51 protein-coding genes and 1 other annotated feature (1 of these 52 running past the window's edge) are annotated in these 57,671 nt (G+C 36.7%); of the genes, 15 read left to right on the forward strand and 36 right to left on the reverse strand.

From position 1 onward, the window contains the following. On the reverse strand, nucleotides 1-812 hold an 812-nt coding region (locus DBX25_RS21385; protein ID WP_240620301.1), incomplete at its 3' end, for a transglycosylase domain-containing protein. A gap of 338 nt (nucleotides 813-1,150) precedes the next feature. Continuing rightward, entirely contained in the window at nucleotides 1,151-1,336 is a 186-nt protein-coding gene (locus DBX25_RS13210) for a hypothetical protein (protein WP_108671280.1), read from the reverse strand. Nucleotides 1,337-1,434: 98 nt separating this feature from the next. Here DBX25_RS13210 and DBX25_RS13215 point away from each other — a divergent pair, with 98 nt between their 5' ends. Beyond that, nucleotides 1,435-1,875, forward strand: coding sequence for a universal stress protein (locus tag DBX25_RS13215; RefSeq protein ID WP_108671281.1), 441 nt, complete (start codon nucleotides 1,435-1,437; stop codon nucleotides 1,873-1,875). Nucleotides 1,876-2,032: 157 nt separating this feature from the next. Here the strand turns inward: DBX25_RS13215 and DBX25_RS13220 are convergent, their stop codons facing one another. The 5 genes from DBX25_RS13220 to DBX25_RS13240 form a co-directional block, all read right to left on the reverse strand. Continuing rightward, nucleotides 2,033-2,818, reverse strand: coding sequence for a DUF817 domain-containing protein (locus tag DBX25_RS13220; protein WP_108671282.1), 786 nt, complete (start codon nucleotides 2,816-2,818; stop codon nucleotides 2,033-2,035). Nucleotides 2,819-2,863: 45 nt separating this feature from the next. Then, the gene (locus DBX25_RS13225; RefSeq protein ID WP_108671283.1) at nucleotides 2,864-3,079 is read right to left on the reverse strand and encodes a helix-turn-helix domain-containing protein; all 216 of its coding nucleotides are present in this window, start codon (nucleotides 3,077-3,079) and stop codon (nucleotides 2,864-2,866) included. Between the two features lie 10 nt (nucleotides 3,080-3,089). Then, entirely contained in the window at nucleotides 3,090-3,527 is a 438-nt protein-coding gene (locus tag DBX25_RS13230) for a DUF2975 domain-containing protein (protein ID WP_205685236.1), read from the reverse strand. Nucleotides 3,528-3,850: 323 nt separating this feature from the next. Beyond that, entirely contained in the window at nucleotides 3,851-5,224 is a 1,374-nt protein-coding gene (gene argH / locus DBX25_RS13235; protein ID WP_108671285.1) for an argininosuccinate lyase, read from the reverse strand. Further along, complete coding sequence (locus DBX25_RS13240) at nucleotides 5,221-6,429, reverse strand: argininosuccinate synthase (protein WP_108671286.1); 1,209 nt, start codon at nucleotides 6,427-6,429, stop codon at nucleotides 5,221-5,223. Before DBX25_RS13240 ends, argH begins: the two co-directional genes overlap by 4 nt. Before the next feature lie 201 nt (nucleotides 6,430-6,630). Between DBX25_RS13240 and DBX25_RS13245 the strand changes: the two genes are divergently transcribed. Continuing rightward, on the forward strand, nucleotides 6,631-6,945 hold the full coding sequence (locus tag DBX25_RS13245) for a hypothetical protein (RefSeq protein ID WP_108671287.1): 315 nt from the start codon (nucleotides 6,631-6,633) through the stop codon (nucleotides 6,943-6,945). A 99-nt stretch (nucleotides 6,946-7,044) separates the two neighbouring features. Here DBX25_RS13245 and DBX25_RS13250 read toward each other — a convergent pair whose 3' ends face one another. The 8 genes from DBX25_RS13250 to sppA all read right to left on the reverse strand — a co-directional run bounded on the left by DBX25_RS13250 (nucleotide 7,045) and on the right by sppA (nucleotide 14,382). Next, on the reverse strand, nucleotides 7,045-7,875 hold the full coding sequence (locus DBX25_RS13250; RefSeq protein WP_420812952.1) for an EcsC family protein: 831 nt from the start codon (nucleotides 7,873-7,875) through the stop codon (nucleotides 7,045-7,047). Nucleotides 7,876-8,002: 127 nt separating this feature from the next. Then, nucleotides 8,003-9,190 (reverse strand): acetate kinase, encoded by a 1,188-nt coding sequence (locus DBX25_RS13255; protein ID WP_108671289.1) that lies wholly within the window; start codon nucleotides 9,188-9,190, stop codon nucleotides 8,003-8,005. Nucleotides 9,191-9,411: 221 nt separating this feature from the next. After that, nucleotides 9,412-10,401 carry a class I SAM-dependent methyltransferase gene (locus DBX25_RS13260; RefSeq protein WP_108671290.1) on the reverse strand — a complete coding sequence of 330 codons (990 nt, stop codon included), beginning with the start codon at nucleotides 10,399-10,401 and terminating at the stop codon, nucleotides 9,412-9,414. A gap of 118 nt (nucleotides 10,402-10,519) precedes the next feature. Beyond that, nucleotides 10,520-11,020 carry a thiol peroxidase gene (tpx, locus tag DBX25_RS13265; protein ID WP_108671291.1) on the reverse strand — a complete coding sequence of 167 codons (501 nt, stop codon included), beginning with the start codon at nucleotides 11,018-11,020 and terminating at the stop codon, nucleotides 10,520-10,522. Between the two features lie 211 nt (nucleotides 11,021-11,231). Next, nucleotides 11,232-11,690 (reverse strand): GerW family sporulation protein, encoded by a 459-nt coding sequence (ytfJ, locus tag DBX25_RS13270; protein ID WP_108671292.1) that lies wholly within the window; start codon nucleotides 11,688-11,690, stop codon nucleotides 11,232-11,234. 14 nt (nucleotides 11,691-11,704) lie between these two features. Continuing rightward, the gene (locus DBX25_RS13275) at nucleotides 11,705-12,403 is read right to left on the reverse strand and encodes a DUF2953 domain-containing protein (RefSeq protein WP_108671293.1); all 699 of its coding nucleotides are present in this window, start codon (nucleotides 12,401-12,403) and stop codon (nucleotides 11,705-11,707) included. A 419-nt stretch (nucleotides 12,404-12,822) separates the two neighbouring features. Next, nucleotides 12,823-13,293, reverse strand: a complete 471-nt coding sequence (locus tag DBX25_RS13280) for an RDD family protein (RefSeq protein ID WP_240620305.1) — start codon at nucleotides 13,291-13,293, stop codon at nucleotides 12,823-12,825. Between the two features lie 75 nt (nucleotides 13,294-13,368). Then, nucleotides 13,369-14,382, reverse strand: coding sequence for a signal peptide peptidase SppA (sppA, locus tag DBX25_RS13285; protein WP_108671295.1), 1,014 nt, complete (start codon nucleotides 14,380-14,382; stop codon nucleotides 13,369-13,371). A gap of 202 nt (nucleotides 14,383-14,584) precedes the next feature. Here sppA and DBX25_RS13290 point away from each other — a divergent pair, with 202 nt between their 5' ends. After that, nucleotides 14,585-15,388 carry an NAD kinase gene (locus DBX25_RS13290; protein ID WP_108671296.1) on the forward strand — a complete coding sequence of 268 codons (804 nt, stop codon included), beginning with the start codon at nucleotides 14,585-14,587 and terminating at the stop codon, nucleotides 15,386-15,388. Nucleotides 15,389-15,524: 136 nt separating this feature from the next. On the opposite strand, the gene rarD is transcribed toward DBX25_RS13290, so the two are convergent. The 6 genes from rarD to DBX25_RS13320 all read right to left on the reverse strand — a co-directional run bounded on the left by rarD (nucleotide 15,525) and on the right by DBX25_RS13320 (nucleotide 22,879). Next, nucleotides 15,525-16,454 (reverse strand): EamA family transporter RarD, encoded by a 930-nt coding sequence (gene rarD, locus DBX25_RS13295; protein WP_108671297.1) that lies wholly within the window; start codon nucleotides 16,452-16,454, stop codon nucleotides 15,525-15,527. Between the two features lie 105 nt (nucleotides 16,455-16,559). Beyond that, complete coding sequence (locus DBX25_RS13300; protein ID WP_108671298.1) at nucleotides 16,560-18,146, reverse strand: amidohydrolase; 1,587 nt, start codon at nucleotides 18,144-18,146, stop codon at nucleotides 16,560-16,562. Nucleotides 18,147-18,341: 195 nt separating this feature from the next. Beyond that, on the reverse strand, nucleotides 18,342-19,925 hold the full coding sequence (gene mbcS, locus DBX25_RS13305) for an acyl-CoA synthetase MbcS (protein ID WP_108671299.1): 1,584 nt from the start codon (nucleotides 19,923-19,925) through the stop codon (nucleotides 18,342-18,344). A gap of 277 nt (nucleotides 19,926-20,202) precedes the next feature. Next, on the reverse strand, nucleotides 20,203-20,403 hold the full coding sequence (locus DBX25_RS13310) for an alpha/beta-type small acid-soluble spore protein (protein WP_108671300.1): 201 nt from the start codon (nucleotides 20,401-20,403) through the stop codon (nucleotides 20,203-20,205). A 116-nt stretch (nucleotides 20,404-20,519) separates the two neighbouring features. After that, a complete protein-coding gene (gene thiI, locus DBX25_RS13315) occupies nucleotides 20,520-21,731 on the reverse strand; it encodes a tRNA uracil 4-sulfurtransferase ThiI (protein ID WP_108671301.1) in 1,212 nt (403 codons plus the stop codon). Between the two features lie 2 nt (nucleotides 21,732-21,733). Then, nucleotides 21,734-22,879: a cysteine desulfurase family protein gene (locus tag DBX25_RS13320; protein WP_108671302.1), complete on the reverse strand. Its 1,146-nt coding sequence runs from the start codon at nucleotides 22,877-22,879 to the stop codon at nucleotides 21,734-21,736. A gap of 297 nt (nucleotides 22,880-23,176) precedes the next feature. Here DBX25_RS13320 and brnQ point away from each other — a divergent pair, with 297 nt between their 5' ends. After that, nucleotides 23,177-24,499 carry a branched-chain amino acid transport system II carrier protein gene (gene brnQ, locus DBX25_RS13325; RefSeq protein WP_205685231.1) on the forward strand — a complete coding sequence of 441 codons (1,323 nt, stop codon included), beginning with the start codon at nucleotides 23,177-23,179 and terminating at the stop codon, nucleotides 24,497-24,499. A 47-nt stretch (nucleotides 24,500-24,546) separates the two neighbouring features. Here brnQ and ezrA read toward each other — a convergent pair whose 3' ends face one another. Continuing rightward, nucleotides 24,547-26,244, reverse strand: coding sequence for a septation ring formation regulator EzrA (gene ezrA / locus DBX25_RS13330; protein ID WP_108671304.1), 1,698 nt, complete (start codon nucleotides 26,242-26,244; stop codon nucleotides 24,547-24,549). A 300-nt stretch (nucleotides 26,245-26,544) separates the two neighbouring features. Here ezrA and hisJ point away from each other — a divergent pair, with 300 nt between their 5' ends. Beyond that, nucleotides 26,545-27,372, forward strand: a complete 828-nt coding sequence (gene hisJ / locus DBX25_RS13335) for a histidinol-phosphatase HisJ (RefSeq protein WP_108671305.1) — start codon at nucleotides 26,545-26,547, stop codon at nucleotides 27,370-27,372. A 12-nt stretch (nucleotides 27,373-27,384) separates the two neighbouring features. On the opposite strand, the gene refZ is transcribed toward hisJ, so the two are convergent. Beyond that, nucleotides 27,385-28,038, reverse strand: a complete 654-nt coding sequence (refZ, locus tag DBX25_RS13340; protein ID WP_108671306.1) for a forespore capture DNA-binding protein RefZ — start codon at nucleotides 28,036-28,038, stop codon at nucleotides 27,385-27,387. 152 nt (nucleotides 28,039-28,190) lie between these two features. Between refZ and DBX25_RS13345 the strand changes: the two genes are divergently transcribed. Beyond that, a complete protein-coding gene (locus DBX25_RS13345) occupies nucleotides 28,191-28,670 on the forward strand; it encodes a GAF domain-containing protein (protein WP_108671348.1) in 480 nt (159 codons plus the stop codon). 54 nt (nucleotides 28,671-28,724) lie between these two features. On the opposite strand, the gene DBX25_RS13350 is transcribed toward DBX25_RS13345, so the two are convergent. Beyond that, nucleotides 28,725-30,620, reverse strand: coding sequence for a sensor domain-containing diguanylate cyclase (locus DBX25_RS13350; protein WP_108671307.1), 1,896 nt, complete (start codon nucleotides 30,618-30,620; stop codon nucleotides 28,725-28,727). Nucleotides 30,621-31,153: 533 nt separating this feature from the next. Here DBX25_RS13350 and rpsD point away from each other — a divergent pair. Next, a complete protein-coding gene (gene rpsD / locus DBX25_RS13355) occupies nucleotides 31,154-31,756 on the forward strand; it encodes a 30S ribosomal protein S4 (protein WP_108671308.1) in 603 nt (200 codons plus the stop codon). A 283-nt stretch (nucleotides 31,757-32,039) separates the two neighbouring features. Continuing rightward, nucleotides 32,040-32,423, forward strand: a complete 384-nt coding sequence (locus DBX25_RS13360) for an HIT family protein (protein ID WP_108671309.1) — start codon at nucleotides 32,040-32,042, stop codon at nucleotides 32,421-32,423. Between the two features lie 120 nt (nucleotides 32,424-32,543). On the opposite strand, the gene tyrS is transcribed toward DBX25_RS13360, so the two are convergent. Next, nucleotides 32,544-33,803 (reverse strand): tyrosine--tRNA ligase, encoded by a 1,260-nt coding sequence (gene tyrS, locus DBX25_RS13365; protein ID WP_108671310.1) that lies wholly within the window; start codon nucleotides 33,801-33,803, stop codon nucleotides 32,544-32,546. Nucleotides 33,804-33,852: 49 nt separating this feature from the next. Then, nucleotides 33,853-34,082 (reverse strand) — a binding site (T-box leader). A 162-nt stretch (nucleotides 34,083-34,244) separates the two neighbouring features. On the opposite strand from tyrS, the gene DBX25_RS13370 reads away from it, so the two are divergent. Beyond that, nucleotides 34,245-37,184, forward strand: a complete 2,940-nt coding sequence (locus DBX25_RS13370) for a transglycosylase domain-containing protein (protein ID WP_108671311.1) — start codon at nucleotides 34,245-34,247, stop codon at nucleotides 37,182-37,184. Nucleotides 37,185-37,355: 171 nt separating this feature from the next. On the opposite strand, the gene acsA is transcribed toward DBX25_RS13370, so the two are convergent. Next, nucleotides 37,356-39,074, reverse strand: a complete 1,719-nt coding sequence (acsA, locus tag DBX25_RS13375) for an acetate--CoA ligase (protein WP_108671312.1) — start codon at nucleotides 39,072-39,074, stop codon at nucleotides 37,356-37,358. A gap of 272 nt (nucleotides 39,075-39,346) precedes the next feature. Here acsA and DBX25_RS13380 point away from each other — a divergent pair, with 272 nt between their 5' ends. Genes DBX25_RS13380 through DBX25_RS13390 form a run of 3 tightly spaced genes read left to right on the forward strand, consistent with a single transcriptional unit; the run spans nucleotide 39,347 to nucleotide 41,846 of the window. After that, nucleotides 39,347-39,979 carry a GNAT family N-acetyltransferase gene (locus DBX25_RS13380; RefSeq protein WP_108671313.1) on the forward strand — a complete coding sequence of 211 codons (633 nt, stop codon included), beginning with the start codon at nucleotides 39,347-39,349 and terminating at the stop codon, nucleotides 39,977-39,979. Between the two features lie 56 nt (nucleotides 39,980-40,035). Next, entirely contained in the window at nucleotides 40,036-40,683 is a 648-nt protein-coding gene (locus DBX25_RS13385; RefSeq protein WP_108671314.1) for an acetoin utilization AcuB family protein, read from the forward strand. Beyond that, the gene (locus DBX25_RS13390; RefSeq protein WP_205685232.1) at nucleotides 40,680-41,846 is read left to right on the forward strand and encodes an acetoin utilization protein AcuC; all 1,167 of its coding nucleotides are present in this window, start codon (nucleotides 40,680-40,682) and stop codon (nucleotides 41,844-41,846) included. The genes DBX25_RS13385 and DBX25_RS13390 overlap by 4 nt, the downstream gene beginning before the upstream one ends. A gap of 44 nt (nucleotides 41,847-41,890) precedes the next feature. On the opposite strand, the gene ccpA is transcribed toward DBX25_RS13390, so the two are convergent. Together ccpA and DBX25_RS13400 are read right to left on the reverse strand one after the other, a co-directional pair. Then, nucleotides 41,891-42,895 (reverse strand): catabolite control protein A, encoded by a 1,005-nt coding sequence (ccpA, locus tag DBX25_RS13395; protein WP_108671315.1) that lies wholly within the window; start codon nucleotides 42,893-42,895, stop codon nucleotides 41,891-41,893. 267 nt (nucleotides 42,896-43,162) lie between these two features. Next, nucleotides 43,163-44,239, reverse strand: a complete 1,077-nt coding sequence (locus DBX25_RS13400) for a bifunctional 3-deoxy-7-phosphoheptulonate synthase/chorismate mutase (protein ID WP_108671316.1) — start codon at nucleotides 44,237-44,239, stop codon at nucleotides 43,163-43,165. A gap of 203 nt (nucleotides 44,240-44,442) precedes the next feature. Between DBX25_RS13400 and DBX25_RS13405 the strand changes: the two genes are divergently transcribed. Further along, nucleotides 44,443-46,599: a cell division protein FtsA gene (locus DBX25_RS13405; RefSeq protein WP_108671317.1), complete on the forward strand. Its 2,157-nt coding sequence runs from the start codon at nucleotides 44,443-44,445 to the stop codon at nucleotides 46,597-46,599. A gap of 67 nt (nucleotides 46,600-46,666) precedes the next feature. Here DBX25_RS13405 and ytxJ read toward each other — a convergent pair whose 3' ends face one another. The 3 genes from ytxJ to DBX25_RS13420 form a co-directional block, all read right to left on the reverse strand. Next, nucleotides 46,667-46,996 (reverse strand): bacillithiol system redox-active protein YtxJ, encoded by a 330-nt coding sequence (ytxJ, locus tag DBX25_RS13410; protein WP_205685234.1) that lies wholly within the window; start codon nucleotides 46,994-46,996, stop codon nucleotides 46,667-46,669. A 74-nt stretch (nucleotides 46,997-47,070) separates the two neighbouring features. Beyond that, on the reverse strand, nucleotides 47,071-47,610 hold the full coding sequence (locus tag DBX25_RS13415; RefSeq protein WP_108671318.1) for a YtxH domain-containing protein: 540 nt from the start codon (nucleotides 47,608-47,610) through the stop codon (nucleotides 47,071-47,073). Between the two features lie 37 nt (nucleotides 47,611-47,647). Next, on the reverse strand, nucleotides 47,648-48,169 hold the full coding sequence (locus tag DBX25_RS13420) for a DUF948 domain-containing protein (protein ID WP_108671319.1): 522 nt from the start codon (nucleotides 48,167-48,169) through the stop codon (nucleotides 47,648-47,650). A 217-nt stretch (nucleotides 48,170-48,386) separates the two neighbouring features. Between DBX25_RS13420 and DBX25_RS13425 the strand changes: the two genes are divergently transcribed. After that, nucleotides 48,387-49,502, forward strand: a complete 1,116-nt coding sequence (locus tag DBX25_RS13425; protein ID WP_108671320.1) for an aminopeptidase — start codon at nucleotides 48,387-48,389, stop codon at nucleotides 49,500-49,502. Between the two features lie 252 nt (nucleotides 49,503-49,754). Here DBX25_RS13425 and murC read toward each other — a convergent pair whose 3' ends face one another. The 5 genes from murC to DBX25_RS13450 all read right to left on the reverse strand — a co-directional run bounded on the left by murC (nucleotide 49,755) and on the right by DBX25_RS13450 (nucleotide 56,858). After that, complete coding sequence (gene murC / locus DBX25_RS13430; protein WP_108671321.1) at nucleotides 49,755-51,056, reverse strand: UDP-N-acetylmuramate--L-alanine ligase; 1,302 nt, start codon at nucleotides 51,054-51,056, stop codon at nucleotides 49,755-49,757. 173 nt (nucleotides 51,057-51,229) lie between these two features. Beyond that, the gene (locus tag DBX25_RS13435) at nucleotides 51,230-52,339 is read right to left on the reverse strand and encodes a nicotinate phosphoribosyltransferase (RefSeq protein ID WP_108671322.1); all 1,110 of its coding nucleotides are present in this window, start codon (nucleotides 52,337-52,339) and stop codon (nucleotides 51,230-51,232) included. A gap of 253 nt (nucleotides 52,340-52,592) precedes the next feature. Beyond that, nucleotides 52,593-55,352, reverse strand: a complete 2,760-nt coding sequence (locus DBX25_RS13440; protein WP_108671323.1) for a DNA translocase FtsK — start codon at nucleotides 55,350-55,352, stop codon at nucleotides 52,593-52,595. A 331-nt stretch (nucleotides 55,353-55,683) separates the two neighbouring features. Continuing rightward, a complete protein-coding gene (locus DBX25_RS13445) occupies nucleotides 55,684-56,490 on the reverse strand; it encodes a DUF1444 domain-containing protein (protein ID WP_108671324.1) in 807 nt (268 codons plus the stop codon). Between the two features lie 56 nt (nucleotides 56,491-56,546). Further along, complete coding sequence (locus tag DBX25_RS13450) at nucleotides 56,547-56,858, reverse strand: thioredoxin family protein (protein WP_108671325.1); 312 nt, start codon at nucleotides 56,856-56,858, stop codon at nucleotides 56,547-56,549. Nucleotides 56,859-57,272: 414 nt separating this feature from the next. Between DBX25_RS13450 and DBX25_RS13455 the strand changes: the two genes are divergently transcribed. After that, nucleotides 57,273-57,671 carry the beginning of a methyl-accepting chemotaxis protein gene (locus DBX25_RS13455; protein WP_108671326.1) on the forward strand. 1,722 nt of this gene lie beyond the right edge of the window, so only the first 399 of its 2,121 coding nucleotides appear in the window; its start codon is at nucleotides 57,273-57,275; the stop codon falls past the right edge of the window.

Raw genomic sequence — 57,671 nt, forward strand, 5'->3', positions numbered from 1 at the left:
GTAATAAATCCGTGTCTATGCATCAAACTTAATACTAAATCACGACGCTCGGTGGCCGCTTCTATATTTTCGGGTTTTGAAGGATCGTAATGATTCGGACTCTGGGGCAGTCCAGCTAACATGGCTGCTTGTGACAGAGTCAATTTTTTCAAATCCTTTTCTTCAATCCCATAATAGTTCTTGGCTGCAGCTGCTACCCCGTAGGAACGGTTACCGAGGAAGATTTTATTCAAGTACATCATTAAAATTTCCTGTTTAGAATACTGTTGTTCCAGATGATACGCTAAGTTCCACTCTTGAACTTTTCTCTTCAATGTTTTTTCTGGTGTTAAAAATGAGTTTTTTATCACTTGTTGTGTTATGGTACTACCTCCCTGAGAACCAAAATCTCCGGTTAGGTTCACAAAAATTGCCTTGGAAGTCCTCTTTATATCGATACCCTCATGTTCATAAAATCGGGAATCCTCCGTTGCTATAAACGCCTGTTCCAACACTTTTGGAACTTGACTATACGTAATTTTTGTTCGCTTTTCCTTCCCATATTCATAGATGAAATTTCCGTTAATATCATAAAATTTAGTAGAAAGAGGATCAACTAGTTTAGAAGAATCTAAATTTGGTGCATCCTTTATCATTGAAGCAAACGCAATGACGCCTGCTCCTAATGATAGAAGTCCTAGCACCAAACAGACCATTATCACTTTTTTTAACATAGATCCTTTTTTAAAGATTTTTTTACTTCTTTGTTGGTTTCTTTTCATTTTTTCAGCTTGTTTACGTTCCTGACGATATCTATATCTTTCTTCTGACATTTTCTACTCTCCCGCGTTAAGTCACTCTATGATGATTTTTGTACATACTTATAAACATTCGTTAGAAAGCTTATTTTTGTGAGGGACTTTGACTTAATTTTTCTTATCCAAATTTCCTAATCATGGATTATAAAAAAAAGCTGTCATAACATTTTTTTCTGTTACTAACAAAATTAACAATTTGATCTTTCAAAGATTTGAAAACTAGACTATCTCCGAATCTTAGTGCGAGGCATAAAAGTCTAGTTGATTTTATTTCTAAAATCGACCACAATGCTTGCTTCTTAAAGTACAAAAAAAAAAGTAAACCTCAGCTTGAAGTTTACTTTCCCAATGTTTTAGCCTTCGAATATATTGGATTCATTTGATTGATTTTGCTGTAATTCTTGATTTTCTTTGTTTTCCTGGTTAGTAGCATTTTGTTCAGCTACTTCACCACTTGTATAAGATTCAGAAATTTGTTGGATGGTTTCACTTTGTGCTGAATCATCATAAATGAATTGAGCGGGTCTTTTCTTTTCCATATGTATCCCTCCTTCCTCTTTTCTCAGTATTGTTCGTAAATCAGAAACATTTATACAGGGAAGGATATTGTATAATAATGTAAAAGGGGGAGATAGTTATGGAATTAAATTATCAAAACATTCTTGTTGCTGTAGATGGATCTCAAGAAGCAGAATGGGCATTTAAAAAAGCTGTACAGATTTCAAAACGAAATCATGCTTCTATTGTGATCGCTCATGTCATTGATACTCGGAATTTCGTAACATTTGAATCATATGACCAAGAAGTGGCCCTTCGTTCTGAAGTCTATGCAAAAGAATTGCTAGAAAAGTATGAAACCGAAGCCAAAGCTGAAGGAATTTCTCATGTCACGCTAGCAATTGATTACGGCTCTCCAAAAATCAAAATACCGAAAGACCTCTCCAAAAAATATGAAATAGATTTAATCATTTGTGGGGCTACAGGCTTAAATGCGGTCGAACGATTCTTTATTGGAAGCGTTTCAGAACACATCACTCGTTATGCTTCTTGTGATACACTAATTGTTCGAACTGTCTAATATAACCACATGGTATAAAATTGCTCTAGTTCATTAAAATGTGAAATATTTGCACCGTGCTTTTTAAAATTGATCACCCTTAAGAGAACTACAACAAAAAAAGTCGGACTCCTAAACATTGTTCAGGATCCGACTTTTTTACATAAAGTTCTTACAGTTATAAATATTGACTAGTATTTACTCTAGTGGTTCCCTTTACCTGCTTTAACGTCGCTACAATAAGAAAGCTAACAATCACTAATAAGAGCCAAGAGCTCACCTTTCCTAAATGAACGAGACTCCATGTATCAATTTGGTTTGGATATTCCCAAGCTCCAAAGAACGTAGCGATATTCTCAGCTATCCATATAAAAAATCCGATGAGCATAAAAGAAAGTGCGAGTGGCATACGATAACGAGTTCCATTAACCTCGTACGTGACCCATGATTGCCAAAAAACGATCATTACTAGTCCAGATAGCCACCAACGAATGTCTATCCAATAATGATGGGTGAAAAAATTCAAATATATCGCAGCAGCCAGAGGTACAACTACCAAAAGCGATGGCCATCTAACTAGTTCAACCTTTAGCCTTCTCCACGCTTGGCAAAGATAACTCGCTACACTTGCGTACATGAATCCGCTATACAAAGGCACACCAAAAACTTTAAAGTATCCTTCCTCTGGATAAGACCAGGAGCCCATATGTACCTTATAAAGCTCAAGGGCAAGTCCTATAAGGTGGAACAGTGTAATTACCTTTAGTTCATCCCTTGTTTCAAGTCCAGAACGAACCATCCACCATTGCATCAAAAGGCAGATAATCAGCAGCCAGTCATACCGCGCTAAGAATGGAAGTGGCATAATTTGTGTAAAAGCCAAAGAGGAAAAAATTACGACAGGAAATAAACATGATAGGGCCTGCTCCCACCCAAAACGAACGAGCTGTTTTATCGCTATCATAATTTCTGCCTCCTATGGTTTTTTCTGAATTTAAGTAAATCTTGTCTATACGTTCTCATCACTTCGGTATTCTAAAATATCTCCTGGTTGACATTCTAATGCTTTGCAAATTGCCTCTAAAGTTGAAAGCCTAATCGCTTTTGCCTTTCCATTTTTCAATATAGAAAGGTTAGCCATAGTAATTCCAACCCTCTCCGAAAGTTCTGTTACGCTCATCTTCCTTTTAGCCAGCATCACATCAATATTGATAATAATTGCCATTATTTTCACCTCAGACCGTTAAATCATTTTCTGATTTAATATCGATAGCATTTTTTAATAGCTTTTGAAGGACAGCAGCAAAGACAGAGATCACTATGCATCCAAAAATAATGACCATTCCGATTAGTATAATACCTGGAGCATCATCTACCTCTGCCATAAGATATAAAAGTGGCATAAATAACACATATAAGGCACTGATGGTGATGGCACAGTATTTGATTTTCTTCAAGGCTGCTACAGATAATTCCGAAAATGCCTCGTTCTTGTCAATATAGCTTAAAAGTTTTAGAGTCTGATACAACGCTACAAAAAATACAATCGCTGTCACATACAACCCAATTAAAAAGGGATATTGCAAAAAATCTAACTTTGGATTTAACTCTGCAAAAAATTCAGCTATCACTGGTAACACAAATATGCACAAAGCAAGGACAGGAAGTACCATAAGTACGACAACGCACTTTAAAAAGAATGTTTCTCGTTTCAAAAAAAGCACCCCACTTTATTATTTCCAATTTTACTTTAACAGTAATTTTATTGTTTTACAATAAATTATTATCTTTTTGAATTTTATTCTTATCGTTTTTTAAATATACATTTAATTTAAGATTACTGTCGTCAGGTCTTAGAGTTGTAACTGAGACCTCATTTCTAAAATTGCAAACATTTGTCCCCTTCTCTCTGCTACCAATGTATACATTCCTAAAGTGAAAAAAATAGGGAAGGATTCGCAAGTTCAATTTGAATTACGAATCCTTCCCTATTAACTTATTTTACTAATTTCTTCGCTTTTTCAATCGCAATTTGCACTTGTACAAAACCCGTTCCACCAGCACTGTTCCGTCGATTAACCGCATTGTATGGTTGAAGAGCGTCATAAATATCTCCTTCAAACAACTCCGAAGCCAGCTTGTATTCCATCATGTCCAAATCTGCTAAATAACAGCCCTTTTGAATGCATGTCAATACGAGTTTTCCAACCACTTCATGAGCTTCCCTAAAAGGCATTCCCTTATTAGCGAGATAATCAGCAAGCTCAGTAGCATTAGAGAAATCTGATTTTGTAGCATTCTCCATGACAGATGTATTTACTTTCATTGTAGCAATCATTCCCGTAAAAATCTTCAATGAACCGATTACCGTCTTAACGGTATCAAACATTCCTTCTTTATCTTCTTGCAGATCTTTATTGTAGGCAAGTGGTAAGCCTTTTAAGACTGTTAGCAATCCAAAAAGATTCCCATATACACGTCCAGTTTTACCTCGAATCAGTTCAGCCATGTCTGGATTTTTCTTTTGTGGCATGATACTAGATCCCGTCGAGAAAGCATCATCCAATTCTATAAATTGGAATTCCTGACTGGACCAAAGAATGATTTCCTCGCTTAATCGTGAAAGGTGCATGAACAGAATGGAAGAATGACTTAAGAATTCTAAAATAAAATCACGATCACTTACTGCATCTAAACTATTTTCATAGATTCCATCGAATCCCAATAATTTAGCAGAATATTCACGATCAATAGGAAAAGTAGTACCTGCCAAAGCACCAGCCCCAAGAGGAGAAATATTGATCCGTTTTAAGCATTCAGTAAATCGCTGTTTATCACGCTCTAACATCCAAAAATAAGCCATGAGATGATGAGCAAAAGAAATAGGCTGAGCCCGTTGTAAATGAGTATATCCTGGAACAATGGTTTCAATATGTTGCTCAGCTTGCTCGATAAGTGCAATTTGCAACTCTTTTATTAACTCAATCACATTTAAAGTCTGATTCTTTAAGTATAGATGCATGTCAGTAGCCACTTGATCATTTCGACTTCTTCCTGTATGAAGTTTCCCTCCTACAGGACCAACATCCTCTATTAAATAGCTCTCCAAATTCAAATGGATATCTTCCATTTTGATTGAATATTGTAGCTCACCTAACTCCGCTTTCTGTTGTAAGTTCTCTAATCCTACCTTAATTTTTTCAACATCAACTTGTGGTAAGATTCCGCATTTACCAAGCATCGTAACGTGGGCGATGCTTCCCTGGATGTCTTCCATGACAAGCTCCTGATCAAATGAAATGGAAGCTCCGAATTCATCTACCCATTGCTCTGCCGATTTCGTAAATCTTCCACCCCATAACTTTTTCACACGCCCACCTTCTTTTTACTATTTACAATACTATTCACTTTTGTAGGAAGTCCCCATAATGAAATGAAGCCTACAGCCGCTGTATGATCGAACTCATCATCAGATGTATAAGTTGCTAACTTTTCATCATATAGAGAATTTTCCGATTTACGCCCTTCAATGATTGCATGACCTTTGAATAATTTTACTCGTACAGTTCCATTAACTGTTTTTTGTGTTTCTTTCAAAAAGGCTAGTAAAGCATCTTTCAAAGGTGAGAACCATAACCCTTCATAGATTAACTCTGTAAGTTTTTTCTCGATATTTGGCTTGAAATGTGCAACTTCTTTTACTAGAGTGATATCTTCTAATTCTTTATGCGCTTTAATTAATGTAATAGCACCAGGGCACTCATATACTTCACGTGATTTTATACCAACCAAACGATTTTCAACATGGTCAATACGTCCAACGCCATGTTTTCCCGCGAGCTTATTCAATTCTAAGATTAAATCAGATAATGGATAAGAAACGCCGTTCAATGCTACCGGAACCCCTTGGACGAAATCTATTTCAACTAAATCAGGCTTATCTGGCGTTACCTCCAGCCCAACAGTCAGTTCGTAAGCTTCTTCTGGTGGGGCAGCCCAAGGATCTTCTAAAATTCCACATTCATTACTTCTTCCCCAAAGATTTTGATCAATAGAGAAAGGGCTATCTAGATTAATAGGGATTGGAATATCTTTTTCTAATGCATATTGGATTTCTTCTTCACGTGACCAGCTCCATTCACGCACAGGAGCTACCACTTTCAAATTAGGATTTAATGCTTGAATGGAAACCTCAAAACGAACTTGGTCATTTCCTTTACCTGTACATCCATGAGCTACCGCCACAGCACCTTCTAGCTCTGCAATTTCAACTAGTTTTTTTGCAATTAATGGACGTGATAATGCTGATACTAATGGATATTTCCCTTCATATAGGGTATGAGCTTGCATGGCAACAAGAGCAAACTCTTGAGCAAATTCCTCTTTTGCATCAATTACATAGGACTTACTGGCACCAACCATTAACGCCTTATTTTTGATGAACTCTAAGTCTTTTCCTTCCCCTACATCTAAACAACACGCAATAACCTCATAACCTTGTTCTTGCAACCATTTTATCGCAACGGAAGTATCTAACCCACCTGAATAAGCTAAAACAATCTTTCCTTGTGCCATTAATATTTCCTCCCTATTTATAGAATAAAAATTCATATCTTTTTATATTTATTCATTTATGTGTTTAAATTTATCAGCTTTATCTCATAAAATCAAGAACATTTGTGTAGAAAATTAAGAGTTTTAATATTCAGTAAATTATTCCGTTTTCAATATTTGTAGTACAATAATGAATAATCGGTACGCTAGGAGGTAGCAAACATGATGGGATTTTTTATCTATGATGAGCGACTTGGCATTAATATTCCTGATTTACAGCGTAACTGGGATGACATACATGTTGATGAACAACAGATTTTGCTTTTACAATGGGAGAAAATCAGAGGAAGTATTCCAGATCGCATAAAAGAACTTGAAAGAATCATTGATAATATGCAGATGCAACTTTCATCTGAAAATGACTTTGAAATTTCGTGTCGACTAAATACAGAAATTGCCCAGCATGCATCCATTATTAATGATTTATGGTTGTGGTATCGGGCAAATCAAGGTGTTTCACAGAGGTCGCATTTATAAAAACACAAAAAACTCGTCTGGATTTTGACGAGTTTTTGTGGGGTATCAAGGTATCACAATCTTTAAAATCATAAAGTTTACAGACTTTAGAGCATTCTTTTAATCCTTTTTTCCATTCAAAAATCTGTACTTATAAAAATTATGGGCAAACTCACTTACCCTTCTTGTTATTTGATAATTGCTTCCTGCACCAATCGCCATGCTTATGAGAGGTAACCCTTGAAATTTTTTCTTCTTTAATGCAGAGATAGCCATGACTTTTAGTATTTGCTTCATTGGCTGTTCAAGCCACGATATATTAGTCATTTCTTCTTTGCCTTTATAAAAATATTCATCTTCGTTATTCCTGATATCTTCCATTAATTCTTCCCAACTGTACTTTTGCAGTCGTTTAGGCAAAGTACCAGCATGAAAAACCTTTAATGAGAGCATCATTTCAAATGGTGTGTTAACTTCAAAACCATAGCTCATGGCAATCAACTGAACCATGCGTAGATTGATAACAGTCATTGCTGGCAAATCAGAGCCTAACAATACCGTACCCCCCATTCCACTCAATCCCCCTTGTGAAAAAGAGTATAGACGATGCTTGGCAATTTGTTGTTCAGCAATAAATGTTAACTTATCTATTGAAAGATAATGAAGATCAGAAATTGAGTCAACATCTTCATGGAATACTCTTGCAGATGAAAGAATCCTTTCCCGAGCGTCTTGCTGGAATTGAGAGTTTTGAACTAGGGCGTGCAAATGAAATAACCAAGTATCCATTTTAGAGAAAAACTGACGTTGTATGTCTTCTGATAGAAGGGAAAAACTAGCTTCCAGCCCTTTATCGTACAGTAGCTGAAAATCGGAAGGTTCATAATGATGCAGTTGTTCTTCCCATTTTTGTATCTCTATCCAAGCTTCTTCCTCACGTTTATTCCACACACCAACATCCCCCTTCATTATCCATACATTTCCTTTTATGTTATCTATAGTATAACACAGCATAAAAATTAATAAAAAAGGGCTAACCCAAGAAAAAACTCAGGTTAACCCTTATATTTTATAAAAATTATTTAGTTAATCTCTGAACGTCACGAGCAATCATGACCTCTTCGTTTGTCGGAATGACCATGACTTTAACTGGAGAATGTGGATAACTAATAAATGCTTCCTCTCCTCTAGTTTTATTCAATGCTGGATCCCAATACACTCCCATGAATTCAAGTCCTCTTAAAACTTTTGCACGAATGATATCGCTATTTTCACCAATCCCAGCTGTGAAAATGATAGCGTCTACCCCACTCATACGTGAAGCATAAGAACCAATATATTTATGAATTCTATTTGCAAAAACTTCTAACGCAAGCTCTGCACGTTCATTTTTTTGTTCTGCTTGAATTTCAATGTCACGAAGGTCACTAGAGAATCCGGATACTCCTAGCATACCGCTCTTTTTATTCAATACATCCAGTACTTCATCTGCATTTTTCCCTGTCTTTTCCATGATGTATGGAATTAAGGCAGGGTCAATGTTTCCAGATCTTGTACCCATAGTTACTCCTGCTAAAGGAGTGAAGCCCATAGAAGTATCAATTGATTTACCAGCTTCAATTGCAGCAATACTTGCACCATTACCTAAATGACATGAAATTAAACGAAGTTGCTCTACTGGTCTTCCTAACATTTCTGCCGCTCTCTCGGAAACATATTTGTGAGAAGTTCCATGAAAACCATATTTTCGGATGCCAAAGTCTTTATAGTATTCATATGGTAAGCTATACAAATAAGAGCTCTCAGGCATAGTTTGATGGAAAGCTGTATCAAAGACAGCAACGGAAGGCACGTCTTTTAAAATCTGTTGAAAAGCTTTAATTCCTGTAATGTTAGCAGGGTTATGCAGTGGTGCAAGATCAGAGAGTTCTTCGATTTGCTTCAAAACTTCCTCTGTAATCATTACAGAGTCATTGAATACCTCGCCACCATGAACCACACGATGTCCTACCCCTTCAATTTCATCGAAAGATTGGATAATATCATGTTTGATTAATTTATCTAGTAGCATTTTTACCGCTACATCATGATTCGGAATATCTGTAATTTCTTTTACTTTCTCATCTTTTACAGTAATTGTGAAAACTGAATCATTTAATCCAATTCTTTCAACTAATCCTTTTGTGATGACCTTCTCGCTCGGCATTTCAAATAGCTGGAACTTTAATGAAGAGCTTCCTGCATTGATAGCAATAATCTTTGACATCGTTTACGCTCCTTTATATATCGCTTACTGGAATATCTTATAATTTTATAGTCGTCGTTTTATTATCATTACTTACATTTCCCCATTTAATCATTGTGTAACATGCTTTTCAAGAAGGAAGTAAAATTGGTATCGTTTACATATAAAAGTAAATCAATTCAGAGATTTTAGGCAATTATGTACAAAAAAAAGACCCGATACCTCGAGTCTTTTGACTTAATTTATTTTTCCTCCACAAACCAATGATCAATCTTTGCCAAGATCCCAGTCATTGCTTCTTGGTTAGAGAGTTTAGGTAATTGGACTAACAACGCATTTTTAGGTTGGGTTACTTCAATGGATTTCTTTTGGATAATCAAGATGCTTTTTGCCGCAGCTTCACTTTTGAACATGGAATTCGGCAATTGTACGATTCCTTGGATATAGGCATGATGCTTAATATATTCATGTAGTAATGGAGATTGTGATGATTCAAACAGATTGTTTGGAATGAGAAATACCCCATAGCCACCTGGCTTTAAATGATTGACACTTTGTTCAATGAATAAGTGGTGTGCAAAGGTATGTCCTTCCTCTGCTCTAATCTCATATTCATTTGCCCTAATATCATTGGGATAATAGCCGATAGGTAAATCTGATACAACGATATCAACAGGGTCTACAAATAATGGCTCTAAGCTATCCTGATTAAAGAATTGCACAGAATGCTCCATCAAATTTGCTCCAATATAAGAGAGTTTGACAAGTACTTCGTCTACATCTGATCCATAGCTTTGAATCTTTTTATCAGGCAAGGAATTTATCACAGTAAATAACAAATTTCCTGTTCCAACAGCAGGATCTAATAGAGAAAAGGAAGGCTGTCCTTTCGTTAGCTTACCAACAAGATACCCGATAAACATCCCCATTGAATCTGGTGTCATTTGATGATTGGGTTGGACATTTTCCTGCATTCCCTTTAAAATTGCAAGCTGATATCCCTTACGGATGTCTTCTCGACTATATTTGTCTAAATTTATTTCTGCATATTGTTTTGCTAATCTTTTCTTCGTGATTTCACTCAATTCATCTTGGATGACATCTCCGTGGAATAAGTTTTCTCCACTTTCTGCTAAAGCCTCTAAGTATGTACAATCCAATTCTTCTTGTAGCATCTTTGATGTTGAATCAAATAATTGAAATAACTGTTCAACTGTTAGGAATTTATCCATTTCATCCTCCTGGCATTTTACTTCTGTCCTTTATTGTAATACTCATTAGGTGTTTAAAGCAAAAAGAAAAACCCGGCAATTAGCCAGGTTCTCCCTATTCATGAAACTACTATAGAATTTACTTTGCTGCTTTCGCTGCTTCAATAGCCGCTTCATAATTCGGATGATCAGTACCTTCACTTACATATTCCACATAAGTAACAGTATCGTTAGAGTCCACTACAAACACTGCACGAGCTAATAAACGCAATTCTTTAATATGCACCCCATAAGCTTCTCCAAAAGAAAGATCACGATGGTCAGAAAGTGTTTGAACGTTTTCGATTCCAGCAGCTGCACACCAACGCTTTTGAGCAAATGGTAGATCCACGCTGATCGTCAAAATTTTAACATTATCCAATTGTGAAGCTGCTTCGTTGAACTTACGAGTTTGAGCATCACAAACGCCTGTGTCAACTGACGGGACTACACTGATTAGGCGAACTTGGCCTTTTGAATCCGCTAAAGTAACAGGTGACATATCATTTGCCAAAACCGTAAAATCTGGAGCTTGATCTCCTACCTTCACTTCATTCCCAAGTAAAGTAACAGGATTGTGCTTAAAAGTAATAGTTGCCATAGATAATTTCCTCCTAAAAAACTATATGTATAGTGTAATCATAGACTTACATGTGAATTTTTGCAATTATTTAACTAATACCAGATTAAAAATCGATAAAATAGACTTGGACAATTTGTATATGATAAGTTATCCACAGGTCTAGATTATAATTTCCTAACCAACAAATGAAAACCCATCCATTCCTGTTCTGAACGATGGGTTACAGGTTTTATATATCCAAGTCTTGTTTAGGCTCTATGTTGGGAGTAGAGTATGTTCCTGAAGATGGCTGATCCTTTTTAGAGAACATTCCTTGAATTTTCTCCATAGCTGCTGGTGCAGAGTCCAAAATCTTCTCGAATAAATGAGTGCTTTGATCTAAATGCATCATCTTCACACCATTCCCATTTACTACTAGAAATGCGATTGGTGTAATGGAAACACCGCCCCCACTACCCCCTCCAAAAGGATGCTTGTAATGATTTTGATTGTTGCCATGTTCATGAGAGTCAAGATGGAATTCACTTCCCCCTGCAGCAAATCCAAATCCTACTTTCGATACTGTTAATATGACACTACCATCTGGCGTTTCAACCGGGTCTCCAATAATGGTATTAACATCTATCATTTGCTTTAAATTTTCCATTGCAGAGTTCATCAAACCTTGAATTGGATGATTATCAGACATATTTTCTCCTCCTATCATACTGTCGGATTTTTACCTTCATTGGATAAGGACGATAAGGGTTTTGTCTTGAATGACGGTCTCCCACCTCGCCAAAAACGTAGAAACTTTAATCCTGCCATGATAGCATTTCCCACTCTAAACCGAATTATGCAATGGACTTTTGTAAGAGAAACAGCATATTGATAACTGGGTGTAATCGTATAGTCAGGACTAACTTGAAATCTTAAATATTGTGTTAAAATCCCGACAATGACACCTTTTAAACCCCAGGCACCACCTACGATTGTTCCAGTCAATGCCGCATCTCCAGTTCCAATCATGCTATGCCAATGAAAACTGTGAACGGTGACTGTTTGAAGGAACTTTTTGATAATGGTGTGCAGACCGATAATATGGATAACCAATTCTTTTGTATCATGAAGTCCATTTAAGAAATCCTGTGCTGAGAATTGCTGTACCTTCTTCTTTGCCTTCGAGTCATCCTCGCCTGATTGAACCTTTTCCTTCATCACTATCGTAGGGGAATTATCATCCACCTTAATTAATGGTACATCAATTTTTTTCTTCACTATATTAAAGAGCGCTCTAATCCTTAACGTTAGCTGATCATTATCTTGACCGTGATAATAAAATACCTCTACTGTTACTTTTGTAAAAAGAATGATAACAAGTAAAATAATAAATAACGAAATGATTGCTATAGACCAATACATACCTTTTTCACAACCTTTCAGCCTATCATTATTAGCTAAAAGAAAAAAAATAAACCTGCTAATCCAATAACAGGTTTCAGACTTTAGACAAACTCTAAGAATTAAGAGTTTGTCTAAAGTCTTTTTTCAATTAAAATAATTTATATACTAGATAATCCGTTGATTTCCGTTCCGGGCGAACGCTTTCCGCGGGGTGTGACTTGAGCCTCCTCCCGCAGGAGCGTTAGCGACGAGGAAGCTCACCGCCTGCCCCCCGGAAAGCAAGTGCCTGGAGCGGAAATCAACGTATTTTACCCGCAATCCTATCCAAAAATGACAAAAGACATCGAGAGGGAGGCCTCTCGATGTCTTTTGTCGACAATCTGAAACCTGCTAATCCAATAGCAGGTTTACTTCAATACTTTATTTTTTTCCTATGCTTATCGATCTCTTTCTAAAACTACGGTAGTATCTGAAAAAATGTCGTGAAGGCCTTGTTTTTTAGGTAAAAAACCTACAATTATGTATCCCACAACTGTAGCTTTTGATATAAAACGTCCGATAAATTCTCTAAAAATAATCGTTCCCCAATTTAAGTTTTCCTCTTTTAGTGAGATCACTTTTAGCCCAAGTACCATTTTCCCTAGCGTCTGGCCAAACCCTTTTGTCATGAAAACAAAATATAGATAAAAGGTAATAGCGGTTGCAACGGTTAATGGAGTAAATACCGGTAACGAATATGGTGATATATCCAGGGCTTTTAATATCGGTTTGACTAATATGCGATCAATGCTTCCAACTACAATTAAATCAATACAATATGCCCAAAAGCGCATCCAAAAACCCGCATAAGGAAGGTGTACTTTTTCAATAGGTTGGTTAGCCAAAAGATTCTGGTCATCCTTATTCATATAATCGGTTTGGTCTTGGACTCCCTCATGGAATTGGGGATTTATTTCTTTTTCATGTGTCATATTCTCTTCCCCCTATTCAGCATAAAGATACATCAATCGTGGAGAATTGGGTTGTGACAATATTTTTGCCAACCCGGCCATCTCCAGATCCGAACCGAACATCTTCTGAGCACTCATAGAGAAGAAGGAACCTAATCCCATTATATCTGTATACCTAACCACCATAGCATCATCTAATTTCAAATCTTTTTTCATAGCTGCTGTGACATCATCTAAGTGACCAAAATCATCAATTAATCCGATTTCTTTAGCTTGACGACCATCATAAATACGTCCGTCCGCAATTTTTTTCACTTCGCTAGTTGAAAGACCTCTACCATCAGCGATGATTTTGACAAACTGTTCATAAGAATTATTAATCATAGATTGAAGAATTTTTCTTTCTTCTACGGTCATTTCCCTTGTTGGACTCATAATATCTTTATGAGGCCCACTTTTAATAGTAACGAACTCTACACCGTACTTCTCTGCAAGTTTTTGATAGTTATATCCTTGCATAATGACGCCAAGAGATCCGGTTAGGGTTTCAGGACTCGCATAAATTTTGTCTGCTGGTGCAGAAATGTAGTAACCACCCGAAGCGGCCATAGACCCCATTGAAATATAAACTGGCTTTTTCGTATCTTTTTTTATTTCATTGATTTTATCGTAAATTTCAGCACTTTCTACAACCCCACCACCAGGAGAATTAACACGGATGACAATTCCCGCAACGTCAACATCTTCTTTAACCATATCTAGTTTTTGCATAAATGCTTTATGATTATATCCAGCTGTTCCTAGTAGTGAGGTACCCGCATCACCTGTATCTTGTATGACTCCTTCTACATCCAACACAGCGATTTTATTTAAACCATCACCTTCTTCTAACACTTCTTCAGTAAAGGTCTCTTCACTCATTGCCAATAACTCGCTAAATGAGTTTTCGGTATCTTTAAAGAAAAATGATGATGCCATACTAATAAATATCGATACGATAAATAATCCAGCGGCTATACCCAAAGCTGCCCAACGCTTTCCATTCATTCTGTATTCCTCCTTTTTATACCTATTATTTACGTCTCATGAGTAAATAATGTTTCAAATATAAAATCACTATTTTCTCACCTGTCCATTTTACTTCTGCTATTTTATTTAATAAAATAAGACTTACCTTTCATATTTTAACAAATAACTCAAAAAATTGTATGTAAAAATTACCATAAAGCTCAACTAAGGAGGCTTCACAATGTCTGAACGACGTCGCAATGTATACTTTTTCCATAATAAATCCTCTGATATGCTTGAAAAAGTCCAACCTTTATATGAATTGGCCGAAAGATATGGGTTTGTAAAAGTAAAGGATCACCATCAAGCAAACATTATTGTAAGTGTTGGTGATGACGGTGCGTTTTTACAGGCAGTTCGAAAAACAGGTTTCCGAGAAGATTGTCTTTATGCTGGCATATCGACGACAGGAAATCTAAATATGTATTGTGATTTCTCTATTAACGATACGTCGAAACTGATCGAAGCTATGACGAACGAACAGATTGAGGTCCGAAAGTATCCAACTATAGAGGTTTCACTTGACCGTCAGCCCTCATTTTATTGCTTAAACGAACTTTCACTTCGTTCAAGTATCATTAAAACCTTCGTCATCGATGTATTTATCGACCAGCTTCACTTTGAAACCTTCCGAGGAGACGGAATGATTGTATCCACTCCAACTGGAAGTACTGCGTATAGCAAATCAGTCAGCGGGGCTGTTGTAGATCCAATGCTTCAATGTTTCCAAGTAAGCGAATTGGCCTCGTTAAATAATAATACATATCGGACACTGGGATCTCCTTTTATTCTTAGTGGGACTAGACAGCTTACATTAAAAATCGTTCAAGATGGAAACGATTATCCGACAATAGGAATGGATAATGAGGCATTAAGCGTGCGACACATTCAAGAAATCCATATAAAATTAAGTGATAAGAAAATCAAGACAGTTAAACTGAAAGACAATTCATTCTGGGAAAAGGTCAAGCGGACATTTTTGTAAGAAAAAGAAAAACAAAACTATTAAAACTAAGTAATAAGTACGCAGAGAGACATGCTCTGCGTACTTTTTCATGTTTTAAAAAACACACGGTAGGCATATGGGAACCATGCCAACCGTGTGTTTTTAATAATCGTTTTTATGCTCCGATTTTTTGTTTTCTTTTCCATTTATGATTAGTAGACATACTGAATTTCGTTTTCGAAAAAGAATAAATAATTAAACCTACCCAAATAAAAATGAATGAAATGAGATGGGTTCTCGTAAATTCTTCATGGTATATAAAAACACCAATCATTAAAGTTAATGTTGGAGCAATATACTGAAGAAACCCCATCATGGAAAGAGAGACCTTTTGTGCACCTTTCGCGAAAAATAACAAAGGAAGTGCGGTGGCAATTCCTCCCCCTATTAATAAGAGGGTGGTGTCTATGGAACTAACAAACATAGATTGACCTTGGAATGCACTAATTAGAAAGTATCCTAAGGCAATTGGGGCTACCATCATCGTTTCCAATGTCAAACCGATAGAGGCATCTGCATTGATCATTTTCTTTGCAAGCCCGTATAAACCAAATGTTATGGCAAGGATAAATGAAATTGTGGGAAACTTGCCAAAATGGAAGGTTAAAATAATTACCCCAATTGCTGCAAGGACTACTGATATCACTTGAGGTCTTGAAAGTTTTTCTTTTAATATAACTACTCCCAATAAAACACTGATTAATGGATTGATATAATAACCTAGGCTAGTATCGAGAATACGATCAGCATTAATTGCCCAAATGAATATGCCCCAATTCATACTTACCAATACTGATGCTACGGTCAATGCAAACAGCTTCTTGCGATTTCTTACTATTTCATTGAAATATATGATAAAATGATTCCACTTTTTCGTTACTAACAAAAGAATCATCATAAAAACAAAAGACCATACAACACGATGTGCTAATATCTCTTCTGCTCCAACGTGATCGAGCCATTTCCAATATAGTGGAACTATTCCCCAAATAAAATAGGAAAGCGCTCCATACAAGATTCCCTCACGCTCTTGAGATTGATTCATCTTTAGTCCTCATTTCTATTTATTTCTACATTCGAAATAAATCCATTATAAGGCGAGTAGCAAAATAATACCATTGAAATTTCTCAAGGAACTAGAGGAAAAACTTTAAGAATGGTAAACAGATTGTTCTCCGATAACTGTCATTTTCACTTTTGCACGGAGTAAGTCCTCTTCCTGTAAAGTAAATAAATCCTGATGAAACACTGTAAAATCAGCTGCATAACCAGGTTTAATTAATCCAAAACGTTCTTCATTGCAAGCAGCATAGGCATTTTTGCAAGTAAATAATTGCAATGCTTGGTGCATGCTTAAACTTTCTTTAGGAAGAAAGGCATGACCTTCACCCTCAAAAGGTTTTCTGTAAATCGCTGCATGAATTCCGAATATAGGATTTAATCTTTCAATAGGAGCATCAGATCCCCCAGCACATATTAACCCTGCATCAATCAATGTCTTCCAAGCGTAAGGCAAGTATACTGGATCATTTCCTAATCGTTCCATTGCCCAATTCCCATCAGAAGCAACAAAAACAGGTTGTATGTCTAACACTAGAGACAAACCTTTACACTGCTCAATTAAATCTTTCCTTAACACAGATGCATGAATTAGTCTATCCCTAGTCCCTACAGGAGGAGGACATTCTTTAATGGCTCCTAAAGCAAGTGAAAATGCTTCATCACCAATCGCATGAATCGCTACTGGAAGATTTTTAGTCCTAGCTTTTTTTACAAGCTCAATCAACTCTTTTGGTGTAAAAATCGCAAGGCCTCTATTCTCTGGATCATCTCCGTATGGCTTACTTAATAGTGCGGTTCTACCACCTAGGGACCCATCTGCAAATATCTTCATTGGACCAAATTCTACAAGTTCGCTCCCACTCTTGAAAAAATGACCACTAGAAACCATCTCATCAATGACTTCATGATGAACAAGTAAATGTGCACGTATAGGAAGTTCTTCTTCAATGACTTCTTTAATAGCTCGGTATGTAGGGTGAAAGCCATTATAATAAAATAAATCCTCAGTATGTACACCTGTAATTCCATATCTATAACAATCATTAATGGCAATTCGTAAGGCTCTTTTCAAATACTCTTCATTAATTCCGGGTAAATGGTCTAAAATCGTCGATTGTGCTAGGTCATAAAAAAGACCGTTTAACCTGCCATTTTCATATCTACCAAAGTCACCCCCAGATGGTGGCGTTGATTGGTCGGATAGCCCTCCTACTTTCATGGCGACTGTATTAGCCAATAATGCATGACGGCAGACTCTTTTAAGTACAATAGGATGGTTCTGAGATATTGCATCCAATTCATCCACAGTAATGATCTTTTGATTCTGCCAATTGTTCTCATTCCAACCCTCTGCTACGACCCACTCTCCATCTGGAATCTCACTACATTTTTTCATCACAGCTGCTAATACTTCTTCCCTACTCTTCATATGAGATAAATCTAATCTAAGCAGACTTTCTCCATGACCTATTAAGTGTAAGTGGCCATCCACCAATCCTGGTACCATCATTGCACCATTTAAGTCTATTTCGTCACTTTCTTTACCATATTTATGTTTAAGTTCTAAATAATTTCCTGTATCAATAATTTTACCTTCGTTGGTAAAAACTGCTTCTACCTTGTCATTTTCTTGAAGCATAGTATAAATCGTCCCACCGTGCCAAAGCTTCCCCATAAATGTCACTCCTTTTCATTTAAACCATTATAATTGCCATTACTATACCTCCACAAACTTTATTAAAAGTAGTGCACGTAAAAACCCAAAGATATAGTCGATTGAAGACGTTAATCTTTGGGTTTTTCTATTATTCTTAGTGGCAAATTTAGTTATAGATGATATTACTTTTTTGCGATCAACTACACATTCTTTTTATTTCGATGCTAATGCTTGTTCTTGTTGTCTTAATTCGATTCTTCTAATTTTACCTGAAGTTGTCTTTGGCAATTCCTCAATAAATTCAATTTTTCTTGGATATTTATAAGGTGCTGTCAAATCTTTTACATGTTGTTGCAGTTTAGAGATTAATTCAGGATCATTTGAGTCAATGTCTTCTCTTAAAACGATGAAAGCTTTTACAACATGCCCACGAACTTCATCTGGACTAGCTACAACAGCACACTCTTTAACTGCGGGATGTTTAACAAGAGCATCCTCAACTTCAAATGGCCCAATTGTATACCCAGAACTGATAATAATATCGTCTCCACGACCCTCGAACCAGAAATATCCGTCCTCATCCATTTTAGCTTTATCTCCCGTAATATAATAATCTCCACGGAACTGCATGGCAGTACGTTCTGGATCTTTATAATAATTCTTGAAAAGTGCTGGAGTTTCAACATGGACCGCAATATCCCCAACCTCACCAACTGCGCAAGGCTCCCCTTGCTCATTCACAATTTCCACACGGTTACCAGGAGTAGGTCTTCCCATTGAACCAGCTCTTAATTCCATGTCTTTTGTTGTTCCTACTAATAATGTATTTTCAGTTTGGCCATATCCATCACGAACGGTCACATTGAAATGCTTTTGAAAAGTCTCAATGACTTCACGATTTAATGGTTCTCCTGCTGAAACTGCACTATGAAGTTTTTCTAATTTATAATCTCCTAAGTTGTCCACCTTTGCCATAAGACGGTATTCAGTCGGTGTACAACAAAGAACATTCACTTCATGCTGATCAAGTAATTCCAAATACTTTTTAGGTTCAAATTTGCCATTATACACTAATCCAGTAGCACCTGATCCTAGAACAGAAAGGAACGGACTCCAAATCCATTTCTGCCAACCTGGTCCAGCAGTTGCCCAAACCGTATCACTTTCTTCAATGCATAACCATTTTGCTGCAGCTGTTCGTAAGTGAGCATATGCCCATCCATGTGTATGTACAACACCCTTTGGATTACCTGTAGTTCCTGAAGTGTAGGATAAGAAGGCCATGTCCTCTGCTTTTGTGGCTGCAGCTTCAAATTCTTCAGAAGCAGATTTCATTTCTTCATCCAACAGTAACCAGCCATCCTTTGCTTGCCCTACAGATAGCTTAACTAACTGCTCAAATTCAGATACTGACTCTAACTCACTAGTATATGGGTGATAGCTAATAACACCCTTAACATCACCATGAGTAATACGATACTGAAGATCCTTTGTCTTTAGCATTTCTGAACTTGGTATTACAACTAAACCTGCTTTTAATGCAGCTATATATACTTGATATGCCTCGACTAAACGAGGAATGATGACTAGCACCGTATCGCCTTGTTTTAATCCATGTTTTATGAAAACATTGCTTATTTTGTTCGCTGATTTGAATAAATCTTGGTATGTAATCTCTTTTTTGTTACCGCTTTCATCTTCCCATAAAAGTGCCTTCTTTTCGGAATTTGTCGCAAAGCGTTCCATTTCACTGGTTAAATTGTACATTTCTGGAGCAAGTAAATCTTCACGTTTCATAAATATTCCTCCCCCTTCATAATTACAACATTAAACAACTTTACTTTATTATACAAAATAGTTAGATTTTTTTAAATTGTTTTTATAATAAAAATTTTCCAATATAGTAATAGTAGAAAAGTGAAATGATTTATTTTTATATGGAAATAAAGCAAAAAATCTTGTAAGAAATCCATAACAATTAAATATAATAGTTTTTAAATACATCATTTTACTCCCTAAACAATGTAAAAAAGAGCCGACCGAAGTCGACTCTTTTTGCAGCCATTTTATTTAATTATTTTTGGTATCCGCCTAATTGTTGTTCAGCCATTTGAACTAGACGTTTAGTGATTTCACCACCAACTGAACCGTTAGCGCGAGCTGTAGAATCTGGTCCAAGTTGTACTCCGAATTCTGAAGCGATTTCATACTTCATAGAGTCAAGAGCGTTTTGTACTCCTGGTACTAATAATTGGTTTGAGCTGTTGTTTGCCATGTGTTTTCACCTCCTTTGTAACAATAGATTGTGTAAAAACACATGGCTATATACGAAATCATCTTTGGTAATTGTTCACAGAAAGTCCAAATTTAATTAAACATTTGAGTAGGAAATTAAAATAAATCCGAGTCTTCATTTGACTTATTCTTTTCTGCCTTTGAAGAAAAGTGAAGGGTCTCTGTCATTTGCACCGCTTCCGATATTAAATCCTCAAAATCAACAAAGCTTTCATAATGATTCACTTTGTCACGTTTGGGCTTTGTTTTTGGATTAGCTGGTGTGAATACCGTACAGCAATCCTCAAAAGGACGATTTGAAATTTCTAATGTACCAAGTTCATTTGCTATCGCTATAATATCATTTTTATCCATTGTAATAAGTGGACGTAGTATTGGGGTATTGGTAACTTCATTAATTGTAAACATACTGTCCAGAGTCTGACTAGCAACTTGTCCTAAACTCTCACCGGTTACGATCGCTAATGCTTCATTTTTCTCCCTTAATTTATCAGCCAATTTTAGCATTAGTCTTCTTGTTGTAGTCATCGAATAGTTTTCAGGAATTTGTTTTTGAATTAGTGTCTGTATAGAAGTGAACGGGACAATGTGTAATGTCATATGTCCGGTAATCTGAGAAAGCACTTCTGCCAAGTCAATTACTTTTTGTTTAGAGCGTTCACTTGTAAATGGTGGACTATAAAAATGGATACACTCAATTTCTAAACCCCTCTTCATCGATAAATAACCAGCAACAGGGCTATCAATTCCTCCAGAAAGCATGAGCATTGCCTTACCGCTTGTCCCATAAGGAAGACCTCCAGCACCAGGAATCACTCTTCCAGTCAAGAATACAGCCTCTTTACGTACTTCCACTAATAGATTTAGGTCTGGCTTTCTAACATCGACCTTAAGGTTCTTGATATTTTTAAGAACAAATCCACCAACACTATGATTGATTTCATCAGTATCAAACGGGAACTCTTTATCCGCACGTTTAGTCGTCACTTTAAAAGTACGAATATCTTCTTTGATATCCTGCACATAAAAAAGGGCAGCTTTTTTTATTTCTTCCAAATCTTTTTCAACCTTTACGGCAGGGCTGAATGATTGAATCCCAAATATCCCCTTTATTTTTTCAAGGATTGGTTCAACCGGCTCTTCATTTAAAAGAATATACATCCGATCTCTCGTTGCTTCTATTTTAATGGAAGGAAAAGGGTGTAATGCTTTTTTTATACTTCTTCTTAATCGATCTACAAATCCTTTTCTATTTCTTCCTTTCGTCGACAATTCTCCGTAACGGATAATAATATGATCATATTTCATTTCTAAGACCTCATCACTTGTTTTAATTGTGTTATGGTTTGTTCAACTGCTTTTATAAATATCTTTGCTTCATTTAGATTATTCTGATAGCTTAAGCTAATTCGGACAGTACTACTAGCGACAGCTTCATCATTAGTCATGGCGAAAACTGTTTGACTTATAGTTTTCTTTTTTGAAGAACAGGCACTAGTCGTGGATACATATATCCCCTTTTCTTCCAAATCATGAATAACCACTTCTGATTTCATCCCAGGTAAGGAGAAATTCAGTATATGTGGGGCAGAAAACTGAGTAGGTGTGTTTATGACAACCCCCTCGATTGCTTCTAACTTTGAACGTAGATATTGCTTGATTTCTTCCAAAAGTGCCTTACTAGACTGCATCTCTTGTTTAATCATTCTCAATGCCTTAGCGGTAGAAACAGCTCCTGCTACATTTTCGGTCCCACTACGGAGCTTCATTTCTTGATTTCCACCTGATAGTAGGGGAGAAATCTGTACACCTTCTCTTACATAAAGGAACCCATTTCCCTTTAGTCCATGAAATTTATGGGCAGAGAATGTACACAAATCAATATGACTATCCTTTATATTTAAATCCACCTTTCCCACCCCCTGAATATGGTCAACGTGGAATAGTAATTTTGAATAATTCTTTAAACGTTTTCCGATTTCAGAAATAGGCTGGACTGTTCCTGTTTCATTGTTGACATGCATCACAGACACAAGAATAGTATCTTTTCTAATGGATTTCTCTAATTCATCTACTGATATCCTGCCGTACTTGTCCACATTTAGAGCTGTTATCTCAAAACCTAGAGATTGAAGCTGTTCACAGGCAAGTTTAACTGATGGATGTTCAATGCTACTAATAATGATATGTTTTCCTCTATTTTGATGGGCGAGTGCTATACCCTTTATCGCCAGGTTATTTCCTTCAGTACCACCTGATGTAAAGAATATCTCCCTTTCCCTTACCTCTAATAACTCTGCAATCTGACTTCTCGCTTGACTTAAAAGTCTTTCTGCTTTAGCCCCAATACCATGGAGTGAAGAGGGATTACCATAATATTCTGTCGATACCTTTACGAATGAATGAATTACCTCATTGTAAGGAACTGTTGTTGCACTATTGTCAAAATAAATCATTCTTATACACCGCCGTTTGTCTGCCTTTTCGCAATTTACTATATTATCATATGAGAGGCGTGAAGAAAACCACATTTCATAGGGAGAAATTCCCTCTTCTTAAGTTGCAATCTTTATTCTTAAATAACCCCATACTAGGGAAGTAATTCTAATGATTTTTGATATTTTATAATTATAATTATTTTAATGTACTTAAAATTTACACTTTTTTAAAACATGACTATTTTTCAAAAAGATATGATAGTATGTAAACTGTTCAAAATTTCTGGTAAATAATCAGGAGGTTCCAACTTCATTATGAATCAACAAATTTCTGGTAAACAAACCATTGCGATAGGACTAATGCTATTCGCATTATTTCTAGGCGCTGGCAATATTATTTTCCCGCCATTTTTAGGTCAACAGGCAGGAACCAATCTTTGGATTGCAGTGTTTGGATTTTTAGTTACCGGAGTAGGCCTCCCATTACTAGGTGTTGTCGCTATTGCAAAATCTGGTAATTTGCAAACGCTTGCAAATCGTGTTAGCCCACTCTTCGGATTGGTTTTTTCCATAGTTCTTTACTTAGCAATCGGACCACTGTTCGGTATACCCCGAACTGGAATTGTAGCTTATGAAATCGGAGTCACTCCTTTCTTAGCAGCTGAAACAATAAAAAGTCCATTACCGCTTTTTATATATACAGTTATTTTCTTTTTAATTACAGCTTGGCTATCATTGAACCCTGCTAAGCTAGTTGATAGAATTGGAAAAGTTATCACTCCGTTGATGATTGCAGTTCTAATTATCTTAGTAGCAAAAAGTTTTATTTCTCCAATGGGAGAACCTGGTCAGCCTTCAGGTGAATATGTTACGCAACCTTTTTTCAAAGGATTTATTGAAGGGTATTTGACAATGGATACAATCGCATCTCTTGTATTTGGAATTGTAGTCATATCCTCCATTAAGGGCATGGGCATTACAAATGAAAAATCCATAACAAAAGCTTGTATCACTGCTGGTCTCATCGCTGCTCTTGGACTTGCTTTTGTATATATATCGTTGACATATATAGGAGCGACAAGTATGGATGCCATTGGAGCAATGGATAATGGCGGAGCTATAATTTCTGCTTCAGCGAAGTACTTCTATGGCACATTCGGGACAATAATATTAGGATTAACGATCACTTTTGCTTGTTTAACTACTAGTATTGGTTTGGTTTCTTCTTGTGCGAAATATTTTTCAGAAGTAATGCCTTCTGTTTCATATAAAACATTTGTCCTGGTGTTATCTGTGTTCAGTATGATCGTAGCGAATATTGGACTTACTCAATTAATTTCGGTTTCCTTACCTGTCTTAGTATTCGTATATCCATTGGCAATTGTATTAATCATTCTGTCCTTCTTCCACGATTCATTTGGAGGAGCACCTCTTGTATACAAATTAGCCTTGGTTTTAACAGGTATAGTAAGCTTAATTGATGGATTAGCGGCAGCAAACATTCATATTCCTTTATTGGATTCTTTATACAAATATTTACCTTTATCATCACAAGGAATTGGATGGGTAGTTCCGGCTATCGTAGGAGCGCTAATCGGTTTAGTAATTTCTAATATAAATGGCAAAAAAGCTAATTAAATGACATGAAAAAACTCCGTCAATATGGCGGAGTTTTTTCATGTATTCTATTTTACTTCTTCAAGATTCAATTCAAACTCAAGTTTTTGGAGACAGCCTGGTTCAACCTTTTCAAGGGCTGAAGCCGCTTCTTCCACAGCTTGTTCATATTCGTAACTCATAAATTTATCTTCTGCGTTTTTCAATGCAACTGCAACTAATTGGTATTTACTACGGTAACGATTTCCATATTGAATGATTCGTTCAGCTAAATACATTTGTTCAATTAATCGACTTGTAAGTTCATAAAACTCGTTAACCGAATGGACTGCTTTCTCTAAAAAAATATGGACTGCAGACATATCAAGTGGTTTTTCTTCTAATTTCTGATGTACGTCTTCTAGACTTACCATTACATCTTGTAAATATTCTTTATAGCTCAATGGCAACCCAGGTAAATTACTTTTTACAATCATTCTGTTGGCAGAAGCTAGTTTTTTCTTTAAATCTTGAACCGTATTACGTGCTTCGATTTCATCTTTTCTTAATGTTTGGAGCTTAATAGTGAAGGCTTCAAACTCTTTCTTTATTGCCGAGACACCTTCTTCGATTTCCTTCATATCATCTGCTAACAAAGAATAAGCCGTCTGGCTTTGTTCTACTTTAACCTTGAACACTTCAAAACGCTTGACTAGATGACTTAATTGTTTTTCATTTTGTCTATGTGATTCTAGCTCAGATTCTGTGATGTGATAGGTTTGTTGTACAAAAGAAATTTCAGTTTTCAATTTGTCATTTTCAAACTGAATAGAAGATATACCTTCCTCAAGTTGGATATTGTTTTTATGAACGATTTGTTTTGAAACAGCCTCTTTTTCTAATAGATCATACAATACATTCATACTATCTCGAAGTTCTTGCATCCCTACTTCAATCTCTGCTGTTTCAGCTTTTGAAATATGGTCTGCATATCTTTCCAAAGCTAGCTCCATCATGGAGATTTCTTTTTCAAAGTCAATATGATTAAGAATGTATCCTTGATCAACCATTTCAGAATGCCCATCTTTTAATTCTTCTATTTGCGAAGGTAAGGAAGATTGAATCTCTACTAACAGATTAGGGATAACCTCCATCTTACCAGCTAATTCTTTTAGCATAGATTTAATTTTTAATACATGCTCACGAGCCTTTAAATAGTTTCCATTTTCAGTAGCATCTTCAAACTCTGAGAATACTTCAACAACCTGCTCCAATAAAACTTCCAATCTACCAGCTGCAGCTCCAAATGTATGTCTGTGTGCTAGAAGAGCTTTCTTAGATGTTCTATACGCTTCTTTCAATTCATCGATTTCTGTTCGGTTTTTTTCTTCACTACCTACAAGCTCATGTAATTCAGAAAGTATCGTTTGGATACTAGACTCGATTTCTTTAAGCTTTTCTTCAATACTATGTTGAACCTGTTTCGATTTAGAAAATCTATATTTATCAACATACTCTTCAGCATCGAACAGTAGCTCTTCAACATCTGGAAGATACACTGTTATAATGGAATCCCACTCTTTTCTCCATCGCTCAAATAGTTCCTCGGTTTCCCCAGTCATATTCAATTGTTTAATTTTAGCCAATTCATCCAATACTGGCCTATTCATAATATCCATCTTCCAAGCTTCCAACTTGTCTATCTCTCGATAATGCTTTTTTCTAAAGAAGAATCCCATTGTAATCAGTCCAATAACTATTAGTATCAACACTAATATGTACTCCATTGTAAGCCCCCGTTCGCCAAAACTAAGCTATAATACAAAAAATATATTATAAAAATGGGATAATCGAATTTCGTACACTATCCCAATAATTGAAAAACCCCTATGTATATATGTAAAAACTAGTAAATGTTCTTAACAATGCTTTTATGATACCATGTAAACAACCATTTTTAACTATAAAAATGAATTTTTTGAATAAATTATTCTTCAATAAGGAAAAGCAAGGCTCCTTATTATCCCAACTTGCCACAACTCTACCTTTTACACAAAATCATTTATTTTAAGAAGGGGTGAACTTCTATGAAATCCGATGGTCATATTCACTCACCTTTTTGTCTACATGGTACGTCCGATTCCTTTAGAAAATATATTGAAAAAGCTCTTGAATTAGGGCTGGAGGAAATTTCTTTTACAGAACACGCTCCTCTACCAGAAGGGTTTATCGATACTACTCCTACTCGTGATAGTAGTATGGGATTGAGGGAATTAGAGGAATACCTTTTAGAAGTTCAAGCTCTAAAAAAAGAATACAGAGATGAATTAGCCATAAATGTTGGATTGGAAGTTGATTTTATTGAGGGCTACGAGAAACAAATAGAATTATTTCTTAATTCATATGGACCGACACTAGACGATAGCATCCTTTCTGTGCATTTTATTAAGCTACAAGGCAACTATTATTGCCTCGATTACAGCGTGGATTTGTTTGAGGAGCTTATCAAATTAGAAGGATCTGTGCATAAGGTTTATAAGAAGTACTACGAAACAGTTGAATTAGGCATACAAAGTGATTTAGGACTTTATAAGCCTAACCGAGTAGGACACTTATCACTCGTTCACAAGTTTCAAAAGAAATTCCCTGTATCTGCAAACTTTGATGATGATGTAATGAGAATTCTTCAGCAAATAAAAACAAAAGGGATGGCACTTGATTACAATGGAGCAGGTACCCAAAAGGAATGGTGTGGTGAGCCTTATCCTTCTAATCAATATGTGAAAATGGCTTTAGATATGCACATCCCGTTAGTGTACGGTTCTGACGCCCATCAAGCAAAAGATTTAGGCCAAGGATATTCTTCTTTAATCACTTCTAGAATAAAGAAGCCTTCCGAGACCAGAAGAAAATAATTCACCAGAAGGTTAGGCCGTGAATAAAACCTCTTTCGTCTTTTTTTCTACCTTAGGCTGGGACCAAAGGAAATTCGCTAGAAATTCCTGTACTTGCTTTAAATACTTATCCATAAAGTATTTTTCTTGTGGAAACATGTGTAGTACTTCCATTGCATAATGAGCATGAATAACTGGTGCTAAAATCAATCCCTTCAACTGAAGGATAAAGGCTTGAATGGATACTTTTCTAAATGATTGTTGCTCAAAACCTTGTTCTAAAACCATTGTGAATAGATACTTTTCTTTCATTAAATAAGTAGAGAGTATTTCTCTGTTCAAGTTCGTATCTAAAGACATTTCCCTGTGGATGAAACGAGCTGCGACAAAGTTCTTACTGTGAAAATTAAAAATGTTCGTTAGTATTTCATTCAAACAATCTTTAGCATCCATATCAGCTAAATCTTGAATCGATTTTTCAAGAATCCCTGTATATTCCTCTAAATAGGATATAAAACAATGTTCCAGCAAACCATTCTTATTTTTAAAATAGTAGGAAATCGTTGCCGAATTCACCTTAGCTTTTTTGGCGATATCTCTGATGGAAGTCCCGTGATAACCGTTTAAGTGAAAAAGGTATAAAGCTGCTTCTATAATGGCTTGCTTTGATCCGTTTGTCTTTTTCAAATCTGCTCACCTTCCATTCGCAATATATTGGTTATTCGGTAATATTCTGTCAAAACTACTAATTCCCTTTATTAAAAACTCGACAAATTACTCAATTATCGTTTTTAATAAATCAAAATAGCATTAATTTTGTAGGAGAAAGGGGTAATATGATGTTCCATGTCGAAATGTATAGTGGCACGAAGGAAGAAAATTACCAATTAGTTATTAAACAACTAAAAGCCCTTATAGAAGGGGAAACAAACCGAATTGCTAATCTTAGTAACGCATCTGCATTATTAAATCAATTCTTGAATGAAGTAAACTGGGTCGGTTTTTATCTAATGGAAGATGGAAATCTGGTGTTAGGACCATTCCAGGGGTTACCTGCATGTGTAAGGATTCCTCTTGGCAAAGGTGTATGCGGAACATCTGCTCAGCAGCGTAAAACCATACGGGTAGAAGATGTTCATGCATTTCCAGGTCATATCGCCTGTGATGCAGCTTCTCAATCCGAGATTGTAGTGCCATTATTAAAAGATGGCGAGCTAGTAGGAGTCTTAGATATCGATAGTCCCATCAAAAACAGATTTGATGAAACGGATGAAAAGATGCTTAATCTTTTCGCAGAAGCTTTAGTTTCATATCTGTAATAACAGCGGGAGAAGATAATTATAAAGAAAAAGACCTAGCCAAATGGACGTGTGTCATCCTTTGGTTAGGTCTTTTTCTCTATAGTTGTTTTGCTCTACAACCACTTTATTTTTCCCACTATTTTTCGCCTGGTATAATGCATCATCCGCGCGTTTAAATAAAGCGAACGACGAATCAGGAACTGCCTGGTTCCAGTAGGATACACCACAGGAAACCGTCACTCTTGGAGAAGAATACTCACTTACCTTGTTTGCGATTCTCTCGGCAATCGATCTGCCAATTTCAATAGGAATCCTAGGTAAATAAACAGCAAGCTCTTCTCCCCCCCACCTAGCTCCGATATCACCATTACGAATACTGCCTTTAATTGAATCGGCAACTTGCACTAAAACTCGATCGCCTATTTGATGTCCAAAGCTATCATTAATTCTTTTGAAATTATCAATATCAAATAATATAAAGGTTCCTTGTGCATCGTTTTCCATAGACTCTTTTAATTTATCATCCAAATAATTTCGGGAATACAGCTTTGTTAAGTGATCTGTTACCACCATTCTTTCCAACTCTTCACGTAATAGCGAATTTGTAAATGCTAGAGTGGAGTGATGAATCAAAGATTGAAGTAACTTAAATACCTCAAACGAAAAATAATATGGTTCCGAATGCATGACAACCGCAAAGCCTTTAAGAGAACCACTTTGCACCATTGGGACAGCCATCAAAGATTTATATTCTGCTTTATTAGCTTCACCAGGGAATGAAAGATCACCAATGAAAAGAGATTCTTTATTTTGATTGATTCGTTCACTAATAAAGGATACGTATCTACTAGCTGCGGAAGTCTCAAAGAAAGGAGTAGTTCCTGGCAACATATTGATTTCATTGTCTTCTGAAATCATGACAAATCCAATTTCTTCGGCGTGAAATGAACTTGTAATTTGTTCTTTCATATAATTCATTGTGTCGCTAAGTCTTAAATTAGAATTTAAACGATGAGAAGTCTCATTGATTAATTGCAAATCAGAAATTAGCCTTTTGGACTGGTGATAAAGTTGGGCATTTTCTAATGCGCTACCTGCAGTGTTTGCAAGAAGCGAAATAAACTCGATTTCACTTTTCGGAAAAAGTACAGTATCAGGTGAAATAACCTGCAGAACACCGTACACTCCTTGCTTCCCTTTTAGGGGCGCATATAAAATGGACTTTCTACCGATGATATCGTCTTCAAACTGTGTTTGCCCAGTCACAAATGATTGCATGGCTGCGATATTTTCACTATCATATTCCAAATCCTTGATTGGGAGATTCCCACGAGTATGGTTATCGTGTGATAATAATAAATAGTATGTGAAAGTAGGATAAACTTCTTTTAGAGTTTCTATAATCTCTTCAAGCACAGAATCCATATCCATCGATGAGTGGAATTTTTCTGTTACTCTATAAAGCTGACGATAACGCTTTTCTTCACTAATAATCCCCGTAATACTATGTACTTTTTCTAGTACCTTTCCACAAACACTTGTCAACTCTACATAAGATTCTTCATCACGCAATAATGAACAGGTGCCTTCTTTAAAAGCAAGGAAAGAAATAGGTAAGTTATTAAGGTTTAATGGGACAATTAATTGATATTCACTGAATCCTGCATAAGGAAAATTTTTATAATAATATGTTTTTTCTCGTAAAGTTCCTTCGAGTATTGCACACATCATTATTTGGTCCTTATCATTTATCTTTTTTAACGGATCAGTCGACGCTTCTAGGTAAAGCTTTCTCTTCCATTCATTCAGTCTATAAAAAGATACCTCGGCAGCTTCAAAAAAACGCTTTAGGTTTTCTAAAATATTCACCAATAGCGTTTCGTAGTCTAATTTTGTATCTTTAAATTCCAACAAATCGAATAGTGCACTTTTCAATTCTACATTTAGTTCTGATAACTTAGCTCCCATTTCCATCATCCCTACTAATAATTGCAATGCGGTGATTTGCCTTAATCATATAAAAAACCCGGTTTAATCCGAGTTAATAAAAATCAATTCCGATAGCAATGCTTCTGTTACTTCTTGTTGTTAAATATCTTTATTCAAAGATTTATTACTCCAATATATATAATACCAGAAATTCAGCGATATTACATTGTATTATATCGTAATTTTTTTGAAATTTCTTACAAGTAATTGTCGATTTTTTGACTTTCTATTATTTCTATTTTCCATCTCAAAATGATATAGTTTTAAGTAGAATAAAAGTACTAGCTTGACATTGCCATCCATGCGTTATATACTATCCTTTGTGTAAAATATCGCAGCCTATGTGAATCTAATCTCTCTTGAATTCATTTTGTTCCTCTCGATAATTAAAAGAGGTGTATCTCGTAACCCTTTGCTGCTAGGGCGAAGTTACATGAAAACAAAATGGTCTAGAAGATCAATCACAACGGTTTTTATTTTACCCAAATAAAAACATAGAGGAGGAGTCATTCATGGCTCGTTATACTGGTCCAAGCTGGAAATTATCCCGTCGTCTTGGTATCTCATTATCTGGAACTGGTAAGGAATTAGAAAAGCGTCCTTACGCTCCTGGACAACATGGTCCGAACCAACGTAAAAAGCTTTCTGAGTACGGTTTACAATTACAAGAGAAGCAAAAGCTTCGTCACACTTACGGTGTAAATGAGCGTCAATTCCGTACAACTTTTGATAAAGCTGGTAAAATGCAAGGTAAACACGGTGAGAACTTCATGATGCTTTTAGAATCTCGCCTTGATAACGTTGTTTACCGTTTAGGTCTTGCTCGCACTCGTCGTGCAGCTCGTCAATTAGTAAACCACGGTCATGTTCTTGTAAATGGTAGCCGCGTAGATATCCCATCTTACAAAGTAATGCCTGGTCAAACAATCTCTATTCGTGAAAAATCACGTAACCTTGATGTAATTAAAGAAGCTATCGAAGTAAACAACTTCGTTCCTGACTTCTTAACTTTCGATGCTGACAAATTAGAAGGTACTTTCACTCGCTTACCAGAGCGTTCTGAAATGCCAGCTGAAATTAACGAAGCACTTATCGTTGAGTTCTACTCTCGTTAATCTTTCGGTATTGTCTCAAAAATCCTCCATTTATATGGGGGATTTTTTTGTATTTGGTTCTGTTAAACCTGCCTGTTAATTTCCGTTCCAGACGCTTGCTTTCCGGGGGGCGTTCGCCGAGCCTCCTCGTCGCTAGCGCTCCTGCGGGGTCTCGCCTGTAACGCTAATCCCCCAGGAGTCAAGCGTCTTCCACTCCAATCAACAAACTGCTAAAAATCAACAATGTACTTTAACACAGCCTTGTTTTAAGATAAAGTTATTGTGTTACTAGGAGTGATAATATATGAATTCGTGTCCCTTTTGTAATCCGTTTTCCTTTGATGGGCAAGAAATTGTATTAGAAAATGAGCATTGTCTTTTCTTGCAAATTCCACAAGATGTCCTGATCGGTTCAGGGGTTATAATCCCCAAATTACATAAAGAAACGGTATTTGACCTAAGCATTGAAGAATGGCTAGCAACTCAGAATCTCTTAATTGAAGCAAAGAAATTATTGGACTCAAAACATAGCCCAGAAGGATATTCAGTAGGATGGAATTGCTATGAAGTGGGTGGACAAACTATACCTCACGCCCATTTACATATCATTCCACGATATAAGGATGAACCGTATGCTGGACGAGGAATCCGTTATTGGTTGAAAAGTGAAGGAAATAAAAGGACATAAGAATGGGTGCACAAAAGGCTTAGAAGACCTAATTGTGCACCCGTCTTTATTTAATATTTGACTATTCAAGGTAAAGCAACCTTACTAACAGAAACAATCTGTTTTACGAATTAGCTTATTTTAATATTGAATCAATGTGTACTTCTTCTTCCCGCGTCGGATAATGGTGAATTGCCCTTCAATTTTATCGTCTGCATTAAGAACATGTTGAGTATCAGTCACTTTATCTCCATTAATGCTAACGGCTCCATTTTGTATGTCTTCACGCGCTTGGCGTTTTGAAGGTGAAATTTTTGCATTTACTAATATGTCTACAAGGTTTGTTTCTGCATCTTCTTCAACTTTAAATGAAGGGACATCCTTGAATCCTTGCATGATTTCAGATGCAGTCAATGCCTTTACATCCCCACTGAATAGCGCAGCAGAAATTTTTATCGCTTGTTGCAATGCCTCTTCACCGTGGATCATACGTGTCATTTCTTCTGCCAATGCTTTTTGTGCTTTCCTTAAGTGAGGTTCCGCTTCGACCGCTTGTTCCAATTCTTCAATTTCTTCTTTTGATAAGAAAGTAAAGAATTTCAAGTATTTTACAACATCAGCATCAGCAGCATTAATCCAGAACTGGTAGAATTCGTATGGAGATGTCTTTTCAGGGTCTAACCAAACTGACCCACTTTCAGACTTCCCAAATTTTGTACCATCTGCTTTAGTAACCAAAGGAATAGTTAAGCCAAAAGCTTTAGCTCCTTCAGGTTGCATTTTACGGATTAGTTCCAATCCAGTCGTAATATTCCCCCATTGGTCACTTCCACCAATTTGAAGTTTACAGTTATGATGTTCATATAAATGGTTGAAGTCCATTGCTTGCAAGATTGTGTAGGTAAACTCCGTAAATGAAATCCCTGTTTCTAATCTAGAAGATATCGTATCTTTAGCTAACATGTAGTTAATTCCGATATGCTTACCGAAATCTCTTAAGAAAGTGACGATGTCGATTTTACTAGTCCAATCATAGTTATTAACCATGATTGCCCCATTCTCGCCTTCAACATTGAAAATTTTTGATAACTGTTTCTTAAGCCCAGCTACGTTATGCTGAACCATTTCAATTGTTTGTAACTGGCGTTCTTCTTTCTTACCGCTTGGATCTCCAATTAAGCCAGTTGCCCCGCCCACGAGAACAATTGGACGATGACCATGATTTTGGAACCTGCGTAAAGTTAAGAATGGAAGTAAATGACCAATGTGCATACTATCAGCAGTAGGATCGACTCCACAATAAATGGAAATGCTTTCTCTATCTAAAAGCTCTTTCAAGCCTTCTTCATCCGTTTGTTGATAAATGATTCCACGCCATTGTAAATCTTTTAGTAATTCCATGGCTTATCCTCCTAAATTTTATGAAATAAAAAAACGCCCCTTCATTAAATGAAGGGACGATTGTTATCGCGGTACCACCCAACTTGAGAACATAAATATTGTTCTCCGCTTGAAAAGAGATAACGGTCTCTTACCGTTTGATGCTACTAATCCAAAATCGGACTTTCCCATCAAATGCTCCAGGAAGTAATTCACTAAACGATTTGTACCGGTTTGCAGCAACCACCGGCTCTCTAAAACAGTGACCGTTTACCTACTCGCTCCTGTCATTGCAGAAGGTATATTAAATAGTAATTGGATTTTATTATAGATTCATTTAAAAGTCAAACGCATTTATTAAATAAAAAAACCACCACTTACATAATATGTAAATTGTTGAAAGTTGTCATTTCCTGTTTCTTTTGTATGGTATAATGAAAGGGATTTCAGGGGGTTGAGAATATGGAAAAAAACACTTTTTTGGATAGATTGAGGAACTTTTTCTCCTCTTTTTCTACTCCAAAATCGAAACGCTATTTCAATATTACCTATCAAGTGATTTGGAACTTATTTTTAATTTTTATCATATTGGCAGTATTAGGTACTGCTTTTGCAGGAGGTGTTGGTGCTGGTTACTTCGCATCCCTTGTAAAAGATGAGCCAATAAGACCAAAAGATGACCTTAAAAAGGATATATACAATTATGAAGAGACATCGGAAGTCTACTTCGCCAATAATGTATATTTCGGAAAACTCAGCTCCGACCTAGAACGGGTTGAAGTTTCGTTGGATGACATTTCGGCTGACTTAAAGAATGCTGTGATTGCCACTGAAGACGAATACTTTTACGAGCATGATGGAGTAGTTCCTAAAGCCATACTTCGTGCCTTATTCCAGGAAGTATCGAACTCTTCCGTCCAATCAGGTGGAAGTACGTTAACACAACAGCTGTTAAAGCAACAAGTACTGACAAATGAAGTTTCTTTTTCCCGAAAAGCTAAAGAAATACTTTTAGCTTTAAGAATCGAGAAATTTTTTGAAAAAGACGAAATTTTACAAGCTTACTTGAATGTATCACCTTTTGGAAGAAACTCCTCAGGTAGCAACATTGCAGGTGTTCAATCCGCAGCGACTGGAATTTTCGGGGTTAACGCTAAGGATTTATCTTTACCACAAGCTGCATTCATCGCTGGCCTCCCACAAAGTCCATTTGGTTATACACCGTTTACGCGTGATGGAAAAATAAAAGATTCGAAATACTTACAGCCAGGACTCGACCGCATGAAAACAGTCCTTACAAGAATGCACGATGGGGGCTATATTACGGATCAACAATTCAAGGACGCCCTTAATTACGATATTATAAAGGACTTGATTCCATCCAAACCAAGAATTATGGATAAGCATCCATGGTTGACTGTAGAAGTTGAAAAACGAGCAGTAGGTATTCTTGCTATTATCCTTGCAGAAAAAGATGGATATGAGGAAGACGATATTAAAAAAGACAAAGATCTTTACAATCAATACGTCAGCTTAGCTACTCGTAATTTGAAACAAAATGGATACAAGATACATACAACCATTGATAAAGAAATATTTGAGCAAATGGAAAAGATTAAAGATAGTTATCCTTATTACGGACCTGACAAAAATGCAAAAGTCATTGACTCAGACTCAAAAGAAGAGATTGTAAAGAAACTTCCGGTTGAACTAGGCGCAGTTTTAATAGAGAACAACACTGGTAGAATTATAAGTTTTGTCGGTGGCCGTGATTTTAAACAAGAGGAAACCAATCATGCCACTTCATCCCTGCGTCCGAACGGATCAACCATGAAGCCTTTATTAGTGTATGCCCCTGCCATTGAATGGGGAAAAATTGCCCCTGGTTCTATTGTTGCGGATGCACCAATGCAGCTTTCCGGTTGGGGTGATAAAGGCTATCCAAATAACTACTCTAAGAGTTTTTCTGGTTTGACTACAGCAAGGGAAGCCTTAACTAAATCGATTAACGTTCCTGCAGCAAAATTTTACAGTGACATTGTGGATCAACGTCCAACGCAATTTTTAGAAAAAATGGGCTTCACTAGCTTAACAAAAGAAGACCATTCGAACGCATCCATGTCTATTGGAGCCATGCAAAAAGGTGTCACAGTTGAGGAAAATACAAATGCATTTGCAACTCTGGCTAATGGTGGTCAATTTGTTGATGCTTACATGATTGAAAAAATTGAAACAAAAGACGGCACTGTAGTCTACCAGCATGAGAGTAAACCAGTCGATGTATTTACTCCTCAAACATCATACTTGACCCTTGATATGATGCGTGATGTCATTAATCAAGGAACAGCTACATCGCTTAAAGGACGATTAAAATTCAGCTCAGACTTTGCTGGCAAAACCGGAACGGGTAATAACTTCCAAGACGCTTGGTTCGTTGCATCAAATCCGAATATAACATTTGGTGTTTGGACTGGATACGACAAACCAATGCCTTTAGCTAAGAATTATAAAGGACTTTCCTACAGTAAACGCAACATCTACCTTTGGGCAGACCTTCTAAATGCAGCATATGATGTGAACCCAGAAATGATGGACCCAGAGAAACGATTTGAAATGCCTGGTGGAATTGTGCGTCGATCATTCTGTGCCATTACTGGTGGGGCTGCTACTGAAGCATGTGCAAAGGCCGGACTTGTTGTGACAGATTTATTCCCATCAAACTTTGTGCAAGACAAATTGGATGGCAGCTTTTCGTCTGGAAGGTATGTTGAGGTTCATAATCAAAAATTCTCAGCATTATCTTCTACTCCTTTAGAATTCACAGAAGAAGGATTAATGCTAAGTCCTGAATTCATGAAAAGTATTGGTCTGGATCGATTAACAGATCCTGGAGTAGTCTTTTCAAAGAATAAGTTCCTTTCTAATGTCATGACTGCAGGAGATTCTTTACAGGATAATGGCAAAGCACCTGATGCCCCTGGTGTCATATTGAATGGAAATACTTTATCATGGGGAAGTCATCATGAAGGAGACGTAATCGGCTATCGTGTTTATAATGGAAATGATCTTGTAGCCAGCATAAAAGCAAGTAATTCACTTTCATACACAGGAGGCTCTGGTTCTTATACTGTAAGGGCGGTTGACATCATCGGACAAGAATCCAGTAGTTCTAACACTGTAGAGATTGGTGGAAAACCAGTGGAAAATGAGGAAGAGGAAGAGGAAGAGACAGAAGAACCAAGTAAGCCTACGGATGCCAAACCAGTTGATCCGAAGCCTACGGATCCTAAACCAACCGATCCAAAGCCTACAGATCCTAAACCAACAGATCCTACTAAACCGAAAAATCCTAAACCTAAAAATCCTAAACCAATTGAACCATCCTCACCATCTTTTAATTAAATCAAAAAGCTGCGAAGAACACTTTCGCAGCTTTTTTTGATTGAAATGTCGTTGCACAATCTTTTCACAGCTTTTATAGGATTGTTAAATCCTCGACTATAAACAATACCATACAGAGTAAAAAGCTGTTCAATCACCAACAGGTACATTGAACAGCTTTTATAAAAACTATTAATCTTCCATCGTGGATAGGTCGCCAGTTGGAAGGTCCAACTCCCATGCTTTTAGTACACGACGCATGATTTTACCACTTCTTGTTTTAGGTAACTTATCTCTGAATTCGATTTCACGAGGTGCAGCGTGAGCCGCTAAACCACGTTTAACGAACTGACGAATTTCTTCAATAAGTTCATCTGTAGCCTCGTATCCATCCCTTAAAGCAATGAACGCTTTAATGATTTCTCCTCTAACTGGGTCAGGTTTTCCAATAACCCCCGCTTCAGCAACAGCTGGATGTTCGACTAATTTACTTTCTACTTCAAATGGTCCCACACGTTCTCCAGCCGTCATAATGACATCATCAATTCTACCTTGGAACCAGAAATACCCGTCCTCATCCATATATGCAGAGTCACCTGAAACATACCAATCACCTGTCATGAAATACGATTCATATTTTTGAGGATTATTCCAGATTGTATGCATCATAGATGGCCAACCTTTTTTAATAGCAAGGTTGCCCATACGGTAAGGAGGTAACTCATTTCCTTGATCATCCACTATTGCAGCTTCTACTCCTGGAATTGGTTTACCCATAGATCCCGGCTTGATTTCCATACAAGGGTAGTTACAAATTAACTGTGCCCCTGTCTCTGTCATCCACCATGTATCATGAATACGTTTATTGAAGACTTTCATTCCCCATCTTACCACTTCCGGATTCAATGGTTCTCCTACACTTAACACATGTCGAAGTGTGCTTAAATCGAATTTCTTGACGATTTCATCCCCAGCACCCATTAACATTCTGAAAGCAGTAGGCGCGCTATACCAAATGGTAACACCAAAATCTTCAATCGTTTTATACCATGTTTCAGGTTTAAAACGACCGCCTACAACCACGTTTGATACACCATTTAACCATGGCCCAAAAATACCATATGATGTTCCAGTTACCCACCCTGGGTCAGCTGTACACCAATAGACATCCGATTCTTTAATATCAAGAACCCATTGAGCTGTTTGAAAGTGTTGAATCATAGCATTATGTACATGCAATACTCCCTTTGGTTTTCCAGTAGAACCAGATGTATAATGCAAGATTAAACCATCTGTACGCTGTACCCACTCTATCTTTAACTTTCTATCTGCATCTTTGAAATACTTCATAAAGTCTAAGAGCTTTCCTTCTTCTTTTACATTTGCCCCCACAAGGAAAATATGTTTCAAAGCTGGAAGTTCAGAGATTGGAACACGAGATAACAATTCAGGTGTTGTAATTAATACTTTAGCTTCACTGTCTTGTAGGCGGTCACGAACCGCACCTTCCATAAAAGCTTCAAATAATGGTCCAACAATCGCTCCCAATTTAATAGCACCCAAAACAGCAAAATATAGTTCAGGAGATCTAGGCATAAAGATGAATACTCGATCGCCCTTCTCTACGTCCCCCATATTCTTCAATACATTTCCGGCTTTATTAGATAGTTCCTTCATTTCCTTGAATGTATATTTTTCATCACGGGAACCGTCACGATAGTAGAGGGCAACCTTATTCTTTCTAGCTCCTTCAGCATGGCGATCGATTGCTTCATATGCCATGTTTACTTTACCAGTGTTATACCAGGAAAAATTTTTCTCAGTTTCTTTCCAATCGAACTGCTTGTACACTTCTTCATAGTTCGGTAGATTGTAATCCCCTTTAATTACTGATAGCGCTTCCACTTTCATCCGCCCAATTCCCCCTTTGTTTAAATATTCACTAAATATTATATAATAATAAAAATATATTCTCAATTTTTAAAATTCAGTACACCATCACTCTTTTCGACAAAATCCTTCTATTCCTTTGATAACGCTTTCATTTTACTAGTTTTATTGATAGAATATTTATCATATTGAAATAATTTAAGGTTGCAAATTCTGAAAGTTTTAAGAACAACATAACTTTTTCCTTTTTTCATGTATAATATTTGATAAAAGTTCGATTTGGTGGTGAAAAGATGGAGCATATCAAAACTTATAATGCAAAAGAATTAAAGACACCTCACGGGACACTCATTATAGAAGGCCCCGTCCCTGCAGAGAAAATAAAAAACTATGAATTCCATAAAGATTTAGTTGCTTTTCGTCCACCGGCGCAACAACACAAAGCATTGATTGATATCGCGGCTTTGCCAGAAGGACGTATTCTTATCGCAAGGCATCTTGATACAATAGTAGGTTATGTAACATATCTATATCCAGACCCATTGGAACGGTGGTCAGAAGGAAAAATGGAAGACTTGATTGAGCTAGGTGCAATTGAAGTTATCCCACAATTCCGTGGATGCGCTGTAGGAAAAAATCTACTTATTGTTTCCATGATGGATGATGCAATGGAGGATTTCATTGTCATCACTACAGAGTATTACTGGCATTGGGATTTGAAAGGCACTGGCTTGAACGTATGGGATTACCGTAAAATTATGGAGAAAATGATGAATGCCGGTGGACTTGAATACTACGCTACAGACGATCCAGAAATCTCCTCACATCCAGCTAACTGTCTAATGGCTAGAATCGGAAAGAGAATTCCACAAGAATCTGTTCAAAAATTTGATCGCCTAAGGTTTATGAATCGATTTATGTATTAATATGAAAATCATGATTCTTTCAAGCAAATTCATACATACGAGTAGGGGGATATTCTATGATTCTCGAAGATATTATGAATACAGATGTCGTCACATTGAACGAGTCAGATTCAATCCAAACTGCTATTGAAATCATCCGTGATAAGAAAATTCGACACATTCCCATTGTCAACGATGAGAAAAAACTAGTTGGACTAGTATCAAACCAAGATATCCGTGATGCTACACCCTCTATATTCCGTTCGACTTTTCACTTAGAAGACTTACAAAAACCATTGAGCACAATTATGAAAAAAGATATTATCACAGGCCATCCATTAGATTTTGTAGAAGAAGTAGCTGCTGTGTTTTATGAAAATCATATTGGTTGCATGCCGATTCTGTCTGATAATAAGCTTGTAGGCATTATTACCGAAACAGACTTATTACACACTTTTGTTAAATTAACAGGAGCCCATCAGCCAGGTTCACAATTGGAAATCAAAGTACCAAACCGTTCAGGTGTGCTTAGTGAAGTCACTGCAATTATTAAAACCAAAAAAGCCAATATCCATAGTGTGCTTGTGTATCCGGATAAGCAGGATGATTCTTATAAAATTTTAGTCGTTAGAGTTCAAATCATGAATCCGCAAGCGGTCGTCCAAGCACTAAAGGAAAATGGTTTTGATGTATTGTGGCCAAAAATACCGGAGATTTTATCATGAAGCCAGCGGTTTTTGTCTATTCTAATGATCTATTAAAATACCGTTTTAACGAAAATCATCCCTTTAATCAATTGCGTCTGAAACTCACTTTAGATTTATTGAAAAAATCAGGGGCGATTAGTGATCAAGATATCGTCGCTCCTCGAATGGCAACAGATGAAGAGCTTCACCTCATACATGATCCTTCATATGTGGAGGCTGTCAAAATGGCAGGTAAAGGTACGTTATCTGAAGAACGTGCTTCTAGCTTTGGATTAGGAACAGAGGATACACCCGTCTTCCCCGGCATGCATGAAGCCAGTGCATTATTAGTAGGCGGCACTTTGACCGCTGTTGATTATGTCATGTCGGGACAGTCCCAGCATGCTCTAAGCTTAGGGGGAGGACTTCATCACGGTTTCAGAGGGAAGGCTTCTGGTTTTTGTATCTATAATGATAGCTCTGTTGCCATTAAGTACTTGCAAAACAAGTATAATGCCAGAGTCTTGTATGTTGACACGGATGCTCACCATGGGGACGGAGTTCAATGGTCCTTTTATGATGATCCAAACGTGTGTACATTTTCCATTCATGAAACAGGGCGCTATTTATTCCCCGGAACCGGGAATGTTAATGAACGTGGACAAGGTCAAGGTTATGGTTATTCATTCAATATTCCATTGGATGCCTTTACAGAAGACGAATCATGGCTCCACGCCTATTCCACGGCCTTAAAAGAAATAGTAGAATTTTTCAAGCCAGATGTCATTCTTACACAGAATGGTGCGGATTCACATTATCTTGATCCACTAACCCACCTATCGGCAACGATGAAAATCTACAAAGAAATCCCTCGTTTAGCCCATCAGTTAGCTCATCAATACTGTGATGGAAAATGGATAGCTGTGGGTGGCGGAGGATATGATATTTGGAGAGTCGTTCCAAGAGCATGGGCCCATATTTGGTTGGAAATGACTGAATTCTCAAACTTGTCAGCGGAATTACCTAAAGATTGGGTCGAAAAATGGCAACCTTCGTCTCCTGTTCCTTTACCTAAAACATGGGAAGACCCTGCTGGTATGTATCAGCCAATACCAAGAAAACCTGAAATTACAGAGAAGAATTTTCAAACCGTAGAAAAAGCACTATATCCTATACGTTCAAATTCATCTTCTAGTACATAAAAAAGTAAGAACCAAATCAGTAATTGATTTGGTTCTTACTTTTTTCATTTGGATTTAGTTGATTGTCGATGTTCAATTCGATGGGGTAGTACTACTGTAGTATCTTGAACTTCTTCTTTGTCCATTAGCTTTGTTAAAAGCCTCATAGCAACAGCACCGATATCGTATAGCGGTTGGACGATTGTTGTAATTTGTGGTCGAACCATCAAGGTAAGCCTTGTATTATCGAAACTTACTACCTCAAACTCATTTGGAACTGAATATCCCTTATCTTGTGCAGCATGTACGACTCCTAAAGCCATTTCATCTGCCCCTACCATGATGGCTGTTGGCTTTTTCTCACATTCAATCAGTCTGTCAAATGCTTCGATTCCTGAGTCATAAGAATAGTCTCCTTCTACTAGGTATCCTTCTTCAAACTGCAAATTATTTTCTTGCAAAGCTCTCTTATAGCCATTTACCTTTAATACGTTTATTGGCTCTACATCAGGTCCAACTACGAAAGCGATGTGCTTATGCCCATTTTCAATAAAGCTCTTTGTTGCATCGTAAGCAGCCGCTTCATAATCGATATTGACTGAAGGGGTTTGGTTTGTTTCCTCAATCGAGCCTGCCAACACGATCGGAACTGGTGATTTTTTAAATTCAGATACATGGTCTTCTGTAATGTTGGCGCCCATAAAAACAATTCCATCTACTTGCTTACCAAGCATTGTATTCAATAAATGAAGCTCTTTATCCAAGTTTTGATCAGAATTACTTAAGATGATATTGTATTTATACATTGTTGCAATATCTTCGATTCCACGAGCGAGTTCCGCAAAAAATATACTTGATATATCAGGTATGATTACACCGACTGTTGTCGTTTTCTTGCTTGCTAATCCTCTTGCAACTGCATTCGGACGATATCCTAGTCTTTCAATGACTTCTAATACTTTTTTTCGAGTTGTAGGTTTTACATTTGGATTACCGTTTACTACTCTGGAAACCGTAGCCATGGAAACGTTTGCTTCCCTAGCAACATCATAAATCGTGATGGTATTCATGGTTTCACTCCTTCTATGCTATTTAGTTTGTAAGTGCGTCTTATCACATATGATTACCTTAAGAATTATCTGAATACCAAATTGGCAAGATCGTTTAAGCAAAATTATGTATTAATAAATAATATTACGATACTAGTTTAAGAACTGCAATCAATGAGAGCAGTTTTTTCTATATTTGTCACAAAATAATCTATATATTTTCAATCCATTAACGATAAATCCATAAATGAAAAAAGCCTTCTGCACGAATGCAAAAGGCTTTTCCATTTAAACAGTCGTTATACTTAATTCCTTCAACCCTTTTAAGAATATATCAAATTCTGCAAAGTCCATCTGTTGAGCAGAGTCAGATAGGGCAACGCTTGGATCAGGATGAACTTCCGCCATGATACCATCAGCTCCAATCGCTAACGCAGCCTTAGCAGCAGGAAGCAACAAATCCTTTCGGCCAGTAGAGTGTGTCACATCCACAAAGACTGGTAAATGAGTCTCTTGTTTTAAGATTGGAACGGCAGTGATATCTAGTGTGTTTCGTGTCGCTCTCTCGTATGTTCTAATTCCACGTTCACATAGGATAATGTTCCCATTCCCTTGCGACATGATGTATTCTGCTGCATTAATAAATTCATCAATTGTAGCAGCCAATCCACGTTTTAACAGAACTGGTTTATCTACAGCACCTGCTGCTTTTAACAATTCGAAATTCTGCATGTTTCTAGCACCAATTTGAATTACATCAATATAATCAATAGCCGTTTCAATATCAGCAGGGTTCACGATTTCACTTATGACTGCTAAGCCATATTCATCGGCAATTTTCTTAAGAATTTTCATTCCATCTAATCCTAGACCTTGGAAGTCATATGGGGAAGTACGTGGCTTGTATGCTCCACCTCTTAAGAGCTTCAACCCCTTGCTCTTCACTACATCAGCAACAGCGGCAACTTGATCATAAGATTCAACTGCGCAAGGACCGAAAACAAAACTTGGAGCACCTGTTCCGATTTTCTCGCCTTTAATCGTAATAACAGTATCTTCGGGCTTCTTCTTTCTTGAAACTAATAATGCTTTCTTATGGTCATCTTTTTGAAGGTTTAAACCAACCTTAAATATTTCTTTAAAAATATGTTTGACTGCAGAATTTTCAAGAGGCCCTTCATTATTGGATTCAATTAGATCTAGCATTTTTCTTTCACGTACCGGATCGTACTTATTTACCCCTTGCTTTTCCTTCACTCGACCAATTTCCTGTACAAGTTTCGCTCTTTCATTAATAAGATGTAGTATAGATAAATTGATTTCATCTAGATTTTCACGAAGTGCATCTAATTCCTTATTACTCATACCCAACCACCCTTTTTCTTTTATTTTCTCGTTTGCAGACATGAAATAACCGCATTACCTTTAAATGCAACCCTTATTTATGGTACATTTTTTATAATTAGGTATTAGTATAACGAAATACATCCTAGAAGTCACGAAAAATATCTTTAATAAATAAACGCTTTTAAGTACTAAAGTAATTATAATAAAAGAAGGTGTCTTCCTTGCATGAAAACTTATTTGCCTTAGATATAGGCACACGTTCCGTTGTAGGTATCATTTTAGAAAAAATTAATGAGTCATACCATGTAAAAGATATCTTATCTAAAGAGCATACAGAACGAGCCATGCTAGATGGTCAAATACATGACGTACTGGCTGTTTCAAAAGTCATTCAAGATATAAAAATTGAACTTGAAGCCAAGCATGGACCGCTCAATAAAGTTTGTGTGGCTGCGGCTGGAAGGGCGCTAAAAACAGAAAGGGCGAAAGTATCAGTCGATATTGCAGGCAAACCAATGATCAGCAAAGACGACATTCTTCACCTTGAATTAACAGCTGTACAAGCCGCTCAATCTGAGGTTGCGGAAAAAGGGATGGGAGAACAAAGCTTCCATTACTATTGCGTCGGATATTCTGTACTCTATTATCATTTAGATGGACAAGAGATTGGTAGTTTAATAGATCAAAAAGGGGAAAAAGCTTCTGTCGAGATTATTGCAACTTTTTTACCAAAAGTCGTCGTAGAATCATTAATTTCAGCCCTAAAACGTGCTGACTTAGAGATGCAAGCATTGACACTGGAGCCTATTGCGGCAATAAACGTTCTCATCCCTCCTTCCATGAGAAGATTAAATGTGGCATTGGTTGACATTGGTGCGGGCACATCCGATATAGCATTGACTGATATGGGAACGGTCATAGCCTATGGAATGGTTCCCATTGCTGGAGATGAGATAACTGAGGCAATCAGTGACCAGCTATTGCTTGATTTCCCTTTGGCAGAAGAAGCAAAGAGACAGCTTCTTACTCAAGATCAAATAAAAGTCACGGACATTTTAGGATTTGAAACTGAGATTTATAGAACAGAGGTAGTGGAGCAAATTTCTCCTGCATTACATAAACTTGCTGAGTCAATAAGTCACGAAATATTATCTCTCAATAATCACAAATCACCAAAAGCGATTATGCTTGTCGGTGGTGGAAGCTTAACACCTGAACTTCCAAGATTATTAGCTGAAAAGCTACAGCTGCCAGCTAATCGTGTTGCTATTCGCGGCATAGAAGCAATTCAAAACCTTACTCTTGCAGAATCATTAACAAAAGGACCTGAATTAGTAACCCCGATTGGAATAGCTATTGCAGCAAACAAAAATCCAGTACAATATGTCAGCATTACTGTAAATGATCAAAGTGTCCGGTTATTTGACATGAAGACATTGACTGTAGGGGATTGCCTTCTTGCTGCAGGAATAAAAATGAACAAACTATACGGAAAACCAGGAATGGCCATGATGGTATCCGTGAATGGTCAAACAATAACCATTCCTGGAATTCATGGAACTCCACCTACCCTATTGAAAAATGGAAATGTTACCTCTCTTGATGATGAAGTGCAAAGTGGAGACGTGATCGTTGCGGAAAAAGGGGAAGATGGCTACCCTGCAACCATTCAAATTCAAGATTTACTTGATCATATACCAAGGAAAATAGTGACAATCAATGGTACGAAATATGAATTAGAAGCGGTAATAAAACAGAACGGTGAATTTGCATCTGGTGAGGACGAAGTCCAGGATCGAGATACAATACTCTGTAAGCTACCAGACACGATTGAAGCCTTACTCGACGCATTAGGTCAAAAAAGCTTGCTCAAAAATATTTCGTCCTATTCAATATTTATAAATGATAAACCTGTAACGATTGAGAAATATAGCGGCACATTAATGCGGAATGGAATAGAGTGTAAAGGTTCAGCTGGTTTTGAGGATGGTGATCAGCTTATTTTCAAAAACCCATACACTCCTACCCTACTTGAGCTCACAGATTCACTTAACATTAAATTGAATTATTCTATCCCAATCAGCTTTAATGGAAAAAAAATCGTTTTAACAAAATCTGTTGCATCAGTTGAAAGAGCTGGTAAGAATTTAGAAGAAAAGCAAACGATTCATTCCGGGGATCGATTAATCATTAAACAAAAGAAAGAGGAACCTTTTATTTTCCAGGATTTATTTAGGCATATCGATATTGAAATGCCTCAAACTTCCAATGCTAGATTCCTTCTTTTGAAAAATAATAAAGAAACAAGCTTTTATGAACAAATTGAACCAGGAGATGATTTAAGGATTCTTTGGCCTACTACCATCCCAGGTTCTTAATAAGATACATCCTAAAAAAGCCATCTTCACTTTCCTTAAAACGGAAAAATGAAGATGGCTTTTTTTATTAATTTTCTTGCTTTGCTGCCAATAAGGATTTTTTCGTGATTTTCCAGTGTGATGCGTTCCAGACTGGTTCTCCGTTTTTAAATAAAAACGCTTGAGGGGATTCGTGCTTAATGTTATAAGTCTCCGCAATATGATTCGATAACGGCCTAGCATCTTGAACAGCCAAATAAGCCATTTTGATACTATTATCTTCATTAGCCACCTTTACATATTCCTCATAAGCTGCATGGCTAACAGGGCATGTCAAGCTATGTTTAAGCATGAAGAATGAATCTCCTGATAATAAATCTTCAAATTGTTGTTCAGTTTCAATTTTAATCAATGTCATCTTTAATTCCCTTCCTCTGGTAAATAAAATGGGCAGTGAAGTCATCGTATCACCCCACCACCCATTTTTCAAATTTATTGATTATAGCGATTTTCTGTTTCTTCAAATGCCTTTTTAGCTTCTTCCAATTTTAATTTTGCAATATCAGAAGGCTGGCTTGATTGATGGTCGTTATTTGAAATAGTGACCGTCTCAGTCTCCGAAACAATTCCTTCGTCCCCTGAATCCAATTCTTCTGTAGAATTATTTGGAGTCACTTTGTTCATAATGGTGCTAGCTTGTTTAGTAACGGTTTCAGTGATCGTACCTGTTTTAGATTTAGCAACTTCTACAAATTCTGTTCCTTTTTCCACAGCTGTTTGACGAATTTTTTCAGTTTTGTCATTAAAAATGCGAGCTTGATTGTTTAAATCACTCCGTAACTCTCTTCCTGATTTTGGCGCTAGAAATAATGCTGTTGCTGCTCCTACTAATCCTCCGATGATAGCACCAAATAGAAAGCTTCCTCCACCCGATTCATTTTGCTGATAGTGTTGATACCCTCTATCATCTGCATTCTTACCGTAATTTTGATATTCTCTCGGATACTCTTTCGGATAATCTTTTGTATTCATAGTCATTCTCCTCCTGTTTTAGAAATATAGGGAAATTTTATCCACGAGATCGTAAAAATCTCTTTTTAGCTAATGAGTCTGTTTTTTCTGCTTCTATTTCATTGCGCTCAACGCCATACGCATCGATAGTAAGCTGTTGGTCTTCCTGTTCTTTTCTAGCCTTCCATTTATCTCTAAATTCCATTAGTACATTACCCCATTGAACCACTTGAGCAATTTTCTCTTGGTTATTGTTCATTTCCTTTTGAACCTTTGAAGATACTTTTTGAATGGATTGATTAAAGCCTTTAATGGATGTACCAACATCCTTCACGGCATCTACAACTGTATTTAGATTTTCTGATTTCTTTTGTAAGTCTTCTGCTAAAGCATTGGTTTTATGTAACAACTGAGTTGTTTCCATTGTTACCCCTTGTAGTTGTTGTTCTAATCCTGTTAATGTGTGGGCTACGCTATTTAACGTTGCTTGCAAAGATTTTAATGTTTTCGCCAGGAATATGACTAATATTAAAAATGCAATTGCAGCCACTGCCGCACTTAAGTATAAAATGATTTCCAAAACTCTACACCTCCGTGATGATTTATCTACATATTACCCTTAGTATACATTAATAAACTTATATATTTTTCCATAGATATTCATGATTTTCCTTTTTTTTTGTTAAAATATTTCTAATATCTATTATTTAGCTATCTCAAAAGAAAAAAGTAAAAAAATTGCTATAATTCGGTTACAATAAAGAAGTCATTTAAATTTTCTGGTTGGAGGATACATAATGAAAGACCCTAGAATACAAACATTAGCAAAAAATTTAATCAATTACTCTGTAAAGCTTCAAAAAGGAGAAAAGGTTTTAATTGAAAACTTTGGCCTTCAACGTGAGCTTGTCACTGCTCTAGTGAAGGAAGCATATGCAGCTGGTGGATATCCATTTGTATCATTAAAGGATCACCAAGTAGATCGTTCATTATTGATGGGTGCTCAAAAAGAACAGTTTGACATGATTGCAGAATTCGAGGCAAATGTTATGAGTAAAATGGATGCATACATTGGTCTTCGTTCTGGTGACAACATCAATGAACATGCTGACGTACCAGGGGATAAAATGAAAATTCATGGTGATACAGTCGGGAAGAAGGTACACAGAGAAATTCGTGTTCCGAAAACTCGTTGGGTGGTCCTTCGTTATCCAAACTCATCAATGGCACAGTTGGCAAAAATGAGTACGGAAGCTTTCGAAGACTTCTACTTTGATGTTTGTAATCTTGATTACGGAAAAATGAGTGAAGCTATGGATAGCCTTGTAGCATTAATGAATAAAACGGACAAAGTTCGCATCACTGGTCCAGGAACAGACCTTACTTTCTCCATCAAGGATATCCCAGCAGTTAAATGTGCTGGTGAATTAAATATTCCAGATGGTGAAGTTTATACAGCACCTGTACGTAACTCTGTCAATGGTGTGATTACTTACAATACTCCATCTCCTTACCAAGGCTTCACTTTTGAAAATGTAAAGCTTACTTTTAGAGATGGCAAGATTGTTGAAGCAGAGGCAAATGATTCTGAAAGAATTAATCATATTTTTGATACTGATGAAGGTGCCCGCTACATCGGAGAATTCGCAATTGGTGTGAATCCTTACATTTTACATCCAATGCAAGATATCCTATTCGATGAAAAAATAGATGGCAGCTTCCATTTCACTCCAGGACAATGCTATGATGATGCATTTAACGACAATCATTCCAATATCCACTGGGATATGGTAAATATTCAACGTCCAGAGTACGGTGGCGGAGAAATCTACTTTGATGACGTATTAATTCGTAAAGATGGTAGATTCGTCATCCCAGAGTTAGAAGTTTTGAATCCAGAGAATCTTAAGTAAACAAAACAAAATCCCCAAGATGACTTGGGGATTTTTAATTAACTTGGCAAAGGGACTTTGTAAGTTCTTAAAATGGTATTAAATATTCTCAAGATTGAGCCATATATTCCCGACTTTGGTCGCTTTATTCCCAACTAGAGTTGATATAATCCCAACTTTCAATAATATATTCCCATCTTGTCGAATTTCCTCTAATTTAAGAAAAAAAGAAGCAGGTAATAAAATCCTAATTTATTACCTGCCTCACCTTATTTAATCTTCCAGTTCAGCTTCATACGCCTTCTGGAATTTAGGAATGTCCCCAGCGCCCATGAAAAGAATGACACTATTCTGGAATTGCTTCAATACAGAAGTATTATCCTCTGATAAAAGCTTTCCTCCTGGAATTTTTTCTTGTAAATCTTCAATTGAAAGCTTACCTTGGTTTTCACGAGCGGAACCAAATATCTCACAAAGGAAAACATGATCGGCCATGTTTAAGCTTTCAGCAAACTCAGATAAGAAAGTTTGTGTTCTAGTAAAGGTATGCGGTTGGAAAACAGCCACAATTTCTTTCTCCGGATATTTTTTTCGAGCTGAGTCTACTGTAGCTCTTATCTCAGTTGGATGGTGAGCATAATCATCAATTAAAACTTGATTACCTATCACTTTTTCTGAAAATCTTCTTTTAACCCCTGTAAACGAAAGCAATTGTTCTTTTACAGCTTCTGCATCAATGTCCTCGTATTTGCATAATGCGATGACAGATAATGCATTCAAGACATTATGGTTTCCATACGTAGGAATAGTGAATGTATCATAAAAAGTGTTCCTTACAAAGACGTCGAATGTCGTACCCTCTGTTGTGGAATTAACATTACGGGCTTGGAAATCATTTTCCTCATTAAACCCATAGAATATCACTGGTACCTTGGCTTGTATTTTTTGAAGTTGTTCATCATCCCCACAAGCAATGATTCCTTTATTAACTTGTAAAGCCATCTGTTGAAATGCATCAAATACATCATCAATGCTTGCAAAATAATCTGGATGATCAAAGTCAATATTAGTCATTATAGCGTAATCAGGATGGTATGCTAAAAAATGTCTTCGATATTCACATGCTTCAAAGACAAAGTATTGTGCATCTTTGTCCCCTCTTCCAGTACCATCTCCAATTAAGAAAGAGGTTGGTTTTGCCCCTCTCATAACGTGAGCCATTAGACCAGTTGTCGAGGTTTTCCCATGTGCCCCTGTAATGGCTACACTGGTGAAGTTTTTCATAAAATCACCTAGGAAGCGATGATATCTGATCACTGGCAGTCCAAGCTCCATAGCTCTTTGAATCTCTTCATGATCATCACGGAATGCATTACCTGCAATAACCGTTAATCCTGGTTGGATATTCTCCTTTGTAAAAGGGAGGATTTTTATTCCGGATTTTTCAAGACCGATTTGAGTAAACAATTGTTTTTCAATATCTGAGCCTTGTACCTGGTAATTCATATCGTGAAGCACTTGTGCAAGTGCACTCATACCCGAACCCTTTATTCCAACAAAATGGTATACAGTCATATGAGAACCTCCAACAATCATCTAAACGCAATTCTAATGAAATGCTATTCATTTATCGTTCATTTTCAGTATTTTTAATTCAGTCCAATGTCAAATGCAACCTTTATACACAATAAAACATTATATCATAATCCTCATATCCTGAGGATTTAAAATTTCATGTCCATCATTACTTAAATTTCAGATAGATCAACTTTTTCTAATCTTGGATTAGGGCGGAATTTACGGCCTTCTTTGGCTTGATGCTTTCCATTTAGCATTACATTGTCACCAGTAAAACCGATATTAATTTTTAATAAACTACTTCCTACTCCGTACATATCGACAGGTGCCCCCGCTTTTTCGAACTCAATTATTCTTTGTTCGCTAAATCCACCACTTACGACAATTTTCACATGGTTAAATCCTTCAGCGTCTAGTGCATGCCTAAGTGCTGAAATCAGTTCAATATTAACCCCACGTGGGTCGAATGTTCCTAGCAAGTGCTGGTTTCTAAGAAAATATTTATCAATCATCGTTCTTGATGTATCAACACGTACACCTCTAAGAACGGAACCGAATTCCCTTGCAACTTTAAGAGCATCTGTTATTACATCATTATTATAATCAACAAGAGCCAATAATTCATCTTCTGGGAATTTCTCGTGATATGCCTTGCATGCAGCCACAAGATCACCGTTAAAGAGTTGGATTAAGGCATGTGGCATGGTTCCCATCCCTTGTTTGCCCCACCATTCATTCATTGCATGGGTCGCCTGGGCAGTAACTCCACCAATATGTGCAGCATAACCATCCCCAGCTTGTTGTGTAAAATGATCATCACGATCTCCCATGAAGATGACCGGTTTTTGATTGCCAGAGATACCTGCTGCTTTAACTACATTATATACATTTGTAGCAACAGAGGTTCTGCGGGCTAAAATACCATCAATGACTCCTTCTAAATAGCCAAAGCTTTGGTATGGGCCAGTTATCGTAAGAACTGTTTCAAAAGGCTTGATTTTCTCCCCATCACTTAAAGAAAAAATTTCAAGTTCTTCGGGTTTATCAGCAAATTCCTTAATTAGAGCTATTACCTCATCTGTCCCACATAAAACCGCATCCTGTTTCTGAAAGAACTGCATGGTAACAATATTGTTCGGGAAGTAATCCTCTACGATTTCTTTAGTTTTCAAGAAATAAACCGCTGAGAACCAACCTTCTCTTACTCTTTCATCAAATTTGAATGTATGGTTTGTAAGGCGCTTTAGCTTGCCTTGTAATTTTAATTCAATCTCTTTCATTGTAGAACTCCTCTAAGATCTCAAGTACGATCATTATTTTCCGGTTTTATTATCTATTATTAAATAGAAGTAAATAAAGAATACCATATTTTAAGAAGGTATCCTTTATTTCACTTTCTTAATGTATAGATGTCTGTATAGAAGAGAATAGACGGAAAAGCAAATTCTTAAAATAAGCTATAAGGGGAAACTTACCCTCAGCCATTAAATAGCCCGTCAATCGGGAAGTAAATTCTATCACGCATTTTTGATTTTACATTGGTTTATCTGACAAGAAAAGCTCTATTTCTTCTTCCCCCATTAAAACATCACGTGGTCTGCTCCCTCTTGCCTCTGAAATGACTCCTTGTGATTCAAGCATTTCCATCAACCTTGCAGCACGGTTGTAACCTATACGGAAATGTCTCTGTAGGCTTGATGTAGATGCAGCATTTTGGGTAACTACAAACTCACAGGCCTCGATAAAGAGTTCATCAGAGTCAGCCGAAATCTGTGCTTTGGCTAGAATTTCATCTTGCTGGAATAGGTATTTTGGTTCCTGCTCCCTTTTTACATGGTTTACGACCTGGTCTATTTCATCATCACTTACAAAGGTACCTTGTAGTCGTACAAGTTTCGATGATCCGTTCTCCAAGAACAGCATATCGCCTTTACCAAGCAGTTTTTCTGCCCCACTAACATCAATGATAGTCCTTGAATCAACTTGAGAAGAAACGGAAAAGGCAATCCTTGTCGGAATGTTTGCTTTAATCAATCCTGTTATTACGTCTACGGACGGCCTTTGTGTAGCAACAATCAAGTGGATACCACATGCTCGTGCTTTTTGTGCGATACGACAGATGGCTTCTTCGACATCCGCTGGCGACATCATCATCAAATCCGCCAATTCATCGATAATGATGACAATGAAAGGAAGTTTGTCCGATAAGCGACCTGCAGAACTTGCTTTTTCATTAAATCTATTAATATCGCGTACACCTGTATGGGCAAACAATTCGTATCGTCTTTCCATCTCTTCCACTGCCCATTTTAAAGCTGCTGTAGCAGCCTTCACATCCGTGATAACAGGACTAACCAAATGTGGAATGGAATTGTACGGTGCTAATTCGACCATTTTTGGGTCAATTAATAAAAGCTTTAATTCTTGTGGAGTAGCTTTATATAACAAACTCACTAACATCGTATTGATACAAACACTTTTCCCAGATCCTGTCGCACCTGCAATCAATCCATGTGGCATCTTTCGTAAATCGGTGACAATTGGATCTCCCGAAATATCAAGTCCAAGTGCAGCTGTTAAAGGAGATGGGTTGTCCATAAAAGCAGGGCTCTCTAGTATTTCCCTTAAAAATACAGCTTTGCTTTTTCTATTAGGAATTTCAATACCAATCGTGTGTTTACCAGGAATCGGTGCCTCCATCCGGATATCCTGAGCAGCTAAGCTAAGTTTAATATCATCTGAAAGGTTCGTAATTTTATTTACTTTTACTCCCGCTTCTGGTTGCACTTCAAAGCGAGTGACGGACGGGCCTTGCGTGACATTTACCACATGGGCCCTGACATTGAAATTTTTCAATGTTTCATTCAACATAAACGCCTGCTGTTCAAGCCAATCATCATCCGCTTTTTCTGTTTGGATTGCTGGCTCAAGCAATTCTAGGGAAGGAAATTGATAAAAAGGCAACGATTCATCCTCAATGCTTTCCTTTGTGTTCAAATCATTCAATGCATTGACATTCAAAGACTTTTCCCTAGGTTCAATAATAACTTTAGTCTCTTCCTCTACCTTGATAATAGGTTCAGATTCCTGCTCCAATTCTTCCACTACTGGGGAAGTTTTAGTTTTTGGTAGTTCCTTTTTTGGGCTTGGTGTTTGAAGAAAATCATATTGTTTTTTTACTGGATTTGTCAGCTTTTCTTTATCGTGTTTTAACATCACAACGTTAAACGGTATATGTTTTTTTGGACGAATAGGAAGTTCTCCTTCCACACTCGTTTCAGATTCTAAGGAAAGGTTATCAGTATGTTCTGCACCATCCTCAAATGCTAGAACTCTTTCATCTTCTTCAGTGTCAGTATCTGCAGGTAAATTCATCAAGTGTAATTCTGGTGTTTGAAGATTCTCCTTGATAAATATCTCATTTTCTTCCGTATCTGTCGCCGTTACTTCTGTCTCAGTTTCTCGGTATGTGATACTTTCTTGTTTTCTAAAAATTGCCGGTATACTTTGTTCATCCTCCACAATCGTCTTTAATGGATTCGTTTGCACAACAACCGGTTCTTCATGGACATGGGTTTTTGCATTTGTAAGAGTTTGATCTTGTAGTCCGATTATTATAGGAATAACAGGTTCTTCTTGAACAGTAGTTTCACCCTTCGAAACCTGTCTAATTCCTTCACTGCCCTCTAATGAAATCACATTCTCTTTTTTTCTAAGAATAGTAGGCGTACTAATATCCCTTCTATTAGAGTTTGATTCCAGCTCAAATTCGACGGTTACTTCTTGAGCATTATTTTCACTTTTTTTTGTTTCTGGTCGTTGTTTAAAGCCATATACTGGTGATGGAATCTCTGTCACCGAAAACGGTTTGGTAGAAGTCTTTACAATTTTTTCTGTCTTGACCGCATTTCGTGTTGGCTGTTCCATTGTTTTACTAGACCTTTTAGGCTCTTTTAATGGATGTGTTTGTTGTTGAACACTTTGGTTTTCTGGTTTGTTGGTAGTTGATTGACGTCTAACTAAAGGCTTCTTCCTTGAAACTTCCTTGTCAGGAATAATGGGAAATCTGAAATTGCCTTTTGGATATTGATACTGTACATTAGCTTCCACATCTTTATTCTTTAATGTTTGGGATTCTAGGTTTCCTTCTGGCTCAGCTTGTTTTTTCTTTAAAAAAGCTATAGGGTCTCGCTTTAATTGTTCATGTTCTTTCGGTTCTAGCGTCACAATTTCTTCTATTTCAATTACTTCTTCATCTTGAAACCATTTCTTTATTTTCTTTAACCATTTCAAATAAATCACCTTCTAATGCTGTTAGTCATCTATTTATTGTATCAATAAATCGCGAAATATGTAGAAAAATTAATAGATTAGTACAATGTGTGTAGAATTAGGACTTTCTCTATGGCATAACCTAGCTTGCTTCAAATAAGGGATATCCCCCTACAATCTATTTATTTAACTAGTAGAATATATTTCCTCTTATATAAGACTTCAAGCGTAAAATACATGAAATGAGTAATTTACAATAAAAAAATGACAAAAGGAATCGGGAGAGCGTACTCTCGATTCCTTTTGTCGACAATCTAAAACCGCCTATAGGCTAATCAAAATGAAGCCTTTATTACTTTGGGCTATTATTTTTTTTGTTCCTTCCAAGGATGAACACTGGTTCAAGGTCTCCATTCTCATATAAGAAAGATAAAGCAGTGATCGGAACGAGCCCACTGGCAAAAAAGCTCATCGCCATTTGTGCCAACACATCATACCCAGTCTCATTCCGTATATCCGCAACGATGAGAACATCCTGGTGAGGAACAGCTAGCGCCATAGTCCCTTCCATTTTTTCTTGCATTGATTTTAACCAAGAATCATTTAAAATCCTACTAGCATCATATCCATCCTTTGTGCTTACAAAATGATAGACATTGCCAGCAACTGAATCAGTTTTGACATTTGTTGAGAGGCCTCTTACATTAAACATGGCGACCTCACGTAAATGATCAGGATTCCATCCTTGTTGCTCCAAGAACTTCTCATCGATCAATCTATACGTATTCCCTAAATCTAAAGCGTAGAAAATTCTAGTTTCAGCTGTATGATCATCGGCAATAAACGGTATTCCACTATGATCCTTTAAAGGAAAGGATGTCGATCGAATTACAGGGAAAATTTTGCTTTCTTGACCTTGCATCGAATGCTTACCACCCATGGCCTTTATTGCTTCTTCCACGTAATATACCGTTTCTTCAATTGCCTTTTCCCCTGAATTTTCCCATTTTGCAATAACAGGAGGAAGATCAATCGTAATCCCCTTCCCTGTTTCAGAGTTCTCAATTCTGATTGTATCTTTCTTCGGATCAAACTGAAATTGAAGGTGAGGAGATTGTAATTTCTCCATCAACAGGTCCTTCATACGTTTACTGTTCATTTTCATGTTCCCCTGCCCCTTTCGACTATCAGTGCGTCCTATCCCTTACCCTACTATTATAGTGATTTTATAAAACGTTCAATTTCTTCTTGAGTTTTTCGGTCTTTACTCACAAATCTTCCTAACTCCTGGCCATCTTCAAAAGCAAGGAAACTTGGAATGCCAAAGACATCATTATTTACACATAGGTCAATAAATTTATCACGATCAACATATACGAAGTTGAAATCACTAAATTTTTCTTCTACCTCTGGCATAAAAGGATCAATAAATCTACAGTCAGGGCACCAATCGGCAGAGAATAAGAAGATGTGCTTTCCTTTATCTTTTAACTGATCAAATTGTTCAATTGTCTCTAGTGCTTTCATTTCTCTTCCTCCTAAATTAACTTTGTCATCAAACAGTATGAATCCATTTTCCTTCATATATTCTGATAGTATCAAACATATTCATCAACTACTAATAAAAAGTAATGAACAACCGTCTAAAAAAATTAGTCCTAAAGTTTATCTATCAATCTTAGCGAAAACATTTATAGGTATATTGTTTTAGTAGTAAATTAGCTCTATAATAAAAGAAATTACTTATTTTTTTGAATTTTTTCTCTTAGACCACTGACCTATGTGATATGAATTTTTTTCATATCCACTTATACTTTGGGACTATAGAGGAATTTTTTTATATACATTAGAAAACTGGGCAATCGCCAAGCCATAGTGCCGGTGAAAGGCTAGTTGCATTTATATAAAAAACTAAATATATAGAGAAAGGGGACCCGAGCCGTGAAAACAATTAAAGCAAAAATAGGCTTTATATTATTCATGTCAACGTTTGGTCTACTCATATTATTAACTTTCAATCTCCTTTCTAGTAACATTCAGCAGGATGTAAAGAAAGAAGAAGACAGACTTTCACTAGCAGTAATCGATAGTAAGGAAATTAAGTACAATATGGCACAGACGCGTAAATATGAAACTCAATTTTTACGTATCCCAAACCAAGGTGGTGCCAAAAAAATTGAAAAGACTATCAGTAATGTTCAGATACAATCGCAATCATTAATGAAAAATAATAAAGACAATGCTGATATTGTAAAACAATCCAAGAAAATTGAAGAAAATGCAAAAGAATATAGCGATAGTTTCAAAAAATTATTTGGGTTTTATGAAAAAGTAGGATTC

It is taken from the genome of Peribacillus acanthi (assembly GCF_003073175.1).
GTDB classification, from domain to species: Bacteria; Bacillota; Bacilli; order Bacillales; family DSM-1321; genus Bacillus_BN; species Bacillus_BN acanthi.

What these genes read in the sequence shown, in the direction of transcription:
- DBX25_RS13210 (WP_108671280.1), bottom strand. Translation starts at nt 1,336, where the DNA reads ATGGAAAAGAAAAGACCCGCTCAATTCATTTATGATGATTCAGCACAA.
- DBX25_RS13215 (WP_108671281.1), top strand. Translation starts at nt 1,435, where the DNA reads ATGGAATTAAATTATCAAAACATTCTTGTTGCTGTAGATGGATCTCAA.
- DBX25_RS13220 (WP_108671282.1), bottom strand. Translation starts at nt 2,818, where the DNA reads ATGATAGCGATAAAACAGCTCGTTCGTTTTGGGTGGGAGCAGGCCCTA.
- DBX25_RS13225 (WP_108671283.1), bottom strand. Translation starts at nt 3,079, where the DNA reads ATGGCAATTATTATCAATATTGATGTGATGCTGGCTAAAAGGAAGATG.
- DBX25_RS13230 (WP_205685236.1), bottom strand. Translation starts at nt 3,527, where the DNA reads ATGGTACTTCCTGTCCTTGCTTTGTGCATATTTGTGTTACCAGTGATA.
- DBX25_RS13240 (WP_108671286.1), bottom strand. Translation starts at nt 6,429, where the DNA reads ATGGCACAAGGAAAGATTGTTTTAGCTTATTCAGGTGGGTTAGATACT.
- DBX25_RS13245 (WP_108671287.1), top strand. Translation starts at nt 6,631, where the DNA reads ATGATGGGATTTTTTATCTATGATGAGCGACTTGGCATTAATATTCCT.
- DBX25_RS13255 (WP_108671289.1), bottom strand. Translation starts at nt 9,190, where the DNA reads ATGTCAAAGATTATTGCTATCAATGCAGGAAGCTCTTCATTAAAGTTC.
- DBX25_RS13260 (WP_108671290.1), bottom strand. Translation starts at nt 10,401, where the DNA reads ATGGATAAATTCCTAACAGTTGAACAGTTATTTCAATTATTTGATTCA.
- tpx (WP_108671291.1), bottom strand. Translation starts at nt 11,020, where the DNA reads ATGGCAACTATTACTTTTAAGCACAATCCTGTTACTTTACTTGGGAAT.
- ytfJ (WP_108671292.1), bottom strand. Translation starts at nt 11,690, where the DNA reads ATGTCTGATAATCATCCAATTCAAGGTTTGATGAACTCTGCAATGGAA.
- DBX25_RS13275 (WP_108671293.1), bottom strand. Translation starts at nt 12,403, where the DNA reads ATGTATTGGTCTATAGCAATCATTTCGTTATTTATTATTTTACTTGTT.
- DBX25_RS13280 (WP_240620305.1), bottom strand. Translation starts at nt 13,293, where the DNA reads ATGAATAAGGATGACCAGAATCTTTTGGCTAACCAACCTATTGAAAAA.
- sppA (WP_108671295.1), bottom strand. Translation starts at nt 14,382, where the DNA reads ATGAATGGAAAGCGTTGGGCAGCTTTGGGTATAGCCGCTGGATTATTT.
- DBX25_RS13290 (WP_108671296.1), top strand. Translation starts at nt 14,585, where the DNA reads ATGTCTGAACGACGTCGCAATGTATACTTTTTCCATAATAAATCCTCT.
- rarD (WP_108671297.1), bottom strand. Translation starts at nt 16,454, where the DNA reads ATGAATCAATCTCAAGAGCGTGAGGGAATCTTGTATGGAGCGCTTTCC.
- DBX25_RS13300 (WP_108671298.1), bottom strand. Translation starts at nt 18,146, where the DNA reads ATGGGGAAGCTTTGGCACGGTGGGACGATTTATACTATGCTTCAAGAA.
- mbcS (WP_108671299.1), bottom strand. Translation starts at nt 19,925, where the DNA reads ATGAAACGTGAAGATTTACTTGCTCCAGAAATGTACAATTTAACCAGT.
- DBX25_RS13310 (WP_108671300.1), bottom strand. Translation starts at nt 20,403, where the DNA reads ATGGCAAACAACAGCTCAAACCAATTATTAGTACCAGGAGTACAAAAC.
- thiI (WP_108671301.1), bottom strand. Translation starts at nt 21,731, where the DNA reads ATGAAATATGATCATATTATTATCCGTTACGGAGAATTGTCGACGAAA.
- DBX25_RS13320 (WP_108671302.1), bottom strand. Translation starts at nt 22,879, where the DNA reads ATGATTTATTTTGACAATAGTGCAACAACAGTTCCTTACAATGAGGTA.
- brnQ (WP_205685231.1), top strand. Translation starts at nt 23,177, where the DNA reads ATGAATCAACAAATTTCTGGTAAACAAACCATTGCGATAGGACTAATG.
- ezrA (WP_108671304.1), bottom strand. Translation starts at nt 26,244, where the DNA reads ATGGAGTACATATTAGTGTTGATACTAATAGTTATTGGACTGATTACA.
- hisJ (WP_108671305.1), top strand. Translation starts at nt 26,545, where the DNA reads ATGAAATCCGATGGTCATATTCACTCACCTTTTTGTCTACATGGTACG.
- DBX25_RS13345 (WP_108671348.1), top strand. Translation starts at nt 28,191, where the DNA reads ATGTTCCATGTCGAAATGTATAGTGGCACGAAGGAAGAAAATTACCAA.
- DBX25_RS13350 (WP_108671307.1), bottom strand. Translation starts at nt 30,620, where the DNA reads ATGGGAGCTAAGTTATCAGAACTAAATGTAGAATTGAAAAGTGCACTA.
- rpsD (WP_108671308.1), top strand. Translation starts at nt 31,154, where the DNA reads ATGGCTCGTTATACTGGTCCAAGCTGGAAATTATCCCGTCGTCTTGGT.
- DBX25_RS13360 (WP_108671309.1), top strand. Translation starts at nt 32,040, where the DNA reads ATGAATTCGTGTCCCTTTTGTAATCCGTTTTCCTTTGATGGGCAAGAA.
- tyrS (WP_108671310.1), bottom strand. Translation starts at nt 33,803, where the DNA reads ATGGAATTACTAAAAGATTTACAATGGCGTGGAATCATTTATCAACAA.
- DBX25_RS13370 (WP_108671311.1), top strand. Translation starts at nt 34,245, where the DNA reads ATGGAAAAAAACACTTTTTTGGATAGATTGAGGAACTTTTTCTCCTCT.
- acsA (WP_108671312.1), bottom strand. Translation starts at nt 39,074, where the DNA reads ATGAAAGTGGAAGCGCTATCAGTAATTAAAGGGGATTACAATCTACCG.
- DBX25_RS13380 (WP_108671313.1), top strand. Translation starts at nt 39,347, where the DNA reads ATGGAGCATATCAAAACTTATAATGCAAAAGAATTAAAGACACCTCAC.
- DBX25_RS13385 (WP_108671314.1), top strand. Translation starts at nt 40,036, where the DNA reads ATGATTCTCGAAGATATTATGAATACAGATGTCGTCACATTGAACGAG.
- DBX25_RS13390 (WP_205685232.1), top strand. Translation starts at nt 40,680, where the DNA reads ATGAAGCCAGCGGTTTTTGTCTATTCTAATGATCTATTAAAATACCGT.
- ccpA (WP_108671315.1), bottom strand. Translation starts at nt 42,895, where the DNA reads ATGAATACCATCACGATTTATGATGTTGCTAGGGAAGCAAACGTTTCC.
- DBX25_RS13400 (WP_108671316.1), bottom strand. Translation starts at nt 44,239, where the DNA reads ATGAGTAATAAGGAATTAGATGCACTTCGTGAAAATCTAGATGAAATC.
- ytxJ (WP_205685234.1), bottom strand. Translation starts at nt 46,996, where the DNA reads ATGACATTGATTAAAATTGAAACTGAACAACAATTTGAAGATTTATTA.
- DBX25_RS13415 (WP_108671318.1), bottom strand. Translation starts at nt 47,610, where the DNA reads ATGAATACAAAAGATTATCCGAAAGAGTATCCGAGAGAATATCAAAAT.
- DBX25_RS13425 (WP_108671320.1), top strand. Translation starts at nt 48,387, where the DNA reads ATGAAAGACCCTAGAATACAAACATTAGCAAAAAATTTAATCAATTAC.
- murC (WP_108671321.1), bottom strand. Translation starts at nt 51,056, where the DNA reads ATGACTGTATACCATTTTGTTGGAATAAAGGGTTCGGGTATGAGTGCA.
- DBX25_RS13435 (WP_108671322.1), bottom strand. Translation starts at nt 52,339, where the DNA reads ATGAAAGAGATTGAATTAAAATTACAAGGCAAGCTAAAGCGCCTTACA.
- DBX25_RS13445 (WP_108671324.1), bottom strand. Translation starts at nt 56,490, where the DNA reads ATGAACAGTAAACGTATGAAGGACCTGTTGATGGAGAAATTACAATCT.
- DBX25_RS13450 (WP_108671325.1), bottom strand. Translation starts at nt 56,858, where the DNA reads ATGAAAGCACTAGAGACAATTGAACAATTTGATCAGTTAAAAGATAAA.